The organism is Pseudomonas sp. GD04091 (genome assembly GCF_029836165.1).
GTDB lineage: Bacteria > Pseudomonadota > Gammaproteobacteria > Pseudomonadales > Pseudomonadaceae > Aquipseudomonas.
Window position 1 is genome coordinate 1 of record NZ_JAOEBG010000001.1, and the last position, 57,671, is coordinate 57,671.

A 57,671-nucleotide genomic window follows, 5' to 3' on the forward strand; every position below is an offset into this window, starting at 1 on the left:
CTGAAAGACAAAGCCCGCCGAAGCGGGCTTTGTTTGCGTCAGATCAAGCAGACAGCTCGACCAGCAGCTTGTTTAGGCGACGCACGTAGGCCGCCGGGTCCTTCAGGCTGTCACCCGCCGCCAGGGCCGCCTGGTCGAACAGGATGTGCGACAGCTCGGCGAAGCGGTCTTCGCTCTGCTCGCCATCAAGCTTCTCGATCAGCGGGTGGGTGGGGTTGAACTCGAAGATCGGCTTGGACTCCGGCACCTTCTGCCCGCTGGCCTCGAGAATCTGGCGCATCTGCAGGCCCAGGTCCTGTTCGCCGATGGCCAGGATCGCCGGCGAATCGGTCAGGCGGTGCGATACGCGCACTTCGGCAACGCTGTCACCCAGCGCACCTTTCAGGCGCTCGACCAGGCCCTCTTTGTCCTTGGCGACTTCTTCCTGGGCCTTCTTGTCCTCTTCGGAGTCCAGCTTGCCCAGGTCCAGGTCGCCACGGGCGACGTCGACGAAGGCCTTGCCATCGAACTCGTTGAGGTAGCTCATCAGCCACTCGTCGATGCGGTCGGTCAGCAGCAGCACTTCGATGCCTTTCTTGCGGAAGACTTCCAGGTGCGGGCTGTTCTTGACCTGGGCATAGGATTCGCCGGTCAGGTAGTAGATCTTGTCCTGACCTTCCTTGGCGCGGGCCAGGTAGTCCGCCAGGGCGACGCTCTGCTCGCCGCTGTCGTCATGGGTGGAGGCAAAGCGCAGCAGGCTTGCGATCTTCTCCTTGTTGGCGAAGTCCTCGGCCGGGCCTTCTTTCAGCACCTGCCCGAAATTCTTCCAGAAGCCCTTGTACTGCTCGGGTTCGTTCTTCGCCAGCTTCTCCAGCATGTCCAGCACACGCTTGGTCAGCGCGGTCTTCATCGACTCGATGATCGGATCTTTCTGCAGGATCTCGCGGGAGACGTTCAGCGACAGGTCGTTGGAGTCGACCACGCCCTTGATGAAACGCAGGTACAGCGGCAGGAACGACTCGGCCTGGTCCATGATGAACACGCGCTGCACGTACAGTTTCAGGCCGCGCGGCGCTTCGCGCTGGTACAGGTCGAACGGTGCGCGGGCCGGCACGTACAGCAGCGAGTTGTACTCCAGCTTGCCTTCGACCTTGTTGTGGCTCCAGGCCAGCGGGTTCTCGAAGTCATGGCCGATGTGCTTGTAGAACTCCTGGTATTCCTCGTCCTTCACCTCGGTGCGCGGACGGGTCCACAGGGCACTGGCGCGGTTGACGGTCTCCCACTCCTGGGCCGGCTGCTCCTCGCCTTCGGCTGGCGCGGGCTGTTCCTTCGGCAATTCGATCGGCAAGGCGATGTGGTCGGAGTATTTCTTGACGATGTTGCGCAGGCGCCAGCCATCGGCGAACTCGTCCTCGCCGCCCTTAAGGTGCAGGACGATACGGGTGCCGCGCTGCGGCTTGTCGATGGTCGAAACTTCGAACTCGCCCTCGCCCTTGGACGACCAGTGCACGCCCTCGGCGGCCGGCAGGCCGGCACGGCGGCTGAACACGTCGACCTTGTCGGCGACGATGAACGCAGAGTAGAAGCCCACGCCGAACTGACCGATCAGGTGCGAGTCCTTCTTCTGGTCGCCGGTGAGGTTCTTCATGAAGTCGGCGGTGCCGGACTTGGCGATGGTCCCCAGGTGAGCGATGACATCCTCGCGGCTCATGCCGATGCCGTTGTCCTCAAGGGTCACGGTATTGGCGGCCTTGTCGAAGCTCACGCGGATCTTCAGCTCGGCGTCGCCTTCGAGCAGCTCAGGCTTGGCCAGGGCCTCGAAACGCAGCTTGTCGGCGGCGTCGGAGGCGTTGGAGATCAGCTCGCGCAGGAAGATCTCCTTGTTCGAATACAGGGAATGGATCATGAGGTGCAGCAGCTGCTTTACCTCGGTCTGGAAGCCCAGGGTTTCTTTTTGAGTCTCCACACTCATGGTCTGCAAAACTCCAATCTGTTGGTTGGTGGCGCCTGCGGCCGCATGGCCTGCTTTTGATGGCGGATGTCCAGCAGATGGGGGCAGCCCTGACTATTTCAAGGGCTTTTCCGGTTCGATCTTGAAATGCGCACGCGCCGTGGCGATCGGCGTGTCGCGATCGCCCTGCCAGGCGGTGATGGCGACATTGGTCACGCGCCGCCCTTGGCGCCACAGCTGGCACTGGGCGTACGTGTCGCGGTAGTGCCCGGCGCGCAGGTAGTCGATGGAGAAGTCGATGATCTTCGGGATGCTCGCGCTTTCGCTGTAGATCAGCAGGTACAGGGCGGCGGACAGCTCCATGAAACCGGCGATCACCCCGCCGTGGATCGCCGGCAGCAATGGGTTGCCGATGTTGTCCGGGCTGGCGGGCAGGCGAAACAGCAGGTCATCGCCCTGGCGCTCGCACTCGATGCCGATCAGCCCGGCATAGGGAATCAGCGCCAGCAAGGGTTGGTAGTCGCCCTGGGCATGAGCCTGGTTCAATTGCCGGCGAACATCTGCGGGAATCACTCGCGCATCTCCTTTAGGCTGTTGCCGAAGCGAAGACCACCTTTGACGTCCTGTCCCAGGCGCATGAAGGTGCCGACGACCTGGCAGATCGGTTGCGCGGGGTCGTCCTGATAGGCGGTGCCACGGGTGAAGATCACATCGCGGCTCACCCGGTAGCACTGGGCATGACCATAGATGTCCTTGCCCGCCTCGGCCGGGTGCATATAGTCGATGCGCAGGTCCAGGGTCGGGCAGACTTCGAAGCGCGGCAACGCGCAGAGCGTGGCCATGCCGCAGGTGGTGTCCATGAGCGTGGTCAGCGCCCCACCATGCACCGCGCCCGTCTGCGGGTTACCGACAATGGCCGGCGACCACGGCAGCACCAGGGTCATGCCATCGGTATCGGCATGATGCACGCGCATCTGCAAGACCTGGCAATGTCTGAGGGCCGAGAGAAAACGCTCGGCCATCGCGATCAAAGGCGTTTCGTTCATGGCCCTTCCCTGCATAAAATCGGTAAAAAGTCTATATAGGCCAGACAGTTATATATCTGTAATCTTTGTGGAACTTATTCGCCGCCGGCGAACTCGAAGGAACAAGCAAAGTTATTCCACCAAGGAGAGACACCCCCATGCGTAAACCTTTTGCTTTTGCTCTGATGCTGGCCGCTGCCATGGGCCTGGCTGCTTGCGACAAGGCGAGCGAAGACAAGGCCCAGGACGCACAGCAACATGCCGAGCAAGCCCAGGAAAAGATGGGTGAAGCTCAGGATAAGATGAACGAAGCCGCCAAGGAAAACGCCGAAGCCGCCAAAGATCAGGCCGAAGCGCAGCAGAAGGCCGCCGAGGAAGCCGCTCCGGCCACCCCGGCACCGGAAACCGCACCGGCTGAACCTGCCAAGCAGTAATTGGCAGAATAAAAAAACCCGACAATGTCGGGTTTTTTTATGTCTGCATGTTTATTAGCTGAAAGGCTTCAGCCGACAACAGCGGAAGTTTCCTTGCCTGCCTCTTGTGGCGCACTTTCGGTGGGTGTGAACACCATCACTTCCAGCACATGGGAGTGGAATTCACGGCGATACAGAATGAATACCACTCCCACACTCATCACCATGAACAGCCAGGGGCTGATGAACCAGCTCAACATGGCCATACCAAAATAATAAGAACGCAATCCAAGGTTGAACTGATTGGCGGCCAGCGACAGTACGCGCGCCGCGCGGGAAGCAAACGCCTTGCGCTCCAGTTCGTTGACCTGGCGCTCGCCGATCATCGGCGCCGACCCCACCAGCACCGCCGCGAAGTTGTACTGGCGCATGCACCAGCTGAACGTGAAGAAGGCATAGACGAACACCGTCGCCAGGCACAGCAGCTTGATTTCCGACATGCCCTGCGAGGCTTGCTGCACCAGTGGCAGATCGGCCAGCAGCGACAGGGCACGGTCGGATGCGCCGAGCACGGTGAGGATGCCGGCGAGGATGATCAGGGTGCTGGAGGCGAAGAACGAGGCGTTGCGCTCCAGGTTACCGATCACGCTGGCGTCGGCGATGCGATTGTCGCGCAGCAGCATGCGGCGCATCCAGTCTTCGCGGTACAGATGCAGCACGCTGGCCAGGCAGGCGGTGTCGCGGCCTTTCCAGATCGCGTAGCGGGTGTAGCCGCCCCAGCAGATGGCGAACCAGCAGGCGGCCAGCAGGTTGGGAAGGTTGCTCAGGATAAAGTTCATGCAGGGTTCCAGAAGGCCAGATGCATAAGGAATCTCAACCGCGATTCGACGTTGCCGGGCAGCAAAAGGCACAGTTTATTTCCTGCATCTGCATCGCTCATGCGGGCCTCTTCGCGGGCAAGCCCGCGAAGAGGCCCGAACAGGCAATAAAAAACCCCGCTCCTTCACAGGAAGCGGGGTTCTGGTCTCCACCGTCGGCGGGGCCATTCGGCTTGTGGCCAGCGCCTGCCCTCGGGTTTCAATCCATCAGGCCAGCGCCTCGCGCGGCTTGCCCAGCATGCGGTCGCAGACCACCGCCACGCCCAGGGTGATGACCGAAGGCACCAGCCAGGCCATGCCCTGCTCGCTCAGCGGCAGATGGGCCATGGCATCCGGCAGCATGTGCGCGAGGCTGCTGCCTTTGATCGCGTCGACGACACCGAACAGCAGCGACACCAGCATGACCGGCGCCAGGATACGCACAGGCGAGTTCCACAGCTCTTTGACGAAGCTCAGGCCCACCACCACGATGCACGGCGGGTAGATGGCCGTCAGCACCGGGATCGAGAACATGATCAGCTTGGTCAGGCCCAGGTTGGAAATCAGCAGCGAGAAGCCGGCCAGGATCACCACCAGAGCGCGATACGACAGCGGCAGGATCTGGCTGAAGTACTCGGCGCAGGCGCAGGTCAGGCCGACTGCGGTCACCAGGCACGCCAGGGCGATCAGCACGGCGAGGAAGCCGCTGCCCAGCGAACCGAAGGTGTGCTGCACGTAGGCGTGCAGAACGGCGGCACCGTTGGTCGCGCCCATGGCGATGTCATGGCTGCCGGCACCCAGGCGGAACAGGCTGATGTACACCAGGGCCAGGCCGACACCAGCGATCAGGCCGGCGATGATGGCGTAGCGGGTGATCAGCTTCGGCGAATCCACGCCACGCGAACGGATGGCGTTGACGATGACGATGCCGAAGACCAGCGCACCCAGGGTGTCCATGGTCAGGTAGCCATTGATGAAGCCTTGCGAGAACGGCGCGGCGACATACTGCGGCTGGGCTTCGCCGATGGTGCCGGCGGGCAGCGCGAAGGCGGCGATACCGAGCACGGCCAAGGCGATGATCTTCAACGGGGCGAGGAAGCGGCCGACGGTATCGAGCAGCTTGCCCGGATACATCGACACCGCCAGCACCACCAGGAAGTACACCAGGCTGTAGATAAACAGCGCCAGCGGACTCTCGCCGGTCAGCGGCGCCACGCCCACTTCGAACGAGACGGTCGCGGTGCGGGGGGTCGCGAACAGCGGGCCGACCGAGAGGTAGCACACAGCCGCCAGCAGGCCACCGAAGAACTTGCCGATCGGGCTGCTCAGGGCGTCCATGCCGCCACCGACCTTGGCCAGGGCGACCACGGTGATGACCGGCAGGCCCACGGCGGTGACCAGAAAGCCAAGCGCAGCCATCCACACGTGCGGACCGGACTGCAGGCCGACGATGGGCGGGAAGATGATATTGCCGGCGCCGACGAACAGCGCGAACGTCATAAAGCCAAGTGCCAGGATATCCTGGCCTTTTAACACTTTCATTTAAGGAAGTACCACACTGCTGAAATCGGGAGTCGGAGGGGATTTCCCACAGGATGAAGGGAAATGCTGCCCGGCTTGGTGAGCCAGACCCGTTTAGCGTGTCGTTCCCTTTTGGGGTACGGGCACAGAGTGAACGCGTAGGGTACCTGTTTTGCCTGACAAACGCACTGGCACAGTGCTGCTTGTCCGATGTGCGTATGTGTTTGTCGTCTGGTTGAACGTGTTAGGCGACAATTTATTGCTCATTTGGGTAGATGTCTGGTTGAAATTCCTGATTGAAAGGATCGAGTTTTCCTAGGTGTGGGAGCGGCCTTGTGTCGCGAAAGGGCCGCGTAGCGGCCCCAGCGGTAGTTTGCATCGACGCTAGAACCCGGGGGCGGCTCTGCGGCCCTTTCGCGACACAAGGCCGCTCCCACAAAAAGCGTGATCGCCGATCGCCAAGAAAAACGACAAAGGCCACCCGAAGGTGGCCTCTGTGCGCGTGGGGGGTACTGCGTGTTACTTACTTCTTGACTTCCCAGCCAGTCAGCTCGGCCAAGGCCTTGCCGATGTCAGCCAGGGAACGCACGGTTTTCACACCGGCGTCCTGCAGGGCGGCGAACTTCTCGTCCGCAGTGCCCTTGCCACCAGAGATGATGGCGCCAGCGTGGCCCATGCGCTTGCCCGCAGGTGCGGTAACACCGGCGATGTAGGAAACGACAGGCTTGGTCACGTTGGCCTTGATGTAGGCCGCGGCTTCTTCTTCAGCGGAACCGCCGATCTCACCGATCATGACGATCGCTTCGGTCTTCGGGTCTTCCTGGAACAGCTTCAGGATGTCGATGAAGTTGGAGCCCGGAATCGGGTCACCGCCGATGCCGACGCAGGTCGACTGGCCGAAGCCGGCGTCGGTGGTCTGCTTGACAGCTTCGTAGGTCAGGGTGCCGGAACGCGAAACGATACCGACCTTGCCTGGCAGGTGGATGTGGCCTGGCATGATGCCGATCTTGCACTCGCCCGGGGTGATGACACCTGGGCAGTTAGGGCCGATCAGGGTCACGCCCAGCTCGTCGCACTTGACCTTGGCGTCCAGCATGTCGAGGGTAGGAATACCCTCGGTGATGCAGACGATCAGCTTGATGCCACCGAAGGCGGCTTCCAGGATGGAGTCCTTGCAGAAAGGAGCCGGTACGTAGATCACCGACGCGTCGGCGCCGGTGGCTTCTACAGCTTCTTTCACGGTGTTGAACACCGGCAGGCCCAGGTGGGTGGTGCCACCCTTGCCCGGGGTGACGCCACCGACCATCTTGGTGCCGTAGGCGATAGCCTGTTCGGAGTGGAAAGTACCCTGCGAGCCGGTGAAGCCCTGGCAGATGACCTTGGTGTCTTTATTGATCAGGACGCTCATTACTTGCCCTCCGCAGCTTTGACAACTTGTTGAGCAGCGTCGGTCAGGCTGGTTGCCGCAATGATGTTCAAACCGCTTTCTGCCAGTACTTTAGCGCCCAGTTCGGCGTTGTTGCCTTCGAGGCGAACGACGACCGGAACCTTGACGCCGACTTCTTTCACCGCGCCGATGATGCCTTCGGCAATCATGTCGCAGCGAACGATGCCGCCGAAGATGTTGACCAGAACGGCCGCGACATTGCTGTCGGACAGAATGATCTTGAACGCTTCGGTAACGCGCTCTTTGGTAGCGCCGCCGCCAACGTCGAGGAAGTTGGCTGGCTTGCCGCCGTGCAGGTTGACGATGTCCATGGTACCCATGGCCAGGCCGGCACCGTTGACCATGCAGCCGATGTTGCCTTCGAGGGCGACGTAGTTCAGTTCGAACTTGGCGGCGTGGGCTTCACGGGCGTCGTCCTGCGACGGGTCGTGGAAGGTCTTCAGCTTCGGCTGACGGTACATGGCGTTGGCGTCGATGTTGATCTTGGCATCGAGGCAGTGCAGATCGCCATCGGCCTTGATCACCAGCGGGTTCACTTCCAGCAGGGCCAGATCGTGATCCTTGAACAGCTTGGCCAGGCCTACGAAGATCTTGGCGAACTGTTGTACCTGCTTGCCTTCCAGACCCAGCTGGAACGCCAGTTCACGACCCTGGAACGGCTGAGCGCCGACCAGCGGATCGATGGTGGCCTTGAGGATCTTCTCGGGAGTTTCGTGAGCGACCTTCTCGATGTCCACGCCACCTTCGGTGGAGGCCATGAACACGATGCGGCGGCTCGAACGATCGACTACAGCGCCCAGGTACAGCTCTTTGGCGATGTCAGTGCAGGATTCGACCAGGATCTTGGAAACTGGCTGACCATTGGCGTCGGTCTGGTAGGTGACCAGGTTCTTGCCCAGCCACTGTGCAGCGAACGCCTTGGCGTCTTCCTTGCTGCGAACCAGCTTGACGCCACCGGCCTTGCCGCGACCACCGGCGTGAACCTGGGCCTTAACAACCCACTCGGAACCGCCGATCTTTTCGCAGGCTTCAGCAGCTTGCTCAGGGGTATCGACAGCGAAACCCTTGGAAACTGGCAGGCCGTATTCAGCGAACAGCTGCTTACCCTGATACTCGTGAAGATTCATGCTTTTTACCGTCTTCGTTAGGTACTGCGCTTCGGCGCTGCGCCATTACTGGCGCCGCACCACCTGTGACCGTTGACCCCGGGTTTTCCCGTGTGATCCGGTCCGGCGGACGTTCCGCGGTGAGTCTTGCACGCAAGACCCACGACGGGCAGCCCGCCGTGGTTTCTTATAATTAACGCTTCTTACGGTTGGCCACGTGAATGGCGCCGCCATTCACGGCCAGCGCTGCTTCATGCAGCGCTTCGGACAGGGTCGGATGGCTGAAGACCATCATGCCCAGATCCTCGGCACTGGTGCCGAATTCCATCGCGATCGCGCCCTGCTGCACCAGCTCGGCAGCCGACGGGCCGATCACGTGCACACCCAGTACGCGGTCGGTCTTGGCGTCGGCGATGACCTTGACGAAACCACCGGTATCGTTGGCCGCCATCGCACGGCCGCTGGCCGCGAACGGGAAGGTGCCCACGTTAACCTCAACGCCTTCGGCTTTCAACGCCTGTTCGGTCTTGCCGACCCACGCGATTTCCGGGTGGGTGTAGATGACCGAAGGGATCAGGTCGTAGTTCATCTGGGCCTTGTGGCCCTTGATGCGCTCGACGACCATGATGCCCTCTTCCGAGGCCTTGTGCGCCAGCATCAGGCCACGCACCACGTCACCGATGGCATAGACGCCCGGAACGCTGGTGGCGCAGTGGTCGTCGACGTAGATGTAGCCACGCTCGTCGATGGTCACGCCACTGTCGGCGGCCAGCAGATCGGTGGTCACCGGACGACGGCCGACCGCGACGATCAGCTTGTCGAAGGTGATCTTCTGCTCGCCTTCGGCGTTGGTGTAGGTGACTTCGACTTCATTGCCGTTGACCTTCGAGCCGGTGACGCGCGCGCCCAGCTTGATGTCCAGGCCTTGCTTGGTCAGGGTCTTCTGGGCTTCTTTCGACACGGCGGCGTCGGCAGCCATCAGGAAGGTGTCCAGAGCTTCCAGGACGGTGACTTCGGCACCCAGGCGAGCCCACACCGAACCCAGCTCCAGGCCGATCACGCCAGCGCCGATGACGCCCAGGCGCTTGGGAACCGATTGGAATTCCAGGGCGCCGGTGGAGTCGACGATGACGTTCTGGTCGACCGGGGCCGGCGGAATGTCGATCGGACGCGAGCCGGAGGCCAGGATCACGTTCTCGGCTTCGATGATCTCGGTGGTGCCGTCAGCCTTGGTGACTTCGACTTTCTTGCCGGCCAGCAGCTTGCCGTGGCCCTGGATCGAAGTGACGCCGTTGGCCTTGAACAGGGTGGCGACGCCACCGGTCAGGTTCTTGACGATGCCGGCCTTGCGGCCAACCATCGCGGCGACGTCCATCTTCACTTCACCGGTGGAGATACCGTGGACGTTGAAGCTCTCTTTGGCTTCCTTGTACTTCCAGGAGCTGTCCAGCAGCGCCTTGGAAGGAATGCAGCCCACGTTCAGGCAGGTGCCGCCCAGGGCCAGCTTGCCCTCGGCGTCGGTGTACTTCTCGATACAGGCAGTCTTCAGACCGAGTTGGGCGGCCTTGATGGCGGCAACATAGCCGCCAGGACCTGCACCAATCACCACTACGTCGAATTTCTGGGTCATAAAAGATTCCTTATCAGCTACAAGCTACAGGCCGCGTACCGCACGCCCCCGCCTCTTGCGAAGAGCGGGGCCGGCGGCGCGCAGCTAGTTGATTAGATGTCCAGCAGCAGGCGAGACGGATCTTCCAGCAGGTTCTTGATGGTCACCAGGAAGGTTACCGCTTCCTTGCCGTCGATCAGGCGGTGGTCGTAGGACAGCGCCAGGTACATCATCGGACGGATCACGACCTGGCCGTTGATGGCCATCGGACGCTGGATGATGTTGTGCATGCCCAGGATCGCGGCCTGCGGCGGGTTGACGATCGGGGTCGACATCATCGAGCCGAAGGTACCACCGTTGGTGATGGTGAAGGTACCGCCGGTCATCTCTTCGATAGCCAGCTTGCCGTCACGGGCCTTCTTGCCGAAGGTGGCGATGCCGTTCTCGATTTCGGCCAGGCTCATCGACTCGGCGTTGCGCAGGACCGGAACCACCAGGCCACGGTCGCTGGAAACAGCGACGCCGACGTCGGCATAGCCGTGGTAGACGATGTCGTTGCCGTCGATCGAAGCGTTGACCGCTGGGAAGCGCTTCAGCGCCTCGGTGGCCGCCTTGACGAAGAACGACATGAAGCCCAGACGCACGCCGTTGTGAGTCTTCTCGAACAGGTCCTTGTACTTCGAACGCAGGGCCATGACTTCGGTCATGTCGACTTCGTTGAAGGTGGTCAGCATGGCCATGCTCGACTGCGCTTCGACCAGACGCTCGGCGATCTTGGCGCGCAGGCGGGTCATCGGCACGCGCTTCTCGGTGCGGTCGCCAGCGGCGACAACCACTGGAGCAGCGGCGGCGGCAGGCTTGGCGGCAGGAGCGGCGGCAGGCGTGGACTTCTTGTTGGCGACTGCGGCGACAACGTCTTCCTTGGTGACGCGACCGCCCTTGCCGGTGCCGGCAACGGTGGCCAGGTCGATGCCGTTCTCTTCAGCCAGCTTGCGCGCGGCTGGAGCGGCGACCGGGTCGTCTTCGCCTGCATCGGTACCGGCGGCAGCAGGTGCTGCGGCCGGAGCAGCAGCGGCAGCCGGGGCTGCGGCGGCGCCACCTTCAACGATCGAGCCCAGTACTTCGTCGGACAGGACGGTGTCGCCCTCACCCTTGACGATGGCGCCCAGCACGCCGTCGGCGGTGGCCAGAACTTCCAGGACGACCTTGTCGGTCTCGATGTCGACGATCAGCTCGTCACGCTTGACGGCATCGCCCGGCTGCTTGTGCCAGGTGGCAACGGTGCCATCGGCAACCGATTCCGGGAAGGTTGGGGCTTTGATCTCGATAGCCATTATCAGTGTTTCCTTAAATTCGGTTTCAGGTGCGCGAAGGCGTTAGACAGTGAAGGCGTCTTGCAGCAGTTTTTCCTGCTGTTCGGCGTGCTTCGATGCGTAACCACAGGCTGGCGCGGCGGAGGCGTCGCGGCCGGCGTATTCCAGGACCAGTGCCTTGTTGTGGCGGCCCAGGATACGGCGCATGTGATGCTGGCTGCTGTACCAGGCGCCCTGGTTCATCGGCTCTTCCTGGCACCATACGGCATGCTTGAGGTTGCTGTACTGCGCGAGGATTTCGACCAGGTCGTCCTCCGGGAACGGGTACAGCTGCTCGAGACGCAGGATGGCGATGTCTTCGCGGCCTTCGGCACGGCGTTTTTCCAGCAGGTCGTAGTAGACCTTGCCGCTGCACAGCACCAGGCGCTCGACCTTGGCCGGATCGATTGCGTCGATTTCCGGGATCACGGTCTGGAACGAACCTTCTGCCAGGTCTTCCAGAGTCGAGATGGCCAGTTTGTGGCGCAGCAGCGACTTCGGCGTCAGGACCACCAGCGGCTTGCGCAGCGGGCGGATGACCTGGCGACGCAGCAGGTGGTAGATCTGTGCCGGGGTGGTCGGTACGCAGACCTGGATGTTGTGCTCGGCGCACAGCTGCAGGTAACGCTCCAGGCGCGCGGAGGAGTGCTCCGGCCCCTGCCCTTCATAGCCGTGTGGCAGCAGCATGGTCAGACCGCACAGGCGGCCCCACTTGTGCTCGCCGCTGGTGATGAACTGGTCGATCACCACTTGCGCACCGTTGGCGAAGTCGCCGAACTGGGCTTCCCAGATCACCAGCGCGTTCGGCGTGGTGGTCGAGTAGCCGTATTCGAAGGCCAGTACCGCTTCTTCCGACAGGAAGGAGTCGTACAGGTCGAAGCGCGGCTGGCCCGGGAACAGGTTCTGCAGCGGTACGTAGGTGCTGGCGTCCTTCTGGTTGTGCAACACCGCATGGCGGTGCGAGAAGGTGCCACGGCCGATGTCCTGGCCGGTCATGCGGATCGGGTGACCTTCGAACTGCAGGGTGGCGTAGGCCATGGTCTCTGCATAACCCCAGTTGATCGGCAAGCCACCGGCCTGCATCTTCTGGCGATCTTCGTAGATCTTCGCCACCTGGCGCTGAACAACGAAACCTTCAGGCAGCTCGAGCAGCTTGGCCGACAGCTCCTGCAGGGTCTTGAGGTCGAAGCGGGTGTCGTGACGCGCGGTCCAGGCATGGCCCAGGTAGGGGCGCCAGTCGACGAACAACTCGCGGTTCGGCTCCTTGACCAGGCTCTTGACCACGTGCAGGCCATTGTCCAGGGCGTTGCGGTATTCGTCGATCTTGGCCTGGGCGCGTTCGGCGTCGATGCGACCGGCGCTGATCAGTTGCTCAGCGTACAGCTCACGAGTGGTGCGCTGCTTGCTGATCTGCTGGTACATCAGCGGCTGGGTGCCGTTCGGCTCGTCGGCCTCGTTGTGGCCGCGACGACGGTAGCAGACCAGGTCGATGACCACGTCACGCTTGAACTGCATGCGGTAGTCGATGGCCAGCTGGGTGACGAACATCACCGCTTCCGGATCGTCGCCGTTCACGTGCAGGATCGGCGCCTGGATCATCTTGGCAACGTCGGTGGCGTACTCGGTGGAACGCGAGTCCAGCGGGTTGCTGATGGTGAAGCCAACCTGGTTGTTGATCACGATGTGCACGGTGCCGCCGGTCTTGAAACCGCGGGTCTGCGACATCTGGAAGGTTTCCATGACCACACCCTGGCCGGCGAACGCAGCGTCACCATGGATGGAGATCGGCAGAACCTTGTCGCCAACGGTGTCGTTGCGGCGATCCTGGCGGGCGCGAACCGAACCTTCCACCACTGGCGAGACGATTTCCAGGTGGGAGGGGTTGAACGCCATGGCCAGGTGGACTTCGCCACCGGGGGTCATCACGTTGGAAGAGAAGCCCTGGTGATACTTCACGTCACCGGAGCCCAGCTCGTTCATCTTCTTGCCTTCGAACTCGTCGAACAGCTCGCGCGGGTTCTTGCCGAAGGTGTTGACGAGCACGTTCAGGCGGCCACGGTGGGCCATGCCGATCACGACTTCCTTGGTGCCGTACGAGCCGGAGCGCTGGATCATCTCGTCCAGCATCGGGATCAGGCTTTCGCCGCCCTCGAGGCCGAAGCGCTTGGTACCTGGGTACTTGGTGCCCAGGTACTTCTCCAGGCCCTCACCGGCCGTGACGCGCTCGAGCAGGTGGGCCTGCACGTCGGCGGAGAATTCCGGACGGCCACGCACGCTTTCCAGGCGCTGCTGGAACCAGCTGCGCTGCTCGGAATCGACGATGTGGGTGAACTCGGCGCCAATGGTGCGACAATATGTCTTCTGCAGCGCTTCGAAGATTTCGCGTAGGCTCGCTTCCTCTTTGCCGATGAACAGGTCGCCGGCACGGAAGGTCGTATCAAGATCGGCATTGGTCAAGCCGTAGTGATTGATCGACAGGTCTACGGGCGCAGGGCGCTGCCACAACCCCAACGGGTCGAGCTTGGCAGCCTGATGGCCGCGCATACGATAGGCCTGGATCAGTCGCAGCACTTCAACCTGCTTCTTCTCGTGTTCACTGCTCACGCTCCCGGCGGAAACCGGTTGGGCGCGGCGCTGGTTCTTTGCCAGCAGTACGAAATGGTCGCGGATCGTCGAGTGCGATACATCGGTAGCGGTGCTGCCGTCGGCGGGCAACTTCTGGAAGTAGGTGCGCCACTCTTCTGGCACAGCGTTAGGGTCGTGCAGGTAGAGCTCATAAAGCTCTTCCACATATGCAGCGTTACCACCTGAAAGGTGGGCGCTTTCCCACATGCGCTGCATCACGCTTTCTTGCATGCTTGGTCACCCTCGGTTAGGGGACTGATCGGCGAGAGCCACAGCAAACCTGGAAAAGTCCGAACACAGCGACTGAACCACGCCACCTGGATCCTGCTGATTTTCCGGGTACCAGCCCGGAAGCCCCTGCTGGTCTCATATCTTCATAGGTAATGAGCGCGGGCTTTGTGGGCCCTTGCTCGGGTTTTACCTCGGTGCGGGCTCACACCCGCACCTCGGCTTACTGCAGGTACAACGTTTGAATCAGGTGCCGCTTTGCAGCAGCATGTTACGCACGTGGCCGATTGCCTTGGTCGGGTTCAGACCCTTGGGGCAGACGTTCACGCAGTTCATGATCCCGCGGCAGCGGAAGACGCTGAACGGGTCATCCAGGGACGCCAGGCGCTCCTGAGTCTTGGTGTCGCGGCTGTCGGCCAGGAAACGGTAGGCCTGCAGCAGCGCGGCGGGGCCCAGGAACTTGTCCGGGTTCCACCAGAACGACGGGCAGGAAGTCGAGCAGCAAGCGCACAGGATGCACTCGTACAGACCGTCCAGCTTGTCGCGATCTTCCGGCGACTGCAGACGCTCGATGGCCGGAGCCGGCGTATCGTTCTGCAGGAACGGCTTCACCTTCTCGTACTGCTTGTAGAAGATGCTCATATCAACGACCAGGTCACGGATAACCGGCAGACCTGGCAGCGGACGCAGGATCAACTTGTTACCTTTTACGACAGCAGACAGCGGCGTGATGCACGCCAGGCCGTTCTTGCCGTTGATGTTCATGCCGTCGGAACCGCAGACACCTTCACGGCAGGAGCGACGGTACGAGAAGCCCTCGTCCTGCTCCTTGATCAGCGCCAGCACGTCCAGGACCATCAGATCCTTGCCGCCGGTGTCGACCTGGAAGGTCTGCATCTTGGGCGCCGAATCGGTGTCCGGGTTGTAACGATAAACTTCGACTTGCAACATAGCGGCCACCCTTAGTAAGTCCGGACTTTTGGTTCGAAGGCAGGAACTGTCTTCGGCGCAAAGTTGACGCCACGCTTGGCGACGCGCTTCTCACCCGGGTAGTACAGGGTGTGGCACAGCCAGTTCTCGTCGTCACGGTCTTCGAAGTCTTCACGGGCATGAGCGCCGCGGGACTCTTTACGGGCTTCGGCGGCGATGGCGGTAGCTTCGGCGACTTCCAGCAGGTTCTGCAGCTCCAGCGCTTCGATACGCGCGGTGTTGAAGGCCTGGGACTTGTCGTTGATCTTGACGTTGGCGATGCGGTCACGCAGGCCAGCCAGCTGCTCGATACCCTTCTGCATGTATTCACCGGTACGGAATACACCGAAATAGTTCTGCATGCAGTTCTGCAGCTCGCGCTTGAGGCTTGCAACGTCTTCACCGGTGGTGCGCTCGTTGAGCTTGTTCAGGCGATTGAGGGCGACATCCACGTCGGTGTCGCTGGCATCGCGGTATTCGACGCCGTCGCTCAGGGCCTTCTCCAGGTGCAGGCCGGCCGCACGACCGAACACCACCAGGTCGAGCAGCGAATTGCCGCCCAGGCGGTTGGCACCGTGAACCGATACGCACGCCACTTCACCGACCGCGAACAGGCCAGGAATGATGTGATCCTTGCCGTCGGCGTCCATGGTGATGGCCTGGCCATGAATGTTGGTGGCAACGCCGCCCATCATGTAGTGGCAGGTCGGCACGACCGGTACCGGCGCGACCACAGGGTCGACGTGGGCGAAGGTCTTGGACAGCTCGCAGATACCTGGCAGGCGGCTGTGCAGCACTTCCTCGCCCAGATGGTCCAGCTTCAGCAGTACGTGGTCCTTGTTCGGACCCACGCCGTTGCCGGCGATGATCTCTTTGACCATCGAGCGGGCGACCACGTCGCGACCGGCCAGGTCCTTCGCGTTCGGCGCGTAACGCTCCATGAAGCGCTCACCGTGGGCGTTGATCAGGTAGCCACCCTCACCACGGCAACCTTCGGTTACCAGTACACCGGCGCCGGCGATACCGGTCGGGTGGAACTGCCACATCTCGATGTCCTGCACCGGTACACCGGCACGCAGGGCCATGCCGATACCGTCGCCGGTATTGATCAGGGCATTGGTGGTGGAGGCGTAGATACGGCCCGCACCGCCGGTAGCCAGAACGGTGGCCTTGGACTTGATGTACATGGTTTCGCCGGTTTCGATGCAGATCGCGATCACACCGACGAACGCGCCGTCCTGGTTCTTCACCAGGTCAACGGCGTAGTACTCGTTGAGGAAGGTGGTGCCTGCCTTCAGGTTGCCCTGGTACAGGGTGTGCAGCAGCGCGTGACCGGTACGGTCGGAAGCTGCACAGGTACGGGCAGCCTGGCCACCCTTGCCGAAGTCCTTGGACTGGCCACCGAACGGACGCTGGTAGATGCGGCCGGTTTCGGTACGGGAGAACGGCAGGCCCATGTGGTCCAGCTCGAAGACCGCGGCCGGGCCTTCCTGACACATGTACTCGATCGCGTCCTGGTCACCGATGTAGTCGGAACCCTTGACGGTGTCGTACATGTGCCAGCGCCAGTCGTCGTTCGGGTCGGCCGAAGCGATGGCGCAGGTGATGCCGCCCTGGGCGGAAACGGTGTGCGAACGGGTCGGGAACACCTTGGTGACTACGGCGGTCTTGTGGCCGCCTTGAGCCAGTTGCAGTGCTGCGCGCATGCCCGCGCCGCCGCCACCGATGATGATGGCGTCGAAGGAAATCGTTGGAATGTTAGCCATGAATCAGATACCCCAGAGAATCTGCACACCCCAGACGAAGTACGCGAACATCGCTACGCCGCATACAGCCTGGAACAGGAAACGAATCGCAGTCGCCGACTTGCCGAACGACATCGGCGTCAGGTAGTCGGTGGCAATGGTCCACATGCCGACCCAGGCGTGGGCGCCCAGGGCAACGAGGGCCAGCAGACTGAAGATGCGCATCGCGTTGTTGGAGAACAGAGCGTGCCACTGGGCGTAGTCGATACCCGGATGGGCGGCGAGGTAGCCGATCAGGAAGATGAAGTAAGCCGCGAGAACGACCGCCGAGACGCGCTGCGCCATCCAGTCGTAGAGGCCCGAACGCGACAGGTTCGTGACGTTAGTTACCATACCCAAACTCCTGCCAGAACGATCAACACCACGGAGATGACGATCACGATTTTCGAGCCCAGCTTGCCGCCTTCCAGCGTCTCACCGATGCCCATGTCCATGATCAGGTGGCGCACACCTGCCACGAGGTGATACAGCAGGCCGGACAGCAGGCCCCAGGTCACCAGTTTGGCCAGCGGACTGGTCAGACACGCCTTCACCTCGGCAAAGCCTTCCTCGGAACCCAGCGACTTGCCCAGTGCATACAGCATGATGGCAAGGCCGAGGAACAGGATGACGCCGGAGATACGGTGAAGAATGGACGTGTACGCGGTGATCGGGAGTTTGATGGTCCTTAGGTCTAGGTTTACAGGTCGTTGGCTTTTCACGGCTTTTTTCACACTGAAGAGCCCCTAGCTAACAGGGCAAAGTTGTTGGTAAGTGTACTGGTCAGGTACCCACCACCCAGGAGAGCGACGACACCCAGCAGGACGGGCCGGAAAGCCCCTGGGAGTCGGCTGCCGAGTATAGACAGTTAGGCTGCTTATGACAACGTGAGGGGCTAGCCCAAATAGCGCATTGCCTTTAGTGAGCAAAAGGCGTAAACGGGCGAGAATTTCGTGAAAAATCAGGGCTCAGAGGGCGTTTCAACCAGCCTTTAGGCAAATTGACATTCGAATTTATCCCTCTATAGTGGTGCGGGCCCTGCGTGGGGGGTCTGTCTGATGATTTCAAGCATTAATAGGAGGCCACATGGCTGACAAAAAAGCGCAGTTGATCATCGAGGGCGCTGCCCCCGTCGAGCTGCCCATTTTAACCGGCACCGTTGGTCCCGATGTTATCGACGTCCGCGGGTTGGGGGCATCCGGCCACTTCACCTTCGACCCTGGCTTCATGGCGACCGCCTCGTGCGAGTCGAAGATCACCTACATCGACGGCGACAAGGGCGTCCTGCTGCACCGCGGCTACCCGATCGAACAGCTCGCCGAGAAATCGGACTACCTCGAGACCTGCTACCTGCTGCTCAACGGCGAACTGCCGAACGCCGAGCAAAAGGCCCAGTTCGTCAGCACCGTGAAGAACCACACCATGGTTCACGAGCAGCTGAAATCCTTCTTCAACGGCTTCCGCCGCGACGCCCACCCGATGGCGGTGATGTGCGGCGTGGTCGGCGCCCTGTCGGCGTTCTATCACGACTCGCTGGACATCAATAACCCGCAGCACCGCGAGATCTCCGCGGTTCGCCTGGTCGCCAAGATGCCGACCCTGGCGGCGATGGTCTACAAGTACTCCATGGGCCAGCCCATGATGTACCCGCGCAACGACCTGTCGTACGCGGAGAACTTCCTGCACATGATGTTCAACACCCCGTGCGAGATCAAACCGATCAGCCCGGTACTGGCCAAGGCAATGGACCGGATCTTCATCCTCCACGCCGACCACGAGCAGAACGCCTCCACCTCCACCGTACGCCTGGCGGGCTCTTCGGGCGCCAACCCGTTCGCCTGTATCGCCGCTGGCATCGCCGCCCTGTGGGGCCCGGCCCACGGTGGCGCGAACGAAGCGGTGCTGACCATGCTCGATGAGATCGGCGACGTCTCGAACATCGACAAGTACATCGCCAAGGCCAAGGACAAGAACGATCCGTTCAAGCTCATGGGCTTCGGTCACCGCGTGTACAAGAACCGCGATCCACGCGCCACCGTGATGAAACAGACCTGCGACGAAGTGCTGGGCGAGCTGGGCATCAAGAACGATCCGCAGCTGGAACTGGCCATGCGCCTGGAAGAGATCGCCCTGACCGATCCGTACTTCATCGAGCGCTCGCTGTACCCGAACGTCGACTTCTACTCGGGCATCATCCTCAAGGCCATCGGCATTCCGACCAGCATGTTCACCGTGATCTTCGCCCTGGCACGTACCGTGGGCTGGATCTCGCACTGGAAAGAAATGCTCTCCGGCCCGTACAAGATCGGCCGTCCGCGTCAGCTGTACACCGGCTACGAGCAGCGTGACATCGTCGAGCTGAAAGACCGCAAGTAAGCCTGCTGGCTGAACGCGAAAAGGCTGCCCTCGGGCAGCCTTTTTTGTTCCGGCCTAGACGATCTGCTTCTCTGCAGGAGCGGCCTTGCGTCGCGAAAGGGCCGCAAAGCGGCCCCGACGCTTCTGAGCCAGACTCGAGATCCTGGGGCTGCTACGCAGCCCTTTCGCGACGCAAGGCCGCTCCTACAGGAAGCACGCCAGCCTTTAGTTCTTCTCGGCGCGCGCCTTCAGCCCCTTGAGGGTATTGAACGGCGCATCGACCACAAACTTGTTGGCCAGCCAAGACGGCACGCTGCCACCCGGTTCGGTGTGCACTTGGTAGGTCACCTCGGTGCTATCACCTTTGGGCACCAGCTTCCAGAAACCTTCCACCTGGGCGACGCGCACGAAGCCCTTCTCCTCCGGCAGGTACTTCGGCTCCTCCTGAAGCTTGCGGGTCAGGCTGCCATCGGCCTCCTGAACCGTGGTCACATGCAGGATCGAATCCCGCGGCGTCACCGGCCAGGGCGTATTGAACTGGGTATAGGTCCAGCTCTGATCGCCTTCGCTCTTGAGCAGCTTCTGCGACTTGCATTCGTGAATCCAGGCGCAAGCCCCCGATACATCCTCCTGTAGCGCCTTGACCTTGGCCAGCGGCGCCTTGATCACGGTCACGCCGCGATAGGCCTTGTACTTCGAGCCCGCCACCTCGCTGAGGGAGACCTTGATGCCCTCCTCGTCCTTGGCCACCTGCCAGTTCTCAGCCCAGGCCGCCGGCGCCAGCAGGACGCCCATGCCGCACAGCAGTGCAATACCCTTGATCGATCTCATCATCTTGTTCCTTGTTGTCGAAGATCCAACCTGTCACGCCGCCGTCATCTGCTCCAGCCACCCGATGATGCGGACGGCTTCGTCACGATCGTTGCCACAGATGTCCGCTTGCGCCTTGAAGCCACCACACACCTTCGGCCGCTCGGGCTTGCCGAACAGCGCACAGAGGTTTTCGACATTCAGGTGCAGGCAGCGTTCGCCGGCCGGCTTGCCCTGCGGCATGCCAGGGATCGGCGAACTGATGGACGGGGCGATGCAGCAGGCACCACAGCCCTCGCGGCATTTCATGACAACAGGACTCCCAGGAGCAAAACGGGACGAACGTCCCTGGATACTAACCGCTCAAACACATGTTTGAAATTGGCCGGCAGATGAAATCGCCGATGACCAGGCAGTCAGTTGCGAAATTCGAAATCGATGGCCGCGCCTTCCACGTCGTGCCGGCTGTCATTGCGCAGCTGCAGCTGCATTTCATTGCTGATCAGTCGGCCGTTGAGCTGGAACGGACTGCTGTCGGACTCGGGCTTGGTGGGGAACATCGAAGGCAGCAACGGCTTGCGAACCACTGGTCCGTCACCGAGATCCGGCTCGAGGTTCTTGACCATCTCGCTTGGCAGGCTCAGATCGACCTTCGGCCTGTGCAGTGGCTTGGCGATCGCCTTGCTTACAGGCTTTGGCTTTGGCTTTTGCTTTGGCTTTGGCCTTGGCTTGGCCACTGCCTTGGGCTGGGGCTTGGCCACCGGCTTTTGCACGCTCTGCGCCTTGCTCGCCGACTCGGCGGCCTGCCCCAGCCCGATTGGCAACCAGGGCAATGCGAGACACAGGACGATGGCGAGAGGTCGAAACAGGTTCATGGGCACCAGGGAGCGCAGGCCTTAAAACGCGTATGCTCCCTGTTCCCCGTCGATCTGACAAGTCTACAAAAGCGAGCCGCTCGATTCCCGACACAGTTGCTGGGCCAGCAACCCCAGCGTCATCACCGCGCGCTCTGCCTCCTTGCTCCACGGAATGCCGCAATTAAGGCGGATACAGTGGTTGAACTGTTCGGTGTTGCTGAAGATCAGGCCGGGGGCGATGCTGATGCCCTGCTCCAGCGCCCGCACATGCAATTCCTGGGTGTTCACCCGCCCAGGCAGGCTGACCCAGAGAATGAAGCCGCCGGTAGGCCGGGTCATCTGCGTGCCCTCCGGGAAATGCTGCTGCACCGCCAACTGGTATGCACTGAGGTTTTTGCGGTACTCCTGGCGGATATAGCGCAAATGGCGGTCATAACCACCGTTCTCCAGGTAGGCCGCCACCGCCATCTGCGTCACACTGCAGGCCGAATGGGTGGTGAACGTCTGCAAGCGCTGGATCTCGTCCTGGTAGCGGCCGGCGACCATCCAGCCGACCCGCACACCCGGCGACAGTGTCTTGGAGAAACTCGAGCAGTAGATGACCCGATCCAGACGATCGAACGCCTTGAGCGCCTTGGTACGCCCCTGCTCGAACATCAGCTCGCCATAGATGTCGTCTTCGACGATCTGGATGTCGAAATCCGAGGCCAGGCGCAGCAACTGCTTCTGGCGCTCCTCCGGCATGGTGCCGCCCAGGGGGTTGCTCAGGCGCGTGGTCAGCACCAGCGCCTTGATCGACCATTGGTTGGCCGCCAGTTGCAGGGCCTCCAGACTGATACCGGTGGAAGGGTCACTGGGAATCTCGATGACCTTGAGCCCCAGCAGGTCGGCCAACTGCAACAAACCATAATAAGTCGGCGACTCAGCGGCGATCAGGTCTCCTGGGCGGGTCAGCACCCGTAGCGACATCTGCAAGGCATCGACACAACCATGGGTGACCACGACCTCACGCGGATCGACCAGAACACCGGCATCGCGCATGCGAATGGCGATCTGCCGACGCAACGGCTCGAAGCCCGGGCTGAACATGTAGCTGAAGGCCCGTGGACTGTGGAAGCGGGTGACCTTGGCCAATTGCTGGTGCAAGGCGCGCACTGGCAGGTAGTCCACATGTGGTACTGCCGCGCCGAATGGGAAAACGCCATCGCGCCGGGCTTCGACGAGTACCTGCTGGATGATGCTGGCACGGGTGACCAGACCAGGACGTTCGACCCTGGCGATATCCGGCGTCTGCGCCGTCAGCGCGGGCGTCTGGTGCACATAGTAACCCGACTGCGGACGCGCACGGATCAAGCCCTGATCCTCGAGATTGGCGTAGGCCTGCAGCACCGTGGCATGACTGACATTGAGCTGGGCGCTCATCTTGCGCACCGACGGCACGCGCTCGCCGGGCTGGTATACACCACGCCGGATATCGTCGGCCAGTTGCTGGGCGATGCGCTGGTACAGCAGCAGGTTGGTCATGGCGTGTTCTCGAAGCGCGGACGGGATCGTTGTTCTTGTGCGACTCACAGCGGAGCCAGAATACCGTAACAGTTACGAAGTGTACTGGGACAGATCGCAGAATAGTCAACAATACAGTTGCGTGACAGAGGCACATCGAGTGACCGTACCGACGCACCGACGAACGCACACCTTCTAAGCCGGTTGATGGCAACGCAGCAGTCCGCCAGGCCCACCCGGGGGCATGCGCTATTAGAGCTTTGGCTTTGGCTTTGGCTTTGGCTTTGGCTTTGGCTTTGGCTTTGGCTTTGGCTTTGGCTTTGGCTTTGGCGATCAGAAGGCTAACACCCAGTGCGCTAGCGGCAGCTGCGCCAGCCCAGGCGCCGCCCGTAACTTCGCGACTTCAGGAGGCTGAGCGCAGGCCTTGCGGAGGGAGGTGACGGGCATGGATGCCCGTCAAGCGCTGCGGCCCAGGATGGGCCGTTCAGCGCAAACACAATACCTGTAGGAACGAGTTAACCCGCAAATAGAGAAACAGGACTCAACGCGCTGGCGCGAGCTTGCCCTTGTCATCGGAGAAGACGATCTCGACCCGGCGGTTCTGCGCCCTGCCCCGCTCGGAGGCGTTGGCCTCCACCGGATACTGGTCGCCATAACCCTCGACCTGAATCCGCTTCTCGCCTACCCCCAGGTCGACCAGCATGTCGGCCACCGCCTGGGCGCGATCACGCGACAGCTTCAGGTTGTCCTCCGGCGCCCCGGTGCTGTCGGTATACCCCTCGATCCGCACCACACGACGCGGGTTGAGCTGAAGGAACTGCACCAGTTTGAGCACGGTCCGGCTGGCCGAGTTCTTCAGATCGGCCTGGCCGGTATCGAACAGTACGTCACCCAGGGTCATCACCAGTCCACGATCCGCCTGCTCCGAGGCCAGCGCCGCAATCTGCGATTCGACGAACTTGCCTTGCTGCTGAACACTGGCCAGCTTGGCCTCGCGCAAGGCCAGCTGCAGGCGCTGGCGCTCCAGATCGAGCTTGGTCAGGCGCTCCTGGTTCAATGCCAGCTTGGCGTGCTCGCTGGCGATCTCGCTGTAACGCTCACTGAGGTAGGCGTAATGACGCACATCGCCACCGGTACCTACGTAACCCGCCAGGCGCTCCGCCCGCCCCAGGGACTCACCGGCACGGATGACGTCACGGGGCGCACTGCGCAGCACATCGGCGTTGTCCTTGACCTTCTGGAACGCGGCACTGGCCTCGTCCAGCGCCGATTCGCTGCGCTGACTGGCGCAGCCCTGCAGCCCGACAAACGCCAGCAGAACCAGGGCCGCCATTGGTTTGAGACGACTCATGGCTGCACCTCCAGTTGCTTGCGCAGACGCTTGACCCGCGACTGCAACACCTGCAGCTGCTCTTCGCTCTTCTGGTTCAGCACCCGCGCTTCGGCCAGACGCGCATCCAGCTCGGCCTGCTCGGCGCGCATGCGCGCGTCGCGATAACTCTCGCTGAGCATGTTGCTTTTGGCTCGCGCCAGCTTCTCTTCGGCCAATTTGAACTCCGGCACCTGCTCGGTGGCGCCGACCGCCTTGGCCTGCTCCAGCGCCTGCTCGGACAGACGCAGCTGTTCATTGGGTGCCGGATCATTGGCACAGCCGGCCAGGCCGAGCACGGCCAGGGCGAGCATCAGGGATTGGATTCTCACACACTCTTCCTACTGTTTGGGGGCACCCTGCGACGCCTGCATCTGCGCCTTCCAGCGCTCGACATTGCGCTGCAGCACAGCCTCGCTCGCCCCGGAGATCGGCAATTCTGTCAGCTTTTTCGCCAGTTGTCCGCGCAACCAGCTGTCGTTGCAGGCGGAGTTGTGCGACACAGCCAGGTACAGCCCCGGACGGTCCACCGGCAGGCCTCGGGCGATGAGATCGTTACCCACCCCCAGGCTCTGGGCCATGGCCATCCCCGAGTAGCGCCCCGCCAGCACATAATCGACTTGGCCGAGCACCAGCTTCTGGAAGGCTTGAGTCAGGTTCTGCGTGGGCTCCAGCTTGAGCTGGGCCTTGGCGAAGGCGTCGAAGGCCGGGGTCAGGCGCGCCTTCTCCGACAGTGCGCCCTGGTAGCGGGCAAGGTCGGCCGGGCCATCGAACACCAAGGTGGCGTCATGACGGGTCCAGACCAGGTATTCGTTCAATTGCAGGGCGGGATGAATGTAGTCCAGGCTGGTCAGCTGGGTCACCTGCAGCGGCGTGTCGAGCAACAGGTCCATGCGCCCACTGCGCACTTCTTCCAGCGCCTGCTCGCGCCTGCCGGCGTGCAGCACCTCGACCTTCACACCCAGCTCGCCAGCCACCTGGCGCAGCAGGTCGACATTGGCGCCGATCAAGTGTTTCGGGTCCTGCGGATCCTGCCAGGAATACGGCGGCGCATCGGGGCTACCAGTGGCCACCAGGCGCTCGCACTTGCCCGCCGCCAGCGTCTGGGCCGACAGCAAAGCCAGCATCCAGGCCACCTTTTTCATCCCTTTGCGACACACCATGCAACCCTTACCTCGCCCCTGAAAAAACCATGAAAAAACCCGGACCGCCAAGGGCGGGCCGGGTTCTTTATAAGTGAAGCAGGCGGATCAGACCAGCTTTTCCAGCTCCGGAACCGCTTCGAACAGGTCGGCGACCAGGCCGTAATCAGCCACCTGGAAGATCGGCGCTTCTTCATCCTTGTTGATCGCGACGATCACCTTGGAGTCCTTCATGCCGGCCAGATGCTGGATCGCGCCGGAGATACCGACGGCGATGTACAGCTGTGGCGCGACGATCTTGCCGGTCTGGCCGACCTGCATGTCGTTCGGCACGAAGCCTGCGTCGACTGCGGCGCGCGAAGCACCGACGGCGGCGCCGAGCTTGTCGGCCAGGGCGTACAGGTGCTTGAAGTTGTCACCGTTGCCCATGCCGCGACCACCGGAAACGACGATCTTGGCGGCGGTCAGCTCAGGACGGTCGGACTTGGCCAGCTCTTCGCCCACGAAGGCCGACTTGCCAGCGTCGTGAGCGGCAGCGATAGCTTCGACGGCAGCCGAACCACCTTCGGCGGCCACGGCGTCGAAACCGGTGGTACGCACGGTGATGACCTTGACCGCGGCGCTCGACTGCACGGTAGCGATGGCGTTACCGGCATAGATCGGGCGCTTGAAGGTATCGGCGGATTCTACCGAGACAATCTCGGAGATCTGGTCGACGTCCAGCAGCGCGGCAACGCGCGGCAGGATGTTCTTGCCATTGGTGGTGGCCGGCGCCAGCACATGGCTGTAACCCTTGGCCAGTTCGACCAGCAGCGGTGCGACGTTTTCCGGCAGGGCGTGGGCGTAGGCCGCGTTATCGGCGACCAGGACCTTGGCCACGCCAGCGATCTTGGCGGCGGATTCGGCAACACCACCGACGTTCTGGCCTGCGACCAGTACGTGGATATCACCACCGATCTTGGCGGCAGCGGCGACAGTGTTCAGGGTGGCCGGAGCTACGGCACCGTTTTCGTGTTCAGCGACAACCAGGATAGTCATTTAGATTACCTTCGCTTCGTTCTTCAGCTTCTCGACCAGTTCGGCCACCGACTTGACCTTGATACCCGCGCTGCGGGCGGCAGGCGCTTCGACCTTGAGGGTCTTGGTGGTGGAGGCGAGGGACACGCCCAGCGCATCTGGAGTGACGGTCTCCAGCGGCTTCTTCTTGGCCTTCATGATGTTCGGCAGCGACGCATAGCGTGGCTCGTTCAGGCGCAGGTCGGTGGTGACGATGGCTGGCAGGTTCAACGCAACGGTCTGCAGGCCGCCGTCGATTTCACGGGTGACGTTGACCTTGTCGCCGGCGACTTCGACCTTGGAGGCGAAGGTGCCCTGGGCATAGCCCGTCAGCGCGGCCAGCATCTGGCCGGTCTGGTTGTTGTCGCTGTCGATGGCCTGCTTGCCGAGAATGACCAGCTGCGGCTGCTCCTTGTCGACAACGGCTTTCAACGCCTTGGCCACGGCCAGGGAGTTCAGTTCATCCGCGGCTTCCACCAGGATGGCGCGATCAGCGCCCAGTGCCAGGGCGGTACGCAGCTGTTCCTGGGCAGCGGTCGGGCCGATGCTGACGACGACGATTTCGCTCGCCACGCCCTTCTCTTTCAGGCGGACGGCTTCTTCCACGGCGATTTCGCAGAAGGGGTTCATGGACATCTTGACGTTTGCAAGGTCGACGCCGGAGTTGTCCGCCTTGACGCGAACCTTGACGTTGTAGTCGACCACTCGTTTGACAGCTACAAGAACCTTCATGGATTCCTCGTTACTCTCCGGTGAAAAGAAGATCGCCTGGGTACTGCCCGGCGAATGCGCGTGGGTACAAGGGCACCTCTAAAAACGTTCCGGAGCGGGCGAACTTCACTTGACCGAACAGTCCTGTTTCGACTGTCGCGAGTAAAACCCACGAGTCATTTTCTGTCGTGGCGTGTAGACTCCACTACAAAACCTGATCCAGCCCGTAAACCCTGCTCTCCACCTGGTCTTTAGGGGTGCACCTGCGCCCGACGGTCAGCCTACGGCGAACGCGAAAGCGCTCGTATCTTGACCGTAACACCCAATCCGGTCAATACGGCAAATTGGCCAGCCTCCAGCCGTCCACCTGTGATTCTACGGGCCTCCGGCAAATTCAAACAAACGTTTGTATTGGACCCGCCAAGTGGTGTAGATATAATGCGCGGCCAAGACAAGACGGTGTAGTCCGTCATCCACGCAGCTACAGCAACCACGCGCCGTGCATGACCGTGAAACACCCAAAAAAGACAAGCAACAGCGATGAGCCTTGAGTAGGAGAGAACCAGTGGAACGCGAATACATGGAATTCGACGTGGTCATCGTCGGCGCAGGCCCGGCGGGCCTGTCCGCCGCCTGCCGCCTGAAGCAGAAGGCCGCCGAAGCCGGTAGCGAGATCAGCGTCTGCGTGGTCGAGAAAGGCTCCGAAGTCGGCGCCCACATCCTCTCCGGCGCGGTGTTCGAACCGCGCGCCCTGAACGAACTGTTCCCCGACTGGAAGGAACTCGGCGCGCCGCTGAACACCGAAGTGAAGCGCGACGACATCTATGTGCTCAAGGATGCCGCCAGCTCGACCAAGGTCCCCGACCTGTTCGTGCCCAAGACCATGCACAACCAGGGCAACTACATCATCTCCCTGGGCAACCTGTGCCGCTGGCTCGCTCAGCAGGCCGAGAACCTGGGCGTGGAGATCTACCCGGGCTTCGCCGCCCAGGAAGCGCTGTTCGATGAGAACGGCGTGGTCCGCGGCATCGTCACCGGCGACCTGGGCGTCGACCGCGAGGGCCAACCGAAGGATGGCCTGTACACCCCAGGCATGGAACTGCGCGCCAAATACACCCTGTTCGCCGAAGGCTGCCGTGGCCATATCGGCAAGCAACTGATCAAGCGCTTCGACCTGGATAACGCGTCCGACGTGCAGCACTACGGCATCGGCCTCAAGGAAATCTGGGAAATCGACCCGGCCAAGCACGAGCAGGGCCTGGTGGTACATACCGCCGGCTGGCCGCTGGACGTAATGAGCAAGGACAACACCGGTGGCTCGTTCCTCTATCACCTGGAAAACAACCAGGTGGTGGTCGGCCTGATCGTTGACCTGTCCTACGCCAATCCGTACCTGTCGCCGTTCGACGAATTCCAGCGCCTCAAACACCACCCGGTGATGGCCCAGTACCTCGAAGGCGGCAAGCGCATCAGCTATGGCGCCCGCGCCATCTGCAAGGGCGGCTTCAATTCGCTGCCCAAGATGGTGTTCAACGGCGGCGCGCTGATCGGCTGCGACCTCGGCACCCTGAACTTCGCCAAGATCAAGGGCAGCCACACCGCGATGAAATCCGGCATGCTCGCCGCGGAAGCTGTGGCCGACGCGCTGATCGCCGGTAGCGAGGGCGGTGACCAGCTGAACGGCTACGTCAGCGCCTTCAAGGCCAGCTGGTTGCACGAAGAACTGTTCGCCAGCCGCAACTTCGGCCCGGCGATGCACAAGTTCGGCCCGATCCTCGGCGCGGCATTCAACTATGTCGACCAGAACTGGTTCGGCGGCAAGCTGCCGTTCACCCTGCACGACACCAAGCCGGACTACGCCTGCCTCAAGCTGGCGGCGGACTCGAAAAAGATCGACTACCCGAAACCGGACGGCAAGCTCAGCTTCGACAAGCTCAGCTCGGTATTCCTCTCCAGCACCAACCATGAAGAGGAACAACCCTGCCACCTGAAGCTGACCGACCCGAACATCCCGATCGCCAGCAACCTGCCGCTGTACGACGAGCCGGCGCAGCGCTACTGCCCGGCCGGCGTGTACGAAGTGGTCACCCAGGAAGATGGCAACAAGCGCTTCCAGATCAATGCGCAGAACTGCGTGCACTGCAAGACCTGCGACATCAAGGATCCGGCCCAGAACATCACCTGGGTCACCCCTGAAGGTGCCGGCGGGCCGAACTACCCGAACATGTAAGCCCTGCCCTCACGGCGAGAAAAAGCCCCCTGGTCATACGACCCGGGGGCTTTTTCGTGTCAGGCGCTGCGCACTTCTTCGAACAATTCCGGGTGACGATCGAGCAGCTTGAACAGCTTGATCAGCGCAACCGGTGGCTGGGTCTTGCCGTTCTCGTAGCGGGAGAAGGCGTTAACGCCACCGCCGAAGATTTCACCTGCCTCACGCTGGTCGAGGTCAAACTTACGGCGTACGGCGACAATGAAGGCTGGATCGACGGCGGCGGCATTGATTTGCCGGTCGAAAGCCCGCATCAGATCGCTTATACGCTCCGACTCTTCAAGGGTCAGCACCGCTTCGCCACAGACCGGGCAGTAATCCCCGAATACATCGGGGATCATCGTATCCCGGCCTTTGTAGCGATAGGGCATGTCCTGAGCCTGGGAAACCAGCTCTGCGCCTCCACACATTGGACATTTCATTTCAGAGCTCCTTGAAAGACACGACCAGTACGTCGTCCACCACCGTCAGTTTCACGTAGATCCAGCCGAGCTGAGCATGAACGTGATAAACATCCTGCCAAAGCCTGTGGTCATGATAGGTGGTCATGCTTTTATAAAAATCAGAGGGCATAAGCGCTCGAACCACATCAAGAATCTGCCGAGGTTGCAGGCCAAGCGCATGAGCGCCCTGAATTGCGGCCCGTGTCGACCTTACCTTTCCCTGACTCAACAGAACTTGTACCCGCTCCAAAGGGCAGTGGGGCGTTCTCTTTTCCATGAGAAATTAACCTTTCAGGTTAAATTTAGCTAATAGGTAATTCCAATAGCCAGCACCCGAAAGTCTGCCTCACCGCCCGCCAGCCGCTATCGCTTCATTTGTCACCACACATGATCGGCATCGGCTCCGCGGCAAACGCCAGGGGCTCACGGCGCCCGAAGTAAAAGGCCGTCAGCAGCCCCACGGCTCCCATCACCAGACAAAAGCCGACACATACCCACGGACTCCAGGGCATCAGCGCGATCAGCACCAGCGGCGTGGTGCTGGCCCACAGGGCGTAGGCCACGTTATAGGTGAACGAGATGCCAGACACGCGGATCTGCGCCGGGAACAGCCCGACCATTACCGACGGCACCACCCCCACCACACCACAGGACAGCCCAGCCAGCGCATAGGCCGCCCAGGTCATGCCCCACTGCCCCACCAGGCTGGCGTAGAGCGCACCGATTCCCAGCGGCAACAGCAGGCTGTAGATCATCAGCGCGCGCCAGGCACCGATGCGGTCCACCAGCAACCCGGCCAGCACGCAGCCGATATTGAGGAAGACGATGCCCACGCTGCTCAGGGCGAAGGTGTGCCCCGCGGTCATGCCGAAACGCTGCTGCATCACGGTCGGGGTGATCACCACCAGCACCACCACCGCAGAAGTCAGCACGCAGGTCAGCAGCGCCGCCGGTATCAGCGCCCGACGATGCTCGCCCAGCACGCTGCGTAGCGGGAACGCCACCGGCCGCTCCCGACGCTCGCGCAGGGCCAGGAACACCGGCGTTTCGCTGAGCCAGCGGCGCAGCCAGACGCCGATCACGCCGAACACGCCGCCCAGCAGGAAGGGATAGCGCCAGGCGTAGTCGAGAATTTCCTGAGGCGTATAGACCTGCGCCAGCAACGTCGCGGTCAAAGCGCCAAGCAGGTAGCCGAAGGTCAACCCCGCCTGCAGGAACCCCAGCGCATAGCCACGCCGCCCAGGCGGCGCATGCTCGGCGACGAAGGTCCAGGCGCTGGGCACCTCGCCGCCGACCGCCGCCCCCTGCAGGATGCGCAGGGCCAGCAGGATCAGCGGCGCGGCGTAGCCGATGTCGGCGTAGGTCGGCATCACACCGATCAACAGACATGGCAGCGCCATCATCAGGATGCTCAGGCTGAACACCCGCTTGCGCCCCAGGTGATCGGCGAAATGCGCCATCAGGATCCCGCCCAGCGGTCGGGCCAGGTACCCCGTGACGAAAATCCCGAAGCTCTGCAGCAGGCGTAGCCACTCCGGCATCTCGGGCGGGAAGAACAGCTGGCTGAGGGTCAACGCGAAGAACACGAAGATGATGAAATCGTAGATCTCCAGGGCGCCGCCCAGCGCCGCCAGACCCAGGGTCCGGTGGTCGCCGCGGCTGAACCGGGGCAAGCGGGCGGTATCGATGGCAGTCATGGCAGGTTCCGCAACTTGGCAAAAGGCCAAGAGGATAGCAAAAGCCTTCGCCCGACAGGGTTCAGGCGTTGCGGCAGAACACGCTCTGGGCCAGCCCGCTGCGGCGCCAGGCGGGGCTCGCGCTGCCCGCCAGGCCGGCTGGCAACGGCAGTTTCCCGACCAGCACCGGCATGTCGATGATCGCCATGAATGACTCGAGCGCCTCGCTGTCAGGCGCGTGCGGCAAGCTGATGCTCACGGCGTGACGCTCGCTGGGCGGCACCGCTGGCACTTTCAGGTGTGGCGAGTGATACAGCAAGGCATGCTGGATCTGCGGACTGACTCGGCAGAAGCGCGCCAGGTCGACACCGGCGTGGCTGGCCAGCTCGATGCTGCCGACCAACAGGTTGAATGGCTGCAGGGCCCCGTGCACCAGGCGCTGCAGATCATCGAAGCTCTCGACCGGGGCGATCCGATAATAGCCCAGACTGTTGAGCATCTTTTCCAGCTGCAAGCGCTGGTCGAGGTGCTCGTCGGCGATGAGGATGCGCATGGATTTGTTGGGCATCGTCCGGACCTGGGCAGCAAGGTGGTAGGGAGGCTCCTTGACCGAACTGCGCCAGTGAAGGCAACGTCGAGCGCAATGCCCGAGCGGGGGTCTTCCTTGATAGTTGTCGTGAAACATCGAGAAATCAAGTCGCGCCTTCACGGAATTTTCACCTGCCCGTCGCGCGCTCAGGACTCCCACTGGCGCATGCGCAGACGACAGTGCTTCATGGCGTTGACGATGTGCTTTTCCACCAGGCTGCGGGAGATTCCCAGGCGCTCGGCGATCTGCAGGTGCGACAGCCCATCGAGCTTGCGCAGCAGGAAGCTGTCGCGACAAGGCTCGCTCAATTCGCTCAGGGCTTGCTGCATCAGGGCCAGGCGTTGATCCAGCTGCATGCACTGCATGGGCGCCGGGCCATGCCAGCGCTCATCGTGGTCGAGTACTTCGAGTGGCTCGGTCTGGCGCACCAGGTGACGCCGGTGGCGATCGATCACCAGGTTCAGTGCGGTGCGGTACAGGAAAGCTCGCGGGTGCTCGATATGATCGCCTGCGCTACGCTCCAGCACCCGCAGGTAGGCATCGTGGGCAACGTCTTCGGCAGCCTGTCGATTGCCTAGGCGGGCGCTGAGGAAGCTCACCAATTCACGATAGTAGTGTTCCACGATGGCACCTGGCGCCTCCCTGCAGGCGCGCTGCGTGCAGAGGTTGCGGGTCTGGATGATGTCAGCGTGCGATCTTACAAATTATAATTATTCTCAGCAACACGAAGCGCGCCCTCCTCCGGCGCTAAATCGTCCTCTTCCGTGTTCGTTTAACTGGCACCCCCGAACGCGCAGGCAACTGCCGCGCTCGGCCACAACCTCCGGCTGGAAGCCCGCATGACACGCACACCCAACACCCGTCGCCGAGTGCTGTTCGGCGCACTCGGCCTGCTCGGCCTCGGTAGCCTGGTGGCCTGGCAGGCCATGCCGTTCGGCGGCGCCGCCGTCAGCACCGTGCCGGTGATCCGCGCCGATATCGAAAGCAGCGTCACCGCCCTGGGCACCCTACAACCGCGCCGCTATGTCGATGTCGGCGCGCAGGCTTCCGGACAGATCCGCAAGCTGCATGCGGAGGCTGGCGACGAAGTGCGCCAGGGTCAGTTGCTGGTGGAGATCGATCCTTCGACGCAGCAGGCCAAGCTCGACGCCGGCCGCTACTCGATCGAGAACCTCAAGGCCCAGCTCGCCGAGCAACGCGCCCAGTACCTGCTGGCCCAGCAGCAGCATCAACGCCAACGTGGCCTGGCCGCCGCCGGCGCCACCCGCCAGGAAGACCTGCAGGCCGCCGAGGCGCAGCTGAAAGTGACCCAGGCCCGCATCGACATGTACCAGGCGCAGATCCGCCAAGCCCAGGCCAGCCTGCGCAGCGACGAGGCGGAGCTGGGCTACACCCGCATCTACGCACCGATGAGCGGCACGGTGGTGGCGGTGGACGCCCGCGAAGGCCAGACCCTCAACGCCCAGCAGCAGACACCACTGATCCTGCGCATCGCCAAGCTGTCGCCGATGACCGTCTGGGCCCAGGTCTCCGAAGCCGACATCGGCAAGGTGAAGCCTGGCATGACCGCCTATTTCACCACCCTTTCCGGCGGCAAGCGACGCTGGACCAGCACCGTGCGACAGATCCTGCCGATCCCGCCCAAGCCCCTGGACCAGACCAGCCAGGGCGGCGGCAGCCCGGCCAGCGCCACGGCCGGCACCACTGGCAGCAAGGTGGTGCAGTACACCGTGCTGCTGGACGTGGACAACCCCGACGGCGCGCTGATGGCAGAGATGACCACCCAGGTATTCTTCGTCGCCGGCAACGCCAGCCAGGTGCTGAGCGTGCCTCTGGCGGCGCTCGGCGACGCCAAGGGCGACGGCCTGCGCCTGGCCCAGGTGGTCGACAGTAAGGGCAGGATCGAGGCGCGCCAGGTCCGCACGGGCCTGAGCGACCGCCTGCGGGTGGAGGTCGTCGAAGGCCTGCGCGAAGGTGAGCGCCTGGTCATCGGCGCGCCTGCCGCCAGCGGAGGTTGACATGACCACGCCCCTGATCGAGCTGCGCGACATCCGCAAGGTCTATGGCGGCATCGATTCGCCGCAGGTCGAGGTGCTGCGCGGCGTCAGCCTGAGCATCCACCCCGGCGAGTTCGTCGCCATCGTCGGCGCCTCCGGTTCCGGCAAGTCGACGCTGATGAACATCCTCGGCTGCCTCGACCGTCCCAGCGCCGGCAGCTACCACTTCGCCGGCCGCGACGTGGCCGAACTGGACAGCGACGAGTTGGCCTGGCTGCGCCGCGAAGCGTTCGGTTTCGTGTTCCAGGGCTATCACCTGATTCCCTCCGGGTCGGCCCAGGAGAACGTCGAGATGCCGGCCATCTATGCCGGCGTGCCGCCCGGCGAGCGGCACGCCCGGGCCCACGCTCTGCTCGAGCGCCTGGGCCTGGCCAGCCGCACCGGCAACCGCCCGCACCAGCTGTCTGGTGGCCAGCAGCAGCGCGTGTCGATCGCCCGGGCCTTGATGAACGGCGGACACATCATTCTCGCCGACGAACCCACCGGCGCCCTCGACAGCCACAGCGGCGCCGAGGTCATGGCCTTGCTCGACGAGCTGGCCAGCCAGGGCCACGTGATCATCCTCATCACCCATGACCGCGAAGTCGCGGCCCGCGCGCAACGGATCATCGAGGTCCGTGACGGCCAGGTGGTCAGCGATTCGGCCGCCGACCAGCCAGCGCCTGTCGTCAGCGAGCAGTTGCAGGCCGATGACCTGCGCCAGCGCCTGGACCGTGGCGCCACCCTCAAGGGCGCCTGGAAAGGCGAGCTGCTCGAGGCGCTGCAGGCGGCCTGGCGGGTCATGTGGATCAACCGCTTTCGCACCGCCCTGACCTTGCTGGGCATCGTCATCGGCGTGGCTTCGGTGGTGGTGATGCTGGCCGTGGGCGAAGGCAGCAAGCGCCAGGTGATGGCGCAGATGGCCGCGTTCGGCTCCAACATCCTCTATCTCAATGGCAAGCACCCTACCGAGCGTGACCCGGGCGGCATCGTCACCCTCGACGATGTCGACGCCATTGCCCAGCTGCCCCAGGTCAAGCACGTCATGCCCGTGATCGGCGACAAGCTGATGGTGCGCCAGGGCAACAACAGCCAGCAGTTCTACGTGGGCGGCAACAACACCTGGTTCCCCGAGATCTTCAACTGGCCGGTGGTCGAGGGCAGCTTCTACAGCGAGGCCGACGAGGCCAGCGGCACGGCAGTGGCGGTGATCGGCGCCAAGGTGAAGGAAAAGATGTTCGGCGACGGCAGCGACCCGCTCGGCCAGTACCTGCTGATCGGCAACGTGCCCTTCCAGGTGGTCGGCGTGCTCGTGGCCAAGGGGGCAAGCTCGGGCCAGCAGGATGCCGACGAGCGCATTGCCGTGCCCTACTCCGCCGCGGCCATCCGCCTGTTCGGCAGCCGCGACCCGGAGTACATCGCCATCGCCGCCCAGGACTCCAGCCGCGTGCACGAGACCGAGCAGGCCATCGACCGTCTCTTGCGCCAGCGCCACCAGGGCAAGCACGATTTCGAACTGACCAACGACGCCGCGCTGATCCAGGCCGAGGCGCGCACCCAGAACAGCCTGTCGCTGATGCTCGGGGCGATCGCCGCGATCTCCCTGCTGGTGGGTGGCATCGGCGTGATGAACATCATGCTCATGACCGTGCGCGAGCGCACCCGCGAAATCGGCATCCGCATGGCTACCGGCGCGCGCCAGCGCGACATCCTGCGCCAGTTCCTCACCGAGGCGGTGATGCTGTCGATGGTCGGCGGCGTGACTGGCATCGTGCTGGCCCTGTGCATCGGCGGCAGCCTGCTGCTGAGCGGCATCGCCGTGGCCTTTGCCCTGCCCGCCATCCTCGGCGCCTTCGCCTGCGCCGTGATCACCGGCGTGGTGTTCGGTTTCATGCCGGCCCGCAAGGCCGCCCGCCTTGACCCGGTCAAGGCCCTTACCAGCGAATGACCCATGACGATCCCCAGCCGTTTCAGCCTGTTGACCTTGAGCCTCTGCCTGGCCGCCTGCAGCACCCCATCGCCGCCGCCGGCGAACATCGATGCGCCATCGGCCTGGCAGGGCCGCGCCGATCAGGCGCTACCGATGCCCGACAGTCACTGGTGGCGGGCCTTCTCCAGTGTCGAACTGGACCGCCTGGTGGAACGCGCGCGGCAGAACAGCCACGACCTGGCCGCCGCGGCAGCGCGGGTACGCCAGGCCCAGGCCAGCGCAGTGATTGCCGGCGCGCCGTTGCTGCCCGAGGTGCAACTCGGCCTGGACGGCAGTCGCCAGCGCCTGCTGCGCGGTGACGGCAACGACCAGCTCGATGCCAGCAGCAGCGAGCGTACCAGCACGTCCTTCGGCACACGGCTGAGCGCCAGCTATGAAATCGACTTCTGGGGCGGCCTGCGCGCAACCCGCGACAGCGCCCTGCGCAGCCTCGATGCCAGCCGCTTCGACCGCCAGACCGTGGAGCTGACCCTGGTCAGCGCGGTGGCCGACAGCTACCTGCAAGGCCTGGCCCTGGAAGAGCAGCTGCGCATCGCCCGCCTCAACCTGGCCAATGCCCGCGACGTGCTGGGCCTGGTCGAAGCGCGCGAACGCTCGGGCTCGGCCACCCGCCTGGAGCTGGCCCAGCAGCGCAGCCTGGTGGCCGCGCAGGAGCGCCAGCTGCCACTGCTCGAACAGCGCTGGCAGGACAACCGCGTCACCCTGGCCACGCTGCTGGGCGATCCGGTACAGGCCCTGCCCACCAGCAACGAAGCCATCGGCGCCCTGCAATGGCCAGCGATCGGCAGCGGCGTGCCCAGCGAACTGCTCGGCCGCCGCCCAGACATCGCCGCCGCCGAGGCACGCCTGGCGGCGGCCAGTGCCAATGTCCAGGTGGCCCGCGCGGCCATGCTGCCCCGGCTGGTGCTGGGCGCCGACCTGGGCAGCGGCGCCCGGACGTTCGCCAACCTGTTCGACAGCCCTTACTACACCCTGACTGCCGGCCTCACCACGCCGATCTTCAACAACGGCCGGCTGAGCGCCGCACGGGAACTGGCCACGGCCCAACAGCAGGAGCTGCTGGAGAGCTACCGCGCCAGCATCCTGGCGGGCTTCGCCGATGTGGAAAAGGCGCTGAACGCGATCGACGGCGTCGAACGCCAGCGCCAGTGGCAGGACCAGGAGGTGGAACAGGCACGAATCGCCTTCGACCTGGCCCAGCAACGCTATGCCGCCGGCGCCGAGACCCTGCTGACCGTGCTCGAGACCCAGCGCACGCTCTATGCCGCGCAGGACCAGCAGGCGCAATTGCGCCTGGCGCGGTTGCAGGGGAGCGTGGCGTTGTACAAGGCATTGGGCGGGGGATGGCAGGCGCCGTCCTGAGCGCCACCGCCAACGAGGATGGCTGATGGCCTAGCGAGAAAATGCGGGAGTAACTGCCTTGTTCAAACTCCCCAACCTGGCGCCGCTCCCCGTGGGAGCGGGTTCGTTGGGACGCCGAACCGCCGCGAAGCAGGCGGCGCATTGTCTGGCACCGGCTGCGTCGGTGTTCGCGGGCAAGCCCGCTCCCACTGGAATCGCGTCAGGTTGAAGAGCGGCGCTCGGCTTCGCGAGCGCCACCATGCCGGTGCCGCACACACAGCCTCGCTCCAGGTCAGACGATGTTCTTCATCGACAGATGCCGCGCATACCAGGGCCGCTGCGGCACCTTGCGCAGGAACGGGCCGATCTTGTCGTCCTCGCCGAAGGTGATGCGCAGGGCCAGCTTCATGGTCTCCACATCCATCTCCACCGACTTGCCCGGGCGCATTCCCGGCTGAGTGCTGCAGCCATGGGTATCCGGCCCCAGCCATGGATCGTCCACCTCGACCCAGCGCCCCGACGCGAACCATGGTACGCCATTGATCTGTAGGCGTCGTACCTGGCCGGGGTGGTAGCGCTCGTGGGCGCGGAACCAGTCGTCGACGCGGTCGTCGATCCAGCCATGGAAACCCCAGAACACCGGGTTGACGTGGGACGAGAACGGATCACCGAGAAAATCGTTCTCACGCCCGTACCAGCGCCCGGCAAAGTCGGACGGGTCGCGGGCGAACGGCACCGGCGCGCCATTGATCGGATCGCGCGGCACCGATGCCCAGCACATGTGCAGCCAGTCGTGCAGGTTCATCTCCAGCTCCGAGCCGAAGGCGCCCAGGGACAGCTTCGACAGGTACAGCGGATCCTGGTACTGCGACTCCCACACCTGGAAGTTGCTGCAGTAGGTCTCGCCGGCCTTGATCGCCCCGACCCACTGCCCATAGGCCTCGTCGCCCGGCGCCTGCCAGCCTGGCGGCACGCAGTAGCCATCGTGGTTGTCGTGGTAGCGGGCGAAGCCTGCGCGGTCGAACTCGACACTGGGCTGCGGCAGCGGGAAGCGCGGCCACGACGGCAGGTCCTGCAAGGTGCGCGCATACATCAGCATGTGCCGGTGCATGAACAGGAAATCGATGCCCGAACCGTTGCGGTGCTTGCGCGGGCCACGGGCGTCGCGCTCGCGGTCCCGTGGACCAGGCTGCCAGCCCAGGCCACGCAAGGCGTTCTGCTTTTGCTCCGGCAGCTTGTGCCACTGATCGCGGGTGGCGTGCCAGAGCTGGTGGAACAGGCGATGCTCGGCACCGATCACCCAGTCCTGCATCTGCGGGGTGTAGGGAAGACGCTCGCGGGCTTCGGGGAACAGGCGCTTGACCGCGACGATGCGGTTGTCCTGCAGCGGCAGGGTCAGCGGCCGGTCCAGACGCTGCACGCGCACGCTCAGGGTGCCGCTGCCGGCGTTGGCGAATTCGCCCCACACCTCGTCGAGACTGGCCACGCACTCGTAACTCGGCCCACCCTGCTGGCTCAGCAGACGCCAGCGCACCTCGCCGGTGCTGGCACCGACCAGGTCGCCAAGCACCCGATAGGCCGGCTCGCCCTCGCCGCGCAGGCGCTCGCCGGTGTCGACGAAACCGCGCAGCCCCCGACCCTTGGTGGCGATGTCGAGGAACATCTCGATGCCCTGCCGGGGCAAGCCCTCCAGGCCTGCGTCGGCACCTTCGAAGCGGATGTCCCAGATACCGCGCAACTTGTCCGCCAGCACCTGACCGCTATGATCGGCAAGTTCCACGCTGGCCTCGCCAGGGGTGACGATATCGTCCTCAGGATCGTGGGTCAGTTGCTTGTGCGCGTAATAGGCCGCCGTGCCGGTGGCGCCTGCCACTGCCAGGCCGGCGATGAATCCTCGTCGAGAAATTGTCATTGCGCCTCAATCCGTCTCCGCGTGCCGCGGCTTCTACCCAAGCTAGGACGTACGCTGGGAGGGGAAATTTAGCCATGTGGCTGCGACACGAGGCCGCTGCCACAGGAAACGGCGTCTCCTGCAACAACGGCCTCGCGCCGGGAAAGGGCCGCATCGCGGCCCAAGGACATCAGCTGGCAACCGCCGCCTGTACCGCCTCGGCGAAGCGCGTGGCGACCTCGTCGACCTGCTCGGCACTGATGATCAACGGCGGCAGGAAGCGCACCACTGCGCCATGCCGGCCACCCAGCTCGAGGATCAGGCCACGGCGCAGGCATTCGCGCTGCACCTTCGGCGCGAGGCTGCGGTGCGCCGGTGGATACCCCAGGGCGTCGACCTGGCCAGCCGGGTCCACCAGTTCCACCCCTAGCATCAAGCCACGCCCACGGATATCGCCCAACTGCGGGTATGCCTGCTGCAGGCGCTGCAAGTGCTCACGCAGGCGCTGGCCCATGGCTTCGGCGTGCTCGCACAGACGGTGCTCGACCAGGTACTTCATCACCGCCGAACCTGTGGCCATGGCCATCTGATTGCCGCGGAAGGTGCCGGCATGGGCACCCGGCGACCAGGTATCGAGCCAGTCGCGGTACACCGTCACCGCCATCGGCAGGCTGCCGCCGATGGCCTTGGACAGGGTGACCACATCCGGCACGATACCGGCATGTTCGAAGGCGAACATCCGCCCGGTGCGGGCAAAGCCGCTCTGGATCTCGTCGACGATCAGCGCCACCCCGGCCTGCTCGGTGATCCGCCGCAGCCCGCGCAGCCACTCGACGTCCGCCGGGATCACCCCGCCTTCGCCCTGCACCACCTCGACGATCACCGCCGCGGGCAATGCCACGCCGGCCTCGGGGTCGTTCAGCAGGTTTTCCAGCAGGTACAGGTTGGCGCGCACCCCGGCCTCGCCACCCAAGCCAAACGGGCAACGGTAGTCATAGGGGTAAGGCAGGAACTGCACGCCATTGCTCAGCAACGCGCCCAACGGCTTTTTCGGCCCCAGGCTGCCCATCAGGCTCAGCGCCCCCTGGGTCATGCCGTGGTAGCCGCCCTGGAAAGCCAGCACGGTGCTGCGCCCGGTGGCGGTACGCACCAGCTTGAGCGCGGCCTCCACCGCGTCGGTGCCGGTCGGGCCGCAGAACTGGATCTTCGCCTCGCGGCGCAAGGCCTCGGGCAGCAGCGCGAACAGGTCCTGGACGAACTGGTCCTTGACCGGCGTGGTCAGGTCCAGGGTGTGCAGCGGCAGTTCGTCGGCCAGCACGCGCTGGATCGCGTCGATCACCACCGGGTGGTTGTGCCCCAGGGCGAGGGTCCCGGCGCCGGCCAGGCAGTCGATGAACTGGCGGCCCTCGACGTCCTCGACGTAGATGCCACGGGCACGCTTGAGTGCCAGCGGGATGCGCCGTGGGTAACTGCGGGCGTTGGACTCCTGCTGTTGCTGGCGCAGCAACAGCGGCGAGTCCGCGAATTCGTACAGGGCACGCGGCGCGGTGGCCGGCAGCGCCTGGGCAAGGCTGGAAGCGGTCGACATCGGAAAATCCCTCGCAAGCAAGCGAATGTGCCCGCCACGCTCCCTGTAACTGGATGTGTGTCGGGTTGTTATCGCTTGGAAAACGCTTTGGCGAGGCGCGGATTTAGCGCTTGGCGTGGGATTTGTTCTGGCAATGGCTCCTCATCGCGGAGCAAGCCTGCTGCCACGGCGCAATGAGGCGGATGCGTGTCAGCCTGCCGGGCGCGTCGGCACCTGCAGCCAGACTCGCAGACCATCGGCCTGGCTGTCGAAGCGCAGGGTACCGGAACAGCGCTGCACGATGGCCTGGACGATGGCCAGCCCCAGCCCACAACCACCGCTCTGGCCATGGCGCCAGAAGCGCTCGGTCAGGTGCGCCAGGTCTTCCTCGGCGATGCCCGGACCATGGTCGCGTACCATGAAGCCCACCTGCCCGCCCTGCGCCCGCACCTCCAGCTCCACGGCCTCGTCACCGCCATGGCGCAGGGCGTTGTCCAGCAGGTTGCGCAGCGCGGCCACCGCCAAGGGCGCCGGCATGCCCAGGTAGACCTTGGCCGCGTCCTCGGGCAGGCGCAGCAGAATGCGTCGGTTGTCGCCACCGCCGGCATCCTGGATCGCCTGCAGGGCAACCTGCTCGGCACTGCATTGCACGCCATCGTCGAACGACAGGCTGCCCTCGACCCGAGCCAGCATCAACAGCTGCTCCAGCGTGCGGTGCATGCGGTCGGCGCCCTGCTCGGCATGCTCCAGCGCCTGCTCGCGCACGCTGCCGTCGGTCATGCGCGCCACCTGCAGGTGGGTCTTGATCGCCGTCAGCGGGCTGCGCAGCTCATGGGCGGCGTCATCGGTCAGGCGGCGCTCGCGTTCGATGGTCTGGGCGATGCGCAGGAACAACTGGTTCTGGGTGGCGAGCAACGGCTGCAGCTCGCTGGGCAGGCCGGCGACCTGCAACGGCTCGACGCTGTCGGCACGACGCCGGCGCAAGGCATCACGCATGCGGTTCAGCGGCTCCAGCCCCTTGCCCAGGCCGATCCACAGCAGCCCGAGGCTGCCCAGAAGAGCCATGAGCACCGGCGCCGAAGCCGCCAGCAGGATCGACTGGTTGAGCGCCTCGCGTTCCTGGTGGCGATCGGCGGTGGTGATGCGCACATCGCCATGGTTGTAGGTGAACGTGCGCCACGAGGCGCCATCGATGGTCTGGTCCCGGAAGCCGCTGCGCTGGTCGTCCATGCCACCATCGTGCTTGTGGTTGCTGGCGAGGATCTCGCCGCGCAGGGAACTGACCTGGCAGGCCATGCCGTCCGGCACGCTGAACTGGTCGGCGGAAAAATGCGCGTCCTGGCCCTTGGCGGTCAGCGGCTGCGGCAACTGGTCGATCAGCCCGGCCACCATGCGCGCCGACGCCACCAGGCGCTGGTCGAGGGAGAACATCATCTGCTGGCGCAGGTCGCGCAGCATCCACGCGGCGGCCAGCACCCAGATGATGATGAAGGCGCTGCCGAGGATCAGCGACAGCCGTACCCGCAGGCTCATGGCGCGGCCTCCTCCGGCGCCTGCGCCGGCCCCAGGCGGTAACCCAGCCCACGCACGGTCTCGACGATGCTGTTGCCGAGCTTGCGCCGCAAGTGATGGATATGCACATTCAACGCGTTGCTCTCGACCTCGTCATTGAAACCGTAGACGCAGTCCTTGAGCTGCTCGCTGGACAGCACCCGCCCCGGGTTCTGCAGCAACGCCTGGAGCAGCGCCTGCTCGCGGCGCGACAGGTCGACCGGCTGGCCGGCCAGGGTCGCCATGCAACTGCTCGGGTCATAGCACAGCGGACCATGCTCGATCACGTTGACCGCCCGCCCGGCCACTCGGCGCAGTAGCGTGTGCAGACGCGCGGCCAGCTCGCGCAGGTCGAAGGGTTTGAGCAGATAGTCGTCGGCGCCGGCCTGCAGGCCATCGACCCGGTCGGTGACCGCGTCGCGCGCGGTCAGCACCAGCACCGGCAGGGTCATGCCCTGCTGGCGCAGGCGACGCAGCAACTTCAGGCCATCCTCGTCAGGCAGGCCCAGGTCGAGGATCATCACGTCGAACTGCGCGGTCTGCAGCATCTGCCGGGCTTGCGAGGCGCTGGCCACCCGGTCCACGGTCAGGCCCTGGGCCGAGAGGCCGGCGCAGATACCGCTGGCGATCAGGTCATCGTCCTCGCAGAGCAGAACGTGCATGGGGGGTCTCCTGGGTAGGGAAGCTGGCATTGCACAGGGTGGCGATTAAGGGGGGATTATGAACGGGTTTGGCAGCGTTCGCCGAGGGGATGGCATCAGGGCGGACAGGAGGTTGACGACAGCCTTGCAGCGTTCTCGAGATCGAGCGCCGCCCGCGCGGCGCATCGCGACGCAAGGCCGCTCCTACATCTGTTTCGGGCCAATTATTCCTGTGAAAGTACCGCTGTCCGCCTTGGCGCATGTCTCGAGACTGGTGGGGCGGCAGTGGTGCCCACGCTGAAACCGCGTCGTGCCAACAAGGCGGACCAGGTAATGGCACAGGAGAGACTGGCCCGAAACAAATGTAGGAGCGGCCTTGCGTCGCGATGCGCCGCGCGGGCGGCGCTCGATCTCACAGGCGCTGCAAGGCCAACGCCGAACGCCCTGAAAAAGCCAACTTAACCTTCAGTTAATAACCCAAGGCCAGCATGGCCCTCTTCAAAGCTCTGCCAAGGCGTCGACATGCGTGTTTTCCTGCTCTTCCTGACATTCCTGCTCGCCGGCCCTCTCCAGGCCAACCCCTTCGCGGTAAAACCAGACTTCCTGCCGGTGAACGAAGCCTTCGTCCTGACCCACGACCGTCTGGAAAACGGCCAGATGCGCCTGCACTTCCAGATCAAGGACGGCTACTACCTCTACCAGAAGCGCCTGAAATTCGACGGGCTGCCCGACGAGCAGCACCCCACCCTGCCCCAGGCCGAAAACCATCACGACGAGTTCTTCGGCGACAGTGCCGTGTACCGCACCGAGCTGGAACTGCTGCTGCCGGCCAGCGCCAGCGGCGAACTGCGCCTGGGCTGGCAAGGCTGCGCGGACGCTGGCCTGTGCTACCCCCCGCAAACCACGCCGATCGCCCTGGGCGGTAACGCCACGCCTGCCGCCACTGCCGACCAAGCCAGCGACCAGGCCCTGGCCAGCAACCTGCAACAGGGCAATCTGGGCTGGAGCCTGCTGGCGTTCTTCGGCCTGGGCCTGTTGCTGGCCTTCACCCCCTGCTCGCTGCCGATGCTGCCGATCCTCGCCGGGCTGGTCATGGGCAATGGCGCCAGCGCCCGCCGCGGCGGGTGGCTGGCCGGTGTCTACGTGCTGAGCATGGCGCTGGTCTATGCCGCGCTGGGGGTGATCGCCGCGCTGCTGGGCGCCAGCCTGCAGGCCTGGCTGCAACAACCCTGGCTGCTGGGCAGCCTGGCCGGCCTGTTCGTGATCCTCGCCCTGCCGATGTTCGGCGCCTTCGAGCTGCAACTGCCGGCATTCCTGCGTGACCGCCTCGACCGCGCCGGGCAAGGCACCCGTGGCGGCAACCTGTATGGCGCGGCGCTGCTGGGCGCCCTCTCGGGCCTGCTGCTGGGGCCGTGCATGACCGCGCCCCTGGCCGGGGCGCTGCTCTACATCGCCCAGAGCGGCGACGTGCTGCAAGGCGCGCTGGTGCTGTTCACCCTGGGGCTGGGCATGGGCGTGCCCCTGCTGTTGCTGGTTACCCTGGGCAACCGCTACCTGCCACGCCCGGGCGCCTGGATGAACCTGGTCAAGGGCCTGTTCGGCTTCGTATTCCTGGCCATGGCCCTGTACACCGTGCGCGGCCTGCTGCCCGAAACCCTGGTACTGGCCCTGGCCGGTGCCTGGCTGATCGCCCTGGGCTGGGCCGCCTGGCCGGCCCTGCAGCGCCTGCCCGCCCTGCGCGCGATACCGCTGCTGGGCGCCCTGTGGGGTGGTCTGCTGCTGGTGGGCGCGGCGGCCGGCGGCAACGATCTGTGGCAACCACTGCAACCGTTCGCCGGTAAGGGCGGCGGTGCCAGCACCCCGGCCACCGCCCATGACGCCTTCGTCACTGTCAGCGCCCCCGCCGACCTGCAACGCGAGCTCGATGCCGCCAAGGCCCGTGGCCAATGGGTGCTGGTGGACTACTATGCCGACTGGTGCGTGTCGTGCAAGGTCATGGAAAAGCAGGTGTTCGGCCGTGCCGAGGTCCAGGCCAGCCTGGCCGGCGTGCACCTGCTGCGCCTGGACGTGACGGCCGACTCCCCGGCCAGCCGCGAACTGCTGCAGCGCTATCAGGTACCCGGCCCGCCCAGCCTGATCTGGGTCGGCCCGGAAGGTGAGGAACGCCGCGCCCGGCGCATCACCGGCGAAATCGACGCCGCCGGTTTCCTGCAGCATTGGGCACAGACCAGGAGCCAAGGCTGATGCTGACCGTCACCCTCGGGCCATTGACCATGGCCCTGAACCACCTGCTGCTGCTCACGGCACTGGCCATCGCCTGCCTGGTCGGCTGGTGGGTGGCACGGCGCGGCGGCGAGAACCCGGAATCGGCGCTGTTCAACCTGTTCCTGCTTGGCCTGCTGTTCGCCCGCCTGGGCTTCGTCCTGGCCTACTGGCCGATGTACCGCGACGACCCCCTGCAAATCATCGATATTCGTGACGGCGGCTTCCTGCTCTGGGGCGGCCTGCTGGGCATCGTGCTCGGGACCCTGTGGCAGGGCTGGCGACGCCCGGGCCTGCGTCGGCCACTGGGCTGGGCGCTGTTCAGCGGCGCGCTGTTCTGGGGGCTCGGCAGCATGGCCAGCCACCTCTACGGCAAGGGTACGGAGCTGCCGCAGATCGCCCTGCGCGACAGCCGTGGCCAGGCGGTGGCCCTGCACGACTACCGTGGCCGCCCGCTGGTGATCAATATCTGGGCCACCTGGTGCCCGCCGTGCCGCCGCGAGATGCCGGTGTTGCAACAGGCCGAGGACGACTATCCCCACGTGACCTTCCTGTTCGTCAACCAGGGCGAGACGCCCGAGAACGTCAGCACTTTCATGGCCACCACCGGCCTGACCCTGTCCAATGTGCTGTTCGACGGCACCGGCGAGCTGTCCCGCAAGGTCGGCTCCATGGCCCTGCCCACCACCCTGTTCTACAACGCCGAAGGGCGACTGGTCGGCAGTCACCTGGGCGAGCTGTCGCGCGCCAGTCTGCGCCACGCCCTGGAACCCTTCGAACGCGCCGATGCGCCCGCCCCACAAGGAAACTGACATGCGATTGAATGCGCTGCTGCCCCTGACCCTGACCCTGCTCGCCACGCCCATGCTGCACGCCGAGGAACTTCCCAAGGCCATCCAGCAACTGCAGGCCAAGGGCGCCGTGATCAAGGGCAGCTTCGACGCCCCCGACGGCCTGCGCGGCTACGCCGCCGAGTACCACAACAACGGCATCGCCCTGTACCTCACCCCCGACGGCAAGCACGTGCTGGTCGGCAGCCTGTTCGACGAGCAAGGCAAGGACCTCAGCGCCGAACCGCTGGAAAAGCTGGTATACGCGCCAATGAGCAAGGCGGTCTGGGCGAAGATGGAGAACACCGCCTGGATCCAGGACGGCAAGGCCGATGCGCCGCGCATCGTCTACCTGTTCAGCGACCCCAACTGCCCTTACTGCAACATGTTCTGGCAGCAGGCCCGGCCCTGGGTCGAGTCGGGCAAGGTGCAGCTGCGCCACATCATGGTCGGCATCATCCGCGAGGACAGCCCGGGCAAGTCCGCCGCGCTGCTGGCCGCCAAGGACCCGGCCAAGGCCCTGCAGGAACACGAGAAGGCCGGCAAGGCGAGCAAGCTCAAGCCTCTGGACACGGTGCCCGAAGCGGTGCAGAAAAAGCTCGAGGCGAACCTGGCATTGATGGAGGAACTGGGCCTGGCGGCCACGCCGGCGATCTTCTATCAGGATGAGCAGGGGCAGTTGCAGAGCCAGCAAGGTGCGCCGCGGCCGGAGATGCTGGGCAAGATCCTCGGCAAGCGCTGAACACCCTCGCGGGGCAAGCCCGCTCCCACGCCACCCTGTGCATCTCGTGGCGTGGGAGCGGGCTTGCCCCGCGATGCGCTGACTCGGACTTTACAACGCCTCCAGCTCCGCCATCAGGTCGCTCAACCGATCGACCTTGTCCTCGTCCAGCGCGCTGTCCTGCAGCCCGTGCACGTACTCGGCCAGCTCCTCCACCGTGCTGCATTCGAACATCGCCCGCAACGGCACGTTCAACTGCAGGGCCTTCTGCACCCGCGAGGCGATCTGCGTGGCCAGCAGCGAATGCCCGCCCAGCTCGAAGAAGTTGTCGCGCACGCCCACCCGTTCGGCCTTGAGCACATCGGCCCAGATGCCGGCGAGGGTCTGCTCCAGCTCGTTGCGCGGCGCCAGGTAGTCTTGGCTGTGCTGGCCGCCGATCTCGATGACCGGCAGCGCCTTGCGGTCGAGCTTGCCATTGGCGTTGTGCGGCAGGTTGTCGAACCAGCCCCAGTGCAACGGCACCATGTACTCAGGCAGCTCGGCGCGCAGGCGCTGCTTGAGCTGGTCGAGCAACGCGGCATCGGCCTCGACGCCCTGATGGGCCACCAGGTAGCCCACCAGGTGCTTGCCATTGACGCCTTCCTGCACCCCAACCGCGGCATCGCGCAGCTCCGCTTGCTCGTGCAGGCGCGCCTCGATCTCGCCCAGTTCGATGCGGTAGCCACGGATCTTCACCTGATGGTCGATACGGCCGACGTACTCCAGCACGCCATCCGGACGACGACGAGCCAGGTCGCCGGTGCGGTACAGACGTTCGCCCGGCGCGCCATACGGATGCGGGATGAACGCCTGCGCGGTACGCAGCGGATCGCCGACATAGCCACGCCCCACGCCGGTACCGGCGACGCACAGCTCGCCCACCGCGCCCAGCGGTACCAGGGCCTGGTCCTCGCCCAGCAGGTACAGGCGGTTGTTGTCGGTCGGCGTGCCGATCGGCAGGTAGCTGCCCTGGGTCGACGCCGGGTCGACGCGGAAGAACGCCACGTCGTCCGAGCACTCCGCCGGGCCGTATGCGTTGACCAGGCCGATCTGCGGATAGCGCTGCAGCCACTGCGCGGCCAGCTCCGGCGGCATCGCCTCGCCGGTCGGCAACATCCAGCGCAGGCCGTCCAGGGCCTGGTGCTCGTTGGCCAGCATGCCCTGGATCAGCGACGGCACGCTTTCCAGCACGGTGATGCCGGTGGCCTGCACATGGGCCAGCAAACCTTGCGGATCATGGGCAATGGCGTTCGGCACGATCTCCACCTTGGCACCGAACAATGGCGCGGCGAGGAACTGCCAGACCGAGATATCGAAGCTCTGCGACGCGGTCTGGGCGATCACGTCCTGCTCGTCCAGCGTCAGGTACGGCACCTTGCTCAACTGGTTGTTGAGCATGCCGCGCTGCTCGACCATCACGCCCTTGGGCAGGCCGGTGGAGCCCGAGGTGTAGATCACATAGGCGAGGTTGTCCGGCGCGCTGTGGATACCTGGGTTATGGCTGGCCACATTGCTCGCCTGCACCTCTTCCCAGACCAGCAGTTTCGGCCGTACCGCGCCTGCCACCTCATCGAGCAGCTGACGCGCCTGCTCGGCGCACGCCGCGCTGCACACCAATACCGGCGTGCGGCTCAGCTCGACGATGCGTTGCAGGCGCGCCGACGGCAGGCCCGGATCCAGCGGCAGGTAACCGGCGCCGGCCTTGAAGCTGCCGACGATCATCCCCAGCAAGGCCAGGCCGCGCTCGGCCAGCAGTGCCACCGGCTGGTCGACGGCGACGCCCGCCCCGACCAGGGCATGGCCCAGGCGGTTGGCCGCCAGGTTCAGCCCGGCATAGTCGAACGAGGCCTCCAGGCAGCGAGCGACGGTGCGCTGCGGATGCGCCGCGACCCGTGCCTCGAACAGCTCGACGTAGCTTTGCTCCAGGGCATAGGCGTGCTCGGTGCGGTTGCAGTCCTCGAGCAGGAAGCGCTGCTCGTCGGCGCCCAGCAGCGGCAGTTCGTCCACTTCGCCGTCGAAGCCTTCGACCAGTGCCAGCAGCAGGCGCCTGAACTCGGCGAGCAGGCGCTCGACGGTCGGGTAGTCGAAGTAGCGCTGGTCGAACGACAGGTGCAGGCCCAGGTCATCGCCTGGGTAGCACACCGCGGTCAGCGGGAAGTTGGTGTGGGTGCGGCCCGAATCCGAGCTCGCGTTCAGGTGCTGGGCATGGTCGAGCACGGCGGTTTCCACCGGGGCGTTCTCGAACACGAACAGGCTGTCGAACAGCGGCTGGCCCTTGGGCAGCTCGCTGCACTCCTGGATCGCCACCAGCGGCAGGTACTCGTATTCGCGCAGTTGCATGTTGCGATCGAGCAGACCTTGCAGCCATTCACGCACGCTGCGGCGCTCGCCCGGCTGCGGCAACTGCACGCGCAGGGCGATGCTGTTGATGAACAGGCCGACGGTGCGCTGCATCTGCGGCAGGCTCACCGGGCGCCCGGCCACGGTGACGCCGAACACCACGTCGCGATCGCCGCTGTAGCGCGCCAGGGTCAGGGCCCAGGCCGCCTGGGCGAAGGTGTTGACGGTCAGCTGATGGGCCTGGGCCAGCTCGCGCAACCGCGCGCCCTCGCTGAGCTCGAGGCGGGTGTAGCAGTCGCCCACCAGCATGCCGTCGCCGGCATGGTCATGGCGCAGCGGACGGTCGCTGGGGATCGCCGTGGCGCGCTCGAAACCGGCCAGGTTGGCCTGCCACCACAGGCGCGCCTCGTCGAGGTCCTGGCGCTGCAGCCAGCCGATGTAGTCGCGGTAGCGCGGTGGCACCGGCAAGCGGGCCTGGCGGCCTTCGCCCAGGGCCTGGTAGATCTCGAAGAAGTCGTTCATCAGCAGCGAGCGGCACCAGGCATCGATGAGGATGTGGTGGTTGCTCATCATGAACCAGTAGCGCGCGTCGTCCACGCGCACCAGGCGCAGGTGGAACGGCGCTTCGCGCAGCAGCTCGAAACCGGCCTCGCGCTCCTGCTTGTGCAGGGCCTGCAGGCGCGCCTCCTGGGCGTGCTCGTCGAGGCCGCGCCAGTCCTGGTAGTCAACCGCCGTCTTGCCGGGCTTGTGGATGATCTGCAGCATCGCTTCGCCGGCGTTCCAGCTGAACGACGCACGCAGGGCTTCGTGGCGCGCCACCACGGCCTGCCAGGCCTGGGCGAAGCGCTCGGGGTCCAGGGCACTGTTGATGCGGTAGCGGTCCTGCATGTAGTAGATGCCGGTGCCCGGCTCCAGCAGGGTATGCAGCAGCAAGCCTTCCTGCATCGGCGTCAGCGGGTAGACGTCCTCGATCTCGGCGGCCGCGACCGGCAATGCGTCGATCTGTTCCTGAGTCAGTTGCGCCAGGGGGAAGTCCGACGGCGTGAAGCTGCCGTTGCCCTCGACCAGGCAGTGCGCGACCAGCGCCAACAGCTCCTGGCGGTAGGCTTCGGCCAGCCCGGCGATGGTCTGCTCGTCATAGCGCTCGGCGCTGAAGCTCCAGCGTAGTTGCAGGGCGCCGCCATAGACCTGGCCATCGACACTCAGCCAGTTGGGCAAAGGCGCGTCCAGGTCGTGAGCCAACCCTGCCGGCGCGTCGAGTGGCTGGAACAGCGCGGCCTCGTCGAACTGCTGGTCGAACTGGCCAAGGTAGTTGAAGGTGATGCGCGCCTGGGGCAGCGCGGCCATGCGTTCGCGCCCGCCCTCGTCGGCCAGGTAGCGCAGCACGCCATAGCCCAGGCCCTTGTGCGGCACCTGGCGCAGCTGCTCCTTGATGCCCTTGATCGACGCGCCGCGAGCCGCTTCGCCCTCGCCCGCCGCCGGGCGCAGGCTCAGCGGATAGGCGTTGGTGAACCAGCCGACACTGCGGGTCAGGTCCATGTCCTCGAACAGGCCGTCGCGGCCATGGCCTTCCAGTTGCACCAGCACCTGCTCGTCACCGCTCCAGTGGCACAGGGTGCGCGCCAGGGCAGTCAGCAGCAGGTCGTTGACCTGGGTGTGGTAGGCCGCCGGTGCCTGTTGCAGCAGCTGGCGGGTCTGTTCCACGTCCAGCGCGATGGCGACGCTGCGGGCATGGTGGTGCAGGTTGCCGCCTTGCGGGTGATCGCACGGCAGTTCGCGGCGGGCTGTGCCCAGCTGGCCTTCCCACCACGCCAGTTCGTCACGCAGCGAATCGCTGCCGGCGTAGCTGGCCAGGCGCGCGGCCCAGTCCCCCATGGCATGGGTCTTGGCCGCCAGCGCTTCGCCACGGTACAGCGCCTGCAGGTCTTCGAGCAGCACGCGCCACGACACGCCATCGACCACCAGGTGATGGATCGCCAGCAGCAGGCGTTGCGCGCCCTGGCCGTCGGTGATCAGCAAGGCGCGCAGCAGCGGCCCTTCGGCCAGGTCGAGGCTGCGCTGCACATCGGTGTAGAGCGCCTGGCAGTCGTCGAAGTCGGTCACCGTGGCCGTCCACAGCAGCGGCTGGCTGGCCGGTTGGGCGTACTCGCCCTGCCAGCGGCCATTGGCCTGGGCGAAGCGCAGGCGCAGGCGCAGGCTGTCATGTTGCGTCACCAGCGCGGTCAGGGCCTGCTCCAGGGCTTCGGCCTGCAATGGCCGACGCGCCTCGAGCAACACGGCCTGGTTCCAGTGCTGGGGCTGCGGTACCTCGCTGTCGAAGAACCAGTGCTGGATCGGCGTCAGGCCGGTGCGTCCCTGGCGCGGGCCTTGCTCGATGGCGCTCGGCGCTTCGCTGCGGCTGACCACGGCCGCCAGGGTCTGGATGGTCTGGTGCTGGAACAGATCGCGCGGGGTGAACTGCAGGCCCAGCTGGCGGGCGCGGCTGACCACCTGGATCGACAGGATCGAGTCGCCGCCCAGTTCGAAGAAGTTGTCCTGCACGCCGATGCGCGACAGGTTGAGCACCTCGCGCCAGATCTGCGCCAGTTGCTCCTCCAGTGCATTGGCAGGCGCCTGGTAATGCTGGCGCGCCTGTTCCAGGTCCGGCGCCGGCAGTGCCCGACGGTCGAGCTTGCCGTTGCCCATCAAGGGCAGGCTGTCGAGCAGCACCAGGTGCGCCGGCACCATGTAGTCCGGCAGGTGCAGGCGGGCGTCGGCCTTGACCGCTTCGCGCAGGCGGGCCTGGGCTTCGCTGTCCGCGCCGGCCTGACGGCAGACCAGGTAGCCCACCAGTTGCTTGCCGCCCGGCAGGTCGAGCGCCAGGACCACGGCCTCCTCGACATCGGCGTGCTCTTGCAGGCGGCTTTCGATCTCGCCCAACTCGATGCGGAAGCCACGGATCTTCACCTGCTGGTCGGCACGGCCGACATATTCCACCAGGCCGTCGGCGCGCAGGCGCACCAGGTCGCCCGTGCGGTACAGGCGCCCGCCGTCAGGGCTGAACGGGTCGGCGACGAAGCGCTCGGCGCTCAGGCCTGGTCGATCGTGGTAGCCCTGGGCCAGACCCGCGCCACCGATGTACAGCTCGCCGATGCCGCCTTGCGGCAGCAGCGCCAGGTCCTCGTCGAGGATGTAGGCGGTGCGGGCACCGATCACCCGGCCGATCGGCACGCTGCCGGCATCGGCAGGCAAGGTGTCGGGCGCCAGGCAGGCCAGCGGCATGACCACGGTCTCGGTCGGGCCATAGGCGTTGAAGAACTGCTGCGGGGTGAAGGCCTGGCGGATGCGCTGCAGGTGCTCGCCGGTCAGTGCCTCGCCCCCGGTGATCACCAGGCGCACCGGCAACTGCTCGCCCTGCCCGGCCAGGTACTGGGCCAGCTGGCTACCGTAGCTCGGGGTGAAGCCGAGAATGCTCACCCGCTGCTCGCGCACCAGTTGGCAGATGTCCTCGGCGCCCCATTGGCCCTGGGCACGCAGCACCACGCGGGCACCGCACAACAGCGGGGTCAGCAGCCGCTCGCTGGCGGCGTCGAAATTGATCGAGTAGAAATGCAGCTCGCAATCGTCGCCGCGCATGCCGAACGCCTCGATCACCGCCTGGCAGTGCATGGCAATCTCGCCGTGGCTGACCACCACGCCCTTGGGCTTGCCGGTGGAGCCGGAGGTGTAGATCAGGTAGGCCTGGTGCTGCGGCAGGTTAAGGTTGTCCAGGGGCGCGTCGCTGTAGGCGGACAGGCTCGCGGCATCGTCCTCCAGGCGCCAGCAGGCAACACCATCGGGCAGCTCGCCGAGGCTGTCGAGCAGCGTTCGCTGGCCGATCAGCAGGCCGAGCCGGCTGTCTTCGATCATGTAGCGCAGGCGATCGAGCGGGTATTCCGGGTCCAGCGGCACGTAGGCGCCGCCGGCCTTCAGGATGGCCAACAGGGCGACCACCATTTCCAGCGAACGCTCCAGCGCCAGGCCCACCCGCACCTGCGGGCCGACCCCGCGCTCGCGCAGGGCGCGGGCCAGGCGGTTGGCCTGCTGGTCCAGCTCGGCGTAGCTCAGGTGGCTGCCGGCGAAGGTCAGCGCCAGGGCCTGCGGGGTACGCTCGGCCTGGGCGGCGAACAGCCCGTGCAGGGTACGGTCAAGCTCGAAGTCCTGCTCGCCCTGGAGCTGGCCGATCAGTACCTGCTGCTCGGCTTCGGCCAGCATCGGCAGTTCGCACAGGCGTTGTTGCGGGTTGTCCAGCAGCGCCACCAGCAACTGCTGCCAGTGCTCGGCCATGCGCGCGATGCGCGGCTCGTCGAACAGGTCGCGGCTGTAGGTGAAGCAGCAACCCAGGCGACCATCGAGGTCGGTGACTTCCAGGTACAGGTCGAACTTGGTGGCACTGGCGTCGTTGACCAGGTAATCCACCTGCATGCCCACCAGTTCGCGGCTCTGCTGGAAGGCCCAGCGCTGCACGTTGCACATCACCTGGAACAGTGGGTTATAGGCGCTCGAGCGCGGCGGTTGCAGGGCTTCGACCAGCTGGTCGAACGGCAGGTCCTGATGCGACTGGCCGTCGATGATGGTCTGGCGCACCTGGTCGAGCAGCGCGCGGGCGCTCATCTGCCCGTCCAGTTCGCAGCGCAGCACCTGGGTGTTGAGGAAGGCACCGATCAGCCCCTCGCTTTCCGGGCGGATACGGTTGGCCACCGGCGCGCCGATGCGCAGGTCGCGCTGGCCGCTGTAGCGGTGCAGCAGCGCGGCCAGGGTGGCGGTCATGGTCATGAACAAGGTCAGGCCGTGCTGGCTGTTGAAGGCGTGCACGCGCTGGACCAGCGCCGGGTCCAGGTCGAAGCGGTACAGCTCGCCGCGGTGGCTCTGCACCGCCGGGCGTGGCCGGTCGGCCGGCAGCGCCAGTACCGGGTGCTCGGTGCCCAGGCGGTCTTTCCAGTAGGCCAGCTGGCGCGCGCCCTCGCCGCTCTCCAGCCACTGGCGCTGCCAGACGCTGTAGTCGAGGTACTGCACCGGCAGCGGTTCCAGCGGCGACTCGCGCTCGTCGACGAAGGCCTCGTACAGCTCGGCCAGCTCGCGGGCGAAGATGTCCATCGCCCAGCCTTCGGTGACGATGTGGTGCAAGGTCAGCACGAAGCAGTGTTCGCGTTCGCCGGCTTTGACCAGGCAGGCGCGCAGCAGCGGGCCGCGCTCCAGGTCGAACGGCTGGTGCGCCTGCGCGTCGGCCAGCTGTCGCAGGCGCTGCTGGCGAACCTCGGCGGCGTCGCTGCTGAAGTCGTGCCATTGCAGGTGCAGGTTGCTGTCGTCGGCCACGCACTGGTATGGCTTGCCGTCGATGCTCGGGAAGGTGGTGCGCAGGGTTTCATGGCGCACGATCAGCGCCTGCAGGGCACGTTCGAAGGCGTCCACATGCAGCACGCCCCTGAAGCGGGCCATGCCGCCGACGTTGTAGGCGGGGCTGTCCGGCTCCATCTGCCAGAGGAACCACATGCGCTGCTGCGAATAGGACAGCGGCACGGCCTGGCGGCGGTCGACCCGGGCGATGGCGCCCTGCAGGTTGCGTGCGCCGCCGTCCTGCAGACGCGCGATCTCGGTGCAGAAGGCACCCAGTTCGCGGGCCTCGAACAAGGCCTTGAGCGGCAGTTCGACATCCAGTGCCTGGCGGGTGCGCGAGACGATCTGGGTGGCCAGCAGCGAGTGGCCGCCGAGGGCGAAGAAGTCATCCTGCAGGCCGATCTGAGGCAGGTTCAGCACTTCGCGCCAGATCGCCGCGACCTGACGTTGCAGCGCGCTCTGCGGTTCGACATGCTCACGCTGCTGCCAGACCGGCGCCGGCAACGCCCTGCGCTCGACCTTGCCGCTCGGCCCCAGGGGCATCTGCGCCAGGTGGATCAACTGCGCCGGCACCATGTAGGCCGGCAGACGTTCGGCCAGCGTGGCCAGCAGCGCGGCAGTCTGTTCGATACCGCTGTAGTAGCCGACCAACTGGGCGCCCACGGCGTCCTTGTGGATCAGCACCAGCGCCTGCTCGACCCCCGGCTGCGCCAGCAGTACTGCCTGCACCTCCTCGGGTTCGACGCGAAAGCCACGGACCTTCACCTGCTGGTCGAGGCGACCGAGGTATTCCAGCGCCTCGCTCTGCACATGCCAGCGGGCACGGTCGCCGCTGCGGTACAGGCGCGCGCCGTCGCCGTCGGGCTGGGGCACGAAGCGCTCGGCGGTGAGCCCGGGGCGTCCCAGGTAGCCACGGGCGAGGCCCGCGCCCCCCAGGCACAGTTCGCCCGGCACGCCAGGGGCGGTCAGCTCGAATTGGTCATCCAGCACCCGGCACAGCACATTGCCCAGCGGGTGGCCGATCGGCGAGCGCTCGCCGTCGCCGGCCTGGCAGTGCCAGTGAGTGACGTTGATCGCGGTTTCGGTCGGGCCGTAACGGTTGTGCAGGCGCACCTGGGGCAGCAGTTGCAGGGTGCGGTCGCGCAACGCCGCGGGCAGCGCCTCGCCACCGGAGAACAAGCGGCGCAGGCTGCTGCAGCCGGCGGCCAGGGGCTCCTGCACGAACACCTGCAGCAGCGCTGGCACGAAGTGCAAGGTGGTCACCTGGTGCCGCTGGATGAGCTGGGCGATGCGTTGCGGGTCGCGGTGCTCGCCAGGGCCGGCCAGTACCAGCCGGCAGCCGGTGAGCAACGGCCAGAAGCATTCCCACACCGACACGTCGAAGCTGATCGGCGCCTTCTGCATCAGCACGTCGCTGGCGTCCAGCGCGTAGGTGGCCTGCATCCATTGCAGGCGTTCGGCCAGCGCGGCATGGGTATTGCCCACGCCCTTGGGCTGGCCGGTGGAGCCAGAGGTGTAGATCACGTAGGCGAGGTTGTCGCCGTGCAGGTGCAGGCCCGGGGCCTGGCTCGGCCAGCTGTCCAGGTGCAACTGGTCGAGGGCGATGGCGCTGACACCGTCGACCTGCGGCAGCTTGTCGAGCAGCGCGCTGTGACTGAGCAGCAGGCTGGCCTGGCAGTCAGCGAGCATGTAGGCCAGGCGTTCGGCCGGGTAGTCGGTGTCCAGCGGCACATAGGCGCCGCCGGCCTTGAGAATGGCCAGCAGGCCGACCAGCAGTTGCGGTGAACGCTCCAGAGCGATGGCCACCCGGGAGTCCGGGCCGACGCCCTTGTCGCGCAGGTAGTGCGCCAGGCGGTTGGCCTGCTGGTGCAGCGTGGCGTAGTCGAGCTGACCGCCCTCCCACACCAGTGCCACGCGTTCGGGAGTGAGGCGAGCCTGTTCATTGAGCTGCTCGACCAGCAGGCGCTGGGCCCGGGCGCTCGGCGCCTGGCCCCAGCCCAGCAGCTGCGCGCGGCTCTGCTCATCGAGCAGTTGCACCTCGCCCAGGGCCAGTTGCGGCTGGGCACCCACCTGTTCCAGCAAGGTCAGCAGATGATTGGCCAGACGCTTGACGGTAGTGGCCTCGAACAGCTCGGCGGCGTAGTCGAAGGCGAGCGTCAGGCGGCCCTGGTGGTCCTCCTCGCTGTGCAGTTGCAGGTCGAACTTGGCTTCGCGGCTGTGCCATGGCAGCTCTTCGGCCAGCAGGCCGGGGAGCCGGCGCAAGGCCGACAGGTCGCGTTGCTGATGGTTGAACATGACCTGGAACAGGCCCTGCTCACGGGCCTCGGGCAAGGCTTCGAGCAGTTGCTCGAAAGGCAGGTCCTGATGCGCCTGGGCCTCGAGGGTCGCCTGGCGCACCTGGCCGAGCAGCTGCGCGAACGGCAACCGGCCGTCGAGTTCAGCGCGCAGCACCTGGGTGTTGATGAAGAAACCGACCATGCCCTGGGTTTCCAGGCGCGGGCGGTTGGCGTTGGGCACGCCGACGCGGATGTCGCCCTGGCCGGTGTAGCGGTGCAGCAGGGCCTGCCAGCCGGCCAGCAGGACCATGAACAGACTGGCCTGCTGGTCGCGGGCGAGGTCCTTCAGGGTCGCGGCCAGCGCGGCCGGCACTTTCACGCTCAAGCGTGCGGCACGGCGGTCGCGCAGGTTGCCGCGCGGCTGGTCGGTGCACAGGTCGAGCACTGGCAGTTCGTCGCCAAGCTTGGCTTTCCAGTAGTCGAGCTGGCGTGCCGCCTCGCCGTCGGCCAGCCACTGGCGTTGCCAGTTGCCATGGTCGGCGTAACCCAGGGGCAGCTCGGCCAGGTTCACGGCCTGGCCTTGGGCGGCATACAGCCGGGCGAACTCGTCGAGCAGGATGTTCAGCGACCAGCCATCGGCGACGATGTGGTGCAGGGTCACCCACAGCTGGTGCTGGTCGTCATCCAGGCGCGCCAGGGTCACCCGCAGCAGCGGCCCGCTGCGCAGGTCGAACGGCTGCTGGGCTTCGTGTTCGCGACGCGCCGTCACTTCGGCGCTGTCCAGGCCTTCGAGGTCAAGACGCCGCAGGCTGAACGGCAGGCTCGGCAGGATGCGTTGCAGCGCCTGGCCGTCGACCTCGTCGAACACCGTGCGCAGCGATTCATGGCGCGCCACCAGGGCCTGGAAGCTGGCCTCGAGCGCGGCCTCATCCAGCTCGCCGCGCAAATGCAGGCCCGCCGGGATGTTGTAGGCGGCGGACTGCGGCTCCAGCTGCCACAGCAGCCACAGGCGGTTCTGCGCCAGCGACTGCGCCAATGGCTGGTGGCGAGGCTGGGTTTCGATACGCCCGGCGGCATTGCCACCGGCGTCGAGGATAGCCGCCACCGCGGCGCTGTACTCGGCGAGCGTCGGCGCTTCGAACAGGGTGCGCAGGCTGAGCGCGATGCCCAGTTCGTCACCGAGGC

The 57,671-nt window shown here is 64.9% G+C and carries 42 protein-coding genes (1 of these 42 running past the window's edge); 9 read left to right on the forward strand and 33 right to left on the reverse strand.

Annotated elements, in window-relative coordinates; genetic code table 11:
* Nucleotides 1-43: 43 nt before the first annotated feature.
* The 3 genes from htpG to N7422_RS00015 all read right to left on the reverse strand — a co-directional run bounded on the left by htpG (nt 44) and on the right by N7422_RS00015 (nt 2,976).
* Entirely contained in the window at nt 44-1,951 is a 1,908-nt protein-coding gene (htpG, locus tag N7422_RS00005) for a molecular chaperone HtpG (protein WP_279804494.1), read from the reverse strand.
* A gap of 93 nt (nt 1,952-2,044) precedes the next feature.
* Nucleotides 2,045-2,503: a PaaI family thioesterase gene (locus N7422_RS00010; RefSeq protein WP_279804495.1), complete on the reverse strand. Its 459-nt coding sequence runs from the start codon at nt 2,501-2,503 to the stop codon at nt 2,045-2,047.
* Nucleotides 2,500-2,976, reverse strand: coding sequence for a PaaI family thioesterase (locus N7422_RS00015; RefSeq protein WP_279804496.1), 477 nt, complete (start codon nt 2,974-2,976; stop codon nt 2,500-2,502). Before N7422_RS00015 ends, N7422_RS00010 begins: the two co-directional genes overlap by 4 nt.
* A 137-nt stretch (nt 2,977-3,113) precedes the next feature.
* On the opposite strand from N7422_RS00015, the gene N7422_RS00020 reads away from it, so the two are divergent.
* Nucleotides 3,114-3,389, forward strand: coding sequence for a hypothetical protein (locus N7422_RS00020; protein WP_279804497.1), 276 nt, complete (start codon nt 3,114-3,116; stop codon nt 3,387-3,389).
* Nucleotides 3,390-3,457: 68 nt separating this feature from the next.
* Here N7422_RS00020 and N7422_RS00025 read toward each other — a convergent pair whose 3' ends face one another.
* The 11 genes from N7422_RS00025 to sdhC all read right to left on the reverse strand — a co-directional run bounded on the left by N7422_RS00025 (nt 3,458) and on the right by sdhC (nt 17,600).
* Nucleotides 3,458-4,207 (reverse strand): DUF599 family protein, encoded by a 750-nt coding sequence (locus N7422_RS00025; RefSeq protein ID WP_279804498.1) that lies wholly within the window; start codon nt 4,205-4,207, stop codon nt 3,458-3,460.
* Between the two features lie 246 nt (nt 4,208-4,453).
* Nucleotides 4,454-5,767 carry a branched-chain amino acid transport system II carrier protein gene (brnQ, locus tag N7422_RS00030; protein ID WP_279804499.1) on the reverse strand — a complete coding sequence of 438 codons (1,314 nt, stop codon included), beginning with the start codon at nt 5,765-5,767 and terminating at the stop codon, nt 4,454-4,456.
* 502 nt (nt 5,768-6,269) lie between these two features.
* Nucleotides 6,270-7,154, reverse strand: coding sequence for a succinate--CoA ligase subunit alpha (sucD, locus tag N7422_RS00035; RefSeq protein ID WP_004376004.1), 885 nt, complete (start codon nt 7,152-7,154; stop codon nt 6,270-6,272).
* On the reverse strand, nt 7,154-8,320 hold the full coding sequence (sucC, locus tag N7422_RS00040; protein WP_194790987.1) for an ADP-forming succinate--CoA ligase subunit beta: 1,167 nt from the start codon (nt 8,318-8,320) through the stop codon (nt 7,154-7,156). Before sucC ends, sucD begins: the two co-directional genes overlap by 1 nt.
* 172 nt (nt 8,321-8,492) lie before the next feature.
* The gene (lpdA, locus tag N7422_RS00045) at nt 8,493-9,929 is read right to left on the reverse strand and encodes a dihydrolipoyl dehydrogenase (protein WP_279804500.1); all 1,437 of its coding nucleotides are present in this window, start codon (nt 9,927-9,929) and stop codon (nt 8,493-8,495) included.
* Nucleotides 9,930-10,021: 92 nt separating this feature from the next.
* Nucleotides 10,022-11,242, reverse strand: a complete 1,221-nt coding sequence (odhB, locus tag N7422_RS00050; RefSeq protein WP_279804501.1) for a 2-oxoglutarate dehydrogenase complex dihydrolipoyllysine-residue succinyltransferase — start codon at nt 11,240-11,242, stop codon at nt 10,022-10,024.
* A gap of 42 nt (nt 11,243-11,284) precedes the next feature.
* Nucleotides 11,285-14,116, reverse strand: coding sequence for a 2-oxoglutarate dehydrogenase E1 component (locus N7422_RS00055; RefSeq protein WP_279804502.1), 2,832 nt, complete (start codon nt 14,114-14,116; stop codon nt 11,285-11,287).
* Nucleotides 14,117-14,359: 243 nt separating this feature from the next.
* A complete protein-coding gene (locus tag N7422_RS00060; protein ID WP_011534752.1) occupies nt 14,360-15,064 on the reverse strand; it encodes a succinate dehydrogenase iron-sulfur subunit in 705 nt (234 codons plus the stop codon).
* An 11-nt stretch (nt 15,065-15,075) separates the two neighbouring features.
* Nucleotides 15,076-16,848: a succinate dehydrogenase flavoprotein subunit gene (sdhA, locus tag N7422_RS00065; RefSeq protein ID WP_279804503.1), complete on the reverse strand. Its 1,773-nt coding sequence runs from the start codon at nt 16,846-16,848 to the stop codon at nt 15,076-15,078.
* A 3-nt stretch (nt 16,849-16,851) separates the two neighbouring features.
* Nucleotides 16,852-17,220: a succinate dehydrogenase, hydrophobic membrane anchor protein gene (sdhD, locus tag N7422_RS00070; RefSeq protein WP_028690455.1), complete on the reverse strand. Its 369-nt coding sequence runs from the start codon at nt 17,218-17,220 to the stop codon at nt 16,852-16,854.
* Nucleotides 17,214-17,600, reverse strand: coding sequence for a succinate dehydrogenase, cytochrome b556 subunit (gene sdhC / locus N7422_RS00075; RefSeq protein ID WP_011534755.1), 387 nt, complete (start codon nt 17,598-17,600; stop codon nt 17,214-17,216). The genes sdhD and sdhC overlap by 7 nt, the downstream gene beginning before the upstream one ends.
* A gap of 352 nt (nt 17,601-17,952) precedes the next feature.
* On the opposite strand from sdhC, the gene gltA reads away from it, so the two are divergent.
* On the forward strand, nt 17,953-19,242 hold the full coding sequence (gene gltA, locus N7422_RS00080; RefSeq protein WP_279804504.1) for a citrate synthase: 1,290 nt from the start codon (nt 17,953-17,955) through the stop codon (nt 19,240-19,242).
* Between the two features lie 204 nt (nt 19,243-19,446).
* On the opposite strand, the gene N7422_RS00085 is transcribed toward gltA, so the two are convergent.
* The 9 genes from N7422_RS00085 to N7422_RS00125 form a co-directional block, all read right to left on the reverse strand.
* Nucleotides 19,447-20,052, reverse strand: coding sequence for an START domain-containing protein (locus N7422_RS00085; protein WP_279804505.1), 606 nt, complete (start codon nt 20,050-20,052; stop codon nt 19,447-19,449).
* 33 nt (nt 20,053-20,085) lie between these two features.
* Nucleotides 20,086-20,340: a YkgJ family cysteine cluster protein gene (locus N7422_RS00090; RefSeq protein ID WP_279804506.1), complete on the reverse strand. Its 255-nt coding sequence runs from the start codon at nt 20,338-20,340 to the stop codon at nt 20,086-20,088.
* Nucleotides 20,341-20,447: 107 nt separating this feature from the next.
* Nucleotides 20,448-20,906, reverse strand: a complete 459-nt coding sequence (locus tag N7422_RS00095) for a hypothetical protein (RefSeq protein ID WP_279804507.1) — start codon at nt 20,904-20,906, stop codon at nt 20,448-20,450.
* Between the two features lie 63 nt (nt 20,907-20,969).
* Nucleotides 20,970-22,412 (reverse strand): PLP-dependent aminotransferase family protein, encoded by a 1,443-nt coding sequence (locus tag N7422_RS00100; RefSeq protein WP_279804508.1) that lies wholly within the window; start codon nt 22,410-22,412, stop codon nt 20,970-20,972.
* 520 nt (nt 22,413-22,932) lie between these two features.
* Nucleotides 22,933-23,742 carry an OmpA family protein gene (locus tag N7422_RS00105; RefSeq protein WP_279804509.1) on the reverse strand — a complete coding sequence of 270 codons (810 nt, stop codon included), beginning with the start codon at nt 23,740-23,742 and terminating at the stop codon, nt 22,933-22,935.
* Nucleotides 23,739-24,092 (reverse strand): DUF4398 domain-containing protein, encoded by a 354-nt coding sequence (locus tag N7422_RS00110; RefSeq protein WP_279804510.1) that lies wholly within the window; start codon nt 24,090-24,092, stop codon nt 23,739-23,741. Before N7422_RS00110 ends, N7422_RS00105 begins: the two co-directional genes overlap by 4 nt.
* Nucleotides 24,093-24,101: 9 nt before the next feature.
* Nucleotides 24,102-24,905 (reverse strand): transporter substrate-binding domain-containing protein, encoded by an 804-nt coding sequence (locus N7422_RS00115; protein ID WP_279804511.1) that lies wholly within the window; start codon nt 24,903-24,905, stop codon nt 24,102-24,104.
* A 105-nt stretch (nt 24,906-25,010) separates the two neighbouring features.
* Nucleotides 25,011-25,940, reverse strand: a complete 930-nt coding sequence (locus tag N7422_RS00120; protein WP_279804512.1) for an FAD-binding protein — start codon at nt 25,938-25,940, stop codon at nt 25,011-25,013.
* Nucleotides 25,941-26,690: an electron transfer flavoprotein subunit beta/FixA family protein gene (locus tag N7422_RS00125; RefSeq protein WP_102683119.1), complete on the reverse strand. Its 750-nt coding sequence runs from the start codon at nt 26,688-26,690 to the stop codon at nt 25,941-25,943.
* A 544-nt stretch (nt 26,691-27,234) separates the two neighbouring features.
* On the opposite strand from N7422_RS00125, the gene N7422_RS00130 reads away from it, so the two are divergent.
* Nucleotides 27,235-28,899, forward strand: coding sequence for an electron transfer flavoprotein-ubiquinone oxidoreductase (locus N7422_RS00130; RefSeq protein ID WP_279804513.1), 1,665 nt, complete (start codon nt 27,235-27,237; stop codon nt 28,897-28,899).
* 59 nt (nt 28,900-28,958) lie between these two features.
* Here N7422_RS00130 and N7422_RS00135 read toward each other — a convergent pair whose 3' ends face one another.
* The 5 genes from N7422_RS00135 to N7422_RS00155 all read right to left on the reverse strand — a co-directional run bounded on the left by N7422_RS00135 (nt 28,959) and on the right by N7422_RS00155 (nt 32,326).
* A complete protein-coding gene (locus N7422_RS00135) occupies nt 28,959-29,360 on the reverse strand; it encodes a type II toxin-antitoxin system MqsA family antitoxin (protein WP_279804515.1) in 402 nt (133 codons plus the stop codon).
* Nucleotide 29,361: 1 nt separating this feature from the next.
* Nucleotides 29,362-29,658 carry a type II toxin-antitoxin system MqsR family toxin gene (locus N7422_RS00140; protein ID WP_279804516.1) on the reverse strand — a complete coding sequence of 99 codons (297 nt, stop codon included), beginning with the start codon at nt 29,656-29,658 and terminating at the stop codon, nt 29,362-29,364.
* A gap of 94 nt (nt 29,659-29,752) precedes the next feature.
* Nucleotides 29,753-31,078 carry an MFS transporter gene (locus tag N7422_RS00145; RefSeq protein WP_279804518.1) on the reverse strand — a complete coding sequence of 442 codons (1,326 nt, stop codon included), beginning with the start codon at nt 31,076-31,078 and terminating at the stop codon, nt 29,753-29,755.
* A 61-nt stretch (nt 31,079-31,139) separates the two neighbouring features.
* Entirely contained in the window at nt 31,140-31,625 is a 486-nt protein-coding gene (locus N7422_RS00150) for a histidine kinase (RefSeq protein ID WP_279804519.1), read from the reverse strand.
* A 167-nt stretch (nt 31,626-31,792) separates the two neighbouring features.
* Nucleotides 31,793-32,326, reverse strand: a complete 534-nt coding sequence (locus tag N7422_RS00155; RefSeq protein WP_279805085.1) for a sigma-70 family RNA polymerase sigma factor — start codon at nt 32,324-32,326, stop codon at nt 31,793-31,795.
* A gap of 159 nt (nt 32,327-32,485) precedes the next feature.
* On the opposite strand from N7422_RS00155, the gene N7422_RS00160 reads away from it, so the two are divergent.
* Genes N7422_RS00160 through N7422_RS00170 form a run of 3 tightly spaced genes read left to right on the forward strand, consistent with a single transcriptional unit; the run spans nt 32,486 to nt 37,034 of the window.
* Complete coding sequence (locus tag N7422_RS00160; protein WP_279804520.1) at nt 32,486-33,664, forward strand: efflux RND transporter periplasmic adaptor subunit; 1,179 nt, start codon at nt 32,486-32,488, stop codon at nt 33,662-33,664.
* 1 nt (nt 33,665) lies between these two features.
* Nucleotides 33,666-35,630, forward strand: a complete 1,965-nt coding sequence (locus tag N7422_RS00165) for a MacB family efflux pump subunit (protein ID WP_279804521.1) — start codon at nt 33,666-33,668, stop codon at nt 35,628-35,630.
* Between the two features lie 3 nt (nt 35,631-35,633).
* A complete protein-coding gene (locus N7422_RS00170; RefSeq protein ID WP_279804522.1) occupies nt 35,634-37,034 on the forward strand; it encodes an efflux transporter outer membrane subunit in 1,401 nt (466 codons plus the stop codon).
* 271 nt (nt 37,035-37,305) lie between these two features.
* Here the strand turns inward: N7422_RS00170 and N7422_RS00175 are convergent, their stop codons facing one another.
* The 4 genes from N7422_RS00175 to N7422_RS00190 form a co-directional block, all read right to left on the reverse strand.
* On the reverse strand, nt 37,306-38,925 hold the full coding sequence (locus N7422_RS00175) for a twin-arginine translocation signal domain-containing protein (protein WP_279804523.1): 1,620 nt from the start codon (nt 38,923-38,925) through the stop codon (nt 37,306-37,308).
* A 169-nt stretch (nt 38,926-39,094) separates the two neighbouring features.
* Complete coding sequence (locus N7422_RS00180; protein WP_279804524.1) at nt 39,095-40,492, reverse strand: aspartate aminotransferase family protein; 1,398 nt, start codon at nt 40,490-40,492, stop codon at nt 39,095-39,097.
* Between the two features lie 189 nt (nt 40,493-40,681).
* Nucleotides 40,682-42,004, reverse strand: coding sequence for an ATP-binding protein (locus N7422_RS00185; RefSeq protein WP_279804525.1), 1,323 nt, complete (start codon nt 42,002-42,004; stop codon nt 40,682-40,684).
* Entirely contained in the window at nt 42,001-42,684 is a 684-nt protein-coding gene (locus tag N7422_RS00190) for a response regulator transcription factor (protein WP_279804526.1), read from the reverse strand. Before N7422_RS00190 ends, N7422_RS00185 begins: the two co-directional genes overlap by 4 nt.
* A gap of 501 nt (nt 42,685-43,185) precedes the next feature.
* On the opposite strand from N7422_RS00190, the gene dsbD reads away from it, so the two are divergent.
* From dsbD to dsbG, 3 genes are read left to right on the forward strand one after another with little or no spacing between them, the layout of a single operon-like run.
* The gene (dsbD, locus tag N7422_RS00195; RefSeq protein WP_279804527.1) at nt 43,186-44,907 is read left to right on the forward strand and encodes a protein-disulfide reductase DsbD; all 1,722 of its coding nucleotides are present in this window, start codon (nt 43,186-43,188) and stop codon (nt 44,905-44,907) included.
* Nucleotides 44,907-45,737, forward strand: coding sequence for a TlpA disulfide reductase family protein (locus tag N7422_RS00200; protein ID WP_279804528.1), 831 nt, complete (start codon nt 44,907-44,909; stop codon nt 45,735-45,737). Before dsbD ends, N7422_RS00200 begins: the two co-directional genes overlap by 1 nt.
* A 1-nt stretch (nt 45,738) precedes the next feature.
* Complete coding sequence (gene dsbG / locus N7422_RS00205; RefSeq protein ID WP_279804529.1) at nt 45,739-46,497, forward strand: thiol:disulfide interchange protein DsbG; 759 nt, start codon at nt 45,739-45,741, stop codon at nt 46,495-46,497.
* A 90-nt stretch (nt 46,498-46,587) separates the two neighbouring features.
* Here dsbG and N7422_RS00210 read toward each other — a convergent pair whose 3' ends face one another.
* On the reverse strand, nt 46,588-57,671 hold the 3' portion of the coding sequence (locus N7422_RS00210; RefSeq protein WP_279804530.1) for a non-ribosomal peptide synthetase. 1,870 nt of this gene lie beyond the right edge of the window; the window shows 11,084 of its 12,954 coding nt (coding positions 1,871-12,954); the start codon falls outside the window, past its right edge — the gene reads right to left on this strand; its stop codon occupies nt 46,588-46,590.

Excerpts from the sequence above, each read along its gene's own strand:
- htpG (WP_279804494.1), bottom strand. The coding sequence starts at position 1,951 with ATGAGTGTGGAGACTCAAAAAGAAACCCTGGGCTTCCAGACCGAGGTA.
- N7422_RS00015 (WP_279804496.1), bottom strand. The coding sequence starts at position 2,976 with ATGAACGAAACGCCTTTGATCGCGATGGCCGAGCGTTTTCTCTCGGCC.
- N7422_RS00020 (WP_279804497.1), top strand. The coding sequence starts at position 3,114 with ATGCGTAAACCTTTTGCTTTTGCTCTGATGCTGGCCGCTGCCATGGGC.
- N7422_RS00025 (WP_279804498.1), bottom strand. The coding sequence starts at position 4,207 with ATGAACTTTATCCTGAGCAACCTTCCCAACCTGCTGGCCGCCTGCTGG.
- brnQ (WP_279804499.1), bottom strand. The coding sequence starts at position 5,767 with ATGAAAGTGTTAAAAGGCCAGGATATCCTGGCACTTGGCTTTATGACG.
- sucD (WP_004376004.1), bottom strand. The coding sequence starts at position 7,154 with ATGAGCGTCCTGATCAATAAAGACACCAAGGTCATCTGCCAGGGCTTC.
- sucC (WP_194790987.1), bottom strand. The coding sequence starts at position 8,320 with ATGAATCTTCACGAGTATCAGGGTAAGCAGCTGTTCGCTGAATACGGC.
- lpdA (WP_279804500.1), bottom strand. The coding sequence starts at position 9,929 with ATGACCCAGAAATTCGACGTAGTGGTGATTGGTGCAGGTCCTGGCGGC.
- odhB (WP_279804501.1), bottom strand. The coding sequence starts at position 11,242 with ATGGCTATCGAGATCAAAGCCCCAACCTTCCCGGAATCGGTTGCCGAT.
- N7422_RS00055 (WP_279804502.1), bottom strand. The coding sequence starts at position 14,116 with ATGCAAGAAAGCGTGATGCAGCGCATGTGGGAAAGCGCCCACCTTTCA.
- N7422_RS00060 (WP_011534752.1), bottom strand. The coding sequence starts at position 15,064 with ATGTTGCAAGTCGAAGTTTATCGTTACAACCCGGACACCGATTCGGCG.
- sdhA (WP_279804503.1), bottom strand. The coding sequence starts at position 16,848 with ATGGCTAACATTCCAACGATTTCCTTCGACGCCATCATCATCGGTGGC.
- sdhD (WP_028690455.1), bottom strand. The coding sequence starts at position 17,220 with ATGGTAACTAACGTCACGAACCTGTCGCGTTCGGGCCTCTACGACTGG.
- gltA (WP_279804504.1), top strand. The coding sequence starts at position 17,953 with ATGGCTGACAAAAAAGCGCAGTTGATCATCGAGGGCGCTGCCCCCGTC.
- N7422_RS00085 (WP_279804505.1), bottom strand. The coding sequence starts at position 20,052 with ATGAGATCGATCAAGGGTATTGCACTGCTGTGCGGCATGGGCGTCCTG.
- N7422_RS00090 (WP_279804506.1), bottom strand. The coding sequence starts at position 20,340 with ATGAAATGCCGCGAGGGCTGTGGTGCCTGCTGCATCGCCCCGTCCATC.
- N7422_RS00095 (WP_279804507.1), bottom strand. The coding sequence starts at position 20,906 with ATGAACCTGTTTCGACCTCTCGCCATCGTCCTGTGTCTCGCATTGCCC.
- N7422_RS00100 (WP_279804508.1), bottom strand. The coding sequence starts at position 22,412 with ATGACCAACCTGCTGCTGTACCAGCGCATCGCCCAGCAACTGGCCGAC.
- N7422_RS00105 (WP_279804509.1), bottom strand. The coding sequence starts at position 23,742 with ATGAGTCGTCTCAAACCAATGGCGGCCCTGGTTCTGCTGGCGTTTGTC.
- N7422_RS00115 (WP_279804511.1), bottom strand. The coding sequence starts at position 24,905 with ATGAAAAAGGTGGCCTGGATGCTGGCTTTGCTGTCGGCCCAGACGCTG.
- N7422_RS00120 (WP_279804512.1), bottom strand. The coding sequence starts at position 25,940 with ATGACTATCCTGGTTGTCGCTGAACACGAAAACGGTGCCGTAGCTCCG.
- N7422_RS00125 (WP_102683119.1), bottom strand. The coding sequence starts at position 26,690 with ATGAAGGTTCTTGTAGCTGTCAAACGAGTGGTCGACTACAACGTCAAG.
- N7422_RS00135 (WP_279804515.1), bottom strand. The coding sequence starts at position 29,360 with ATGAAATGTCCAATGTGTGGAGGCGCAGAGCTGGTTTCCCAGGCTCAG.
- N7422_RS00140 (WP_279804516.1), bottom strand. The coding sequence starts at position 29,658 with ATGGAAAAGAGAACGCCCCACTGCCCTTTGGAGCGGGTACAAGTTCTG.
- N7422_RS00145 (WP_279804518.1), bottom strand. The coding sequence starts at position 31,078 with ATGACTGCCATCGATACCGCCCGCTTGCCCCGGTTCAGCCGCGGCGAC.
- N7422_RS00150 (WP_279804519.1), bottom strand. The coding sequence starts at position 31,625 with ATGCCCAACAAATCCATGCGCATCCTCATCGCCGACGAGCACCTCGAC.
- N7422_RS00160 (WP_279804520.1), top strand. The coding sequence starts at position 32,486 with ATGACACGCACACCCAACACCCGTCGCCGAGTGCTGTTCGGCGCACTC.
- N7422_RS00165 (WP_279804521.1), top strand. The coding sequence starts at position 33,666 with ATGACCACGCCCCTGATCGAGCTGCGCGACATCCGCAAGGTCTATGGC.
- N7422_RS00170 (WP_279804522.1), top strand. The coding sequence starts at position 35,634 with ATGACGATCCCCAGCCGTTTCAGCCTGTTGACCTTGAGCCTCTGCCTG.
- N7422_RS00175 (WP_279804523.1), bottom strand. The coding sequence starts at position 38,925 with ATGACAATTTCTCGACGAGGATTCATCGCCGGCCTGGCAGTGGCAGGC.
- N7422_RS00180 (WP_279804524.1), bottom strand. The coding sequence starts at position 40,492 with ATGTCGACCGCTTCCAGCCTTGCCCAGGCGCTGCCGGCCACCGCGCCG.
- N7422_RS00185 (WP_279804525.1), bottom strand. The coding sequence starts at position 42,004 with ATGAGCCTGCGGGTACGGCTGTCGCTGATCCTCGGCAGCGCCTTCATC.
- N7422_RS00190 (WP_279804526.1), bottom strand. The coding sequence starts at position 42,684 with ATGCACGTTCTGCTCTGCGAGGACGATGACCTGATCGCCAGCGGTATC.
- dsbD (WP_279804527.1), top strand. The coding sequence starts at position 43,186 with ATGCGTGTTTTCCTGCTCTTCCTGACATTCCTGCTCGCCGGCCCTCTC.
- N7422_RS00200 (WP_279804528.1), top strand. The coding sequence starts at position 44,907 with ATGCTGACCGTCACCCTCGGGCCATTGACCATGGCCCTGAACCACCTG.
- dsbG (WP_279804529.1), top strand. The coding sequence starts at position 45,739 with ATGCGATTGAATGCGCTGCTGCCCCTGACCCTGACCCTGCTCGCCACG.